This is a genomic window from Paraburkholderia unamae, from assembly GCF_003268775.1.
In the GTDB taxonomy this organism is placed as follows: Bacteria; Pseudomonadota; Gammaproteobacteria; order Burkholderiales; family Burkholderiaceae; genus Paraburkholderia; species Paraburkholderia unamae.
The window spans coordinates 55,102-112,772 of the sequence record NZ_QLSU01000029.1 but is presented as its reverse complement, the minus strand read 5'-3'; the positions used below and the strand labels follow the sequence as shown (position 1 = coordinate 112,772).

At 66.7% G+C, this 57,671-nt stretch carries 44 protein-coding genes and 3 tRNA genes (2 of these 47 only partly in view); 28 read left to right on the top strand and 19 right to left on the bottom strand.

Annotation, left to right across the window (positions count from 1 at the left end):
- The 4 genes from C7401_RS34480 to C7401_RS34465 all read left to right on the top strand — a co-directional run.
- Positions 1-5: the end of a sugar kinase gene (locus C7401_RS34480; protein WP_112176424.1), read on the top strand. It extends 934 nt beyond the left edge of the window; 5 of the gene's 939 nt are visible here — the last part of the coding sequence; the start codon falls outside the window, past its left edge; its stop codon occupies positions 3-5.
- A 63-nt stretch (positions 6-68) separates the two neighbouring features.
- On the top strand, positions 69-1,253 hold the full coding sequence (gene bktB / locus C7401_RS34475; protein ID WP_112176422.1) for a beta-ketothiolase BktB: 1,185 nt from the start codon (positions 69-71) through the stop codon (positions 1,251-1,253).
- A 58-nt stretch (positions 1,254-1,311) separates the two neighbouring features.
- A complete protein-coding gene (locus C7401_RS34470; RefSeq protein WP_112176420.1) occupies positions 1,312-1,902 on the top strand; it encodes a hypothetical protein in 591 nt (196 codons plus the stop codon).
- 125 nt (positions 1,903-2,027) lie between these two features.
- The gene (locus tag C7401_RS34465; RefSeq protein WP_112176418.1) at positions 2,028-3,233 is read left to right on the top strand and encodes a cystathionine beta-lyase; all 1,206 of its coding nucleotides are present in this window, start codon (positions 2,028-2,030) and stop codon (positions 3,231-3,233) included.
- An 81-nt stretch (positions 3,234-3,314) separates the two neighbouring features.
- Here C7401_RS34465 and serB read toward each other — a convergent pair whose 3' ends face one another.
- Positions 3,315-4,154 (bottom strand): phosphoserine phosphatase SerB, encoded by an 840-nt coding sequence (gene serB, locus C7401_RS34460; RefSeq protein ID WP_112176416.1) that lies wholly within the window; start codon positions 4,152-4,154, stop codon positions 3,315-3,317.
- A gap of 361 nt (positions 4,155-4,515) precedes the next feature.
- Between serB and ligD the strand changes: the two genes are divergently transcribed.
- From ligD to C7401_RS34445, 3 genes are all read left to right on the top strand, one after another.
- Complete coding sequence (ligD, locus tag C7401_RS34455) at positions 4,516-5,571, top strand: non-homologous end-joining DNA ligase (RefSeq protein ID WP_112176414.1); 1,056 nt, start codon at positions 4,516-4,518, stop codon at positions 5,569-5,571.
- Positions 5,572-5,754: 183 nt separating this feature from the next.
- Positions 5,755-6,771 (top strand): zinc-binding alcohol dehydrogenase family protein, encoded by a 1,017-nt coding sequence (locus tag C7401_RS34450; protein WP_112176412.1) that lies wholly within the window; start codon positions 5,755-5,757, stop codon positions 6,769-6,771.
- 312 nt (positions 6,772-7,083) lie between these two features.
- Positions 7,084-7,653, top strand: coding sequence for a DUF6013 family protein (locus tag C7401_RS34445; RefSeq protein WP_112176410.1), 570 nt, complete (start codon positions 7,084-7,086; stop codon positions 7,651-7,653).
- 57 nt (positions 7,654-7,710) lie between these two features.
- On the opposite strand, the gene C7401_RS34440 is transcribed toward C7401_RS34445, so the two are convergent.
- Entirely contained in the window at positions 7,711-8,523 is an 813-nt protein-coding gene (locus C7401_RS34440; protein ID WP_112176408.1) for an ABC transporter permease, read from the bottom strand.
- On the bottom strand, positions 8,520-9,266 hold the full coding sequence (locus tag C7401_RS34435; RefSeq protein ID WP_112176406.1) for an ABC transporter ATP-binding protein: 747 nt from the start codon (positions 9,264-9,266) through the stop codon (positions 8,520-8,522). The genes C7401_RS34440 and C7401_RS34435 overlap by 4 nt, the downstream gene beginning before the upstream one ends.
- 176 nt (positions 9,267-9,442) lie before the next feature.
- On the opposite strand from C7401_RS34435, the gene C7401_RS34430 reads away from it, so the two are divergent.
- The gene (locus C7401_RS34430; protein ID WP_112176404.1) at positions 9,443-11,962 is read left to right on the top strand and encodes an AsmA family protein; all 2,520 of its coding nucleotides are present in this window, start codon (positions 9,443-9,445) and stop codon (positions 11,960-11,962) included.
- Between the two features lie 70 nt (positions 11,963-12,032).
- On the opposite strand, the gene C7401_RS34425 is transcribed toward C7401_RS34430, so the two are convergent.
- On the bottom strand, positions 12,033-12,533 hold the full coding sequence (locus C7401_RS34425) for a hypothetical protein (RefSeq protein ID WP_112176402.1): 501 nt from the start codon (positions 12,531-12,533) through the stop codon (positions 12,033-12,035).
- A gap of 470 nt (positions 12,534-13,003) precedes the next feature.
- On the opposite strand from C7401_RS34425, the gene C7401_RS34420 reads away from it, so the two are divergent.
- The 3 genes from C7401_RS34420 (at position 13,004) to C7401_RS34410 (ending at position 17,315) form a co-directional block, all read left to right on the top strand.
- Positions 13,004-14,668, top strand: coding sequence for a sensor histidine kinase (locus C7401_RS34420; RefSeq protein ID WP_112176400.1), 1,665 nt, complete (start codon positions 13,004-13,006; stop codon positions 14,666-14,668).
- A 55-nt stretch (positions 14,669-14,723) separates the two neighbouring features.
- A complete protein-coding gene (locus C7401_RS34415; RefSeq protein WP_112176398.1) occupies positions 14,724-15,221 on the top strand; it encodes a response regulator in 498 nt (165 codons plus the stop codon).
- Positions 15,222-15,314: 93 nt separating this feature from the next.
- Entirely contained in the window at positions 15,315-17,315 is a 2,001-nt protein-coding gene (locus tag C7401_RS34410; RefSeq protein WP_112176396.1) for a hybrid sensor histidine kinase/response regulator, read from the top strand.
- A 99-nt stretch (positions 17,316-17,414) separates the two neighbouring features.
- Here C7401_RS34410 and mscL read toward each other — a convergent pair whose 3' ends face one another.
- The 4 genes from mscL to mfd form a co-directional block, all read right to left on the bottom strand.
- A complete protein-coding gene (gene mscL / locus C7401_RS34405) occupies positions 17,415-17,861 on the bottom strand; it encodes a large conductance mechanosensitive channel protein MscL (protein WP_112176394.1) in 447 nt (148 codons plus the stop codon).
- A gap of 203 nt (positions 17,862-18,064) precedes the next feature.
- Positions 18,065-19,075, bottom strand: a complete 1,011-nt coding sequence (locus tag C7401_RS34400) for a threonine/serine dehydratase family protein (RefSeq protein WP_112176392.1) — start codon at positions 19,073-19,075, stop codon at positions 18,065-18,067.
- Between the two features lie 21 nt (positions 19,076-19,096).
- Positions 19,097-20,320, bottom strand: a complete 1,224-nt coding sequence (gene argE, locus C7401_RS34395) for an acetylornithine deacetylase (RefSeq protein WP_112176390.1) — start codon at positions 20,318-20,320, stop codon at positions 19,097-19,099.
- 194 nt (positions 20,321-20,514) lie between these two features.
- Positions 20,515-23,994, bottom strand: a complete 3,480-nt coding sequence (gene mfd, locus C7401_RS34390; RefSeq protein WP_112176388.1) for a transcription-repair coupling factor — start codon at positions 23,992-23,994, stop codon at positions 20,515-20,517.
- A gap of 329 nt (positions 23,995-24,323) precedes the next feature.
- Here mfd and ispD point away from each other — a divergent pair, with 329 nt between their 5' ends.
- The 3 genes from ispD (at position 24,324) to C7401_RS34375 (ending at position 26,872) form a co-directional block, all read left to right on the top strand.
- Entirely contained in the window at positions 24,324-25,043 is a 720-nt protein-coding gene (gene ispD, locus C7401_RS34385) for a 2-C-methyl-D-erythritol 4-phosphate cytidylyltransferase (protein WP_112176386.1), read from the top strand.
- 44 nt (positions 25,044-25,087) lie between these two features.
- Complete coding sequence (gene ispF, locus C7401_RS34380) at positions 25,088-25,567, top strand: 2-C-methyl-D-erythritol 2,4-cyclodiphosphate synthase (RefSeq protein WP_112176384.1); 480 nt, start codon at positions 25,088-25,090, stop codon at positions 25,565-25,567.
- 171 nt (positions 25,568-25,738) lie between these two features.
- On the top strand, positions 25,739-26,872 hold the full coding sequence (locus tag C7401_RS34375) for an acyltransferase family protein (RefSeq protein ID WP_112176383.1): 1,134 nt from the start codon (positions 25,739-25,741) through the stop codon (positions 26,870-26,872).
- A 52-nt stretch (positions 26,873-26,924) separates the two neighbouring features.
- Here C7401_RS34375 and C7401_RS34370 read toward each other — a convergent pair whose 3' ends face one another.
- The 3 genes from C7401_RS34370 to ompR all read right to left on the bottom strand — a co-directional run bounded on the left by C7401_RS34370 (position 26,925) and on the right by ompR (position 29,769).
- Positions 26,925-27,473, bottom strand: a complete 549-nt coding sequence (locus C7401_RS34370) for a peroxiredoxin (RefSeq protein ID WP_112176381.1) — start codon at positions 27,471-27,473, stop codon at positions 26,925-26,927.
- A gap of 158 nt (positions 27,474-27,631) precedes the next feature.
- Positions 27,632-28,981: an ATP-binding protein gene (locus C7401_RS34365; protein WP_112176379.1), complete on the bottom strand. Its 1,350-nt coding sequence runs from the start codon at positions 28,979-28,981 to the stop codon at positions 27,632-27,634.
- A gap of 53 nt (positions 28,982-29,034) precedes the next feature.
- The gene (ompR, locus tag C7401_RS34360) at positions 29,035-29,769 is read right to left on the bottom strand and encodes an osmolarity response regulator transcription factor OmpR (RefSeq protein WP_027814652.1); all 735 of its coding nucleotides are present in this window, start codon (positions 29,767-29,769) and stop codon (positions 29,035-29,037) included.
- A 250-nt stretch (positions 29,770-30,019) separates the two neighbouring features.
- Between ompR and C7401_RS34355 the strand changes: the two genes are divergently transcribed.
- The 3 genes from C7401_RS34355 (at position 30,020) to C7401_RS34345 (ending at position 33,349) form a co-directional block, all read left to right on the top strand.
- Complete coding sequence (locus C7401_RS34355) at positions 30,020-30,334, top strand: hypothetical protein (RefSeq protein ID WP_112176377.1); 315 nt, start codon at positions 30,020-30,022, stop codon at positions 30,332-30,334.
- 262 nt (positions 30,335-30,596) lie between these two features.
- Complete coding sequence (locus tag C7401_RS34350; protein ID WP_112176375.1) at positions 30,597-32,057, top strand: DUF1800 domain-containing protein; 1,461 nt, start codon at positions 30,597-30,599, stop codon at positions 32,055-32,057.
- Between the two features lie 68 nt (positions 32,058-32,125).
- Positions 32,126-33,349 (top strand): DUF1501 domain-containing protein, encoded by a 1,224-nt coding sequence (locus tag C7401_RS34345; RefSeq protein WP_112176373.1) that lies wholly within the window; start codon positions 32,126-32,128, stop codon positions 33,347-33,349.
- A 40-nt stretch (positions 33,350-33,389) separates the two neighbouring features.
- On the opposite strand, the gene C7401_RS34340 is transcribed toward C7401_RS34345, so the two are convergent.
- Positions 33,390-34,232 carry a squalene/phytoene synthase family protein gene (locus C7401_RS34340; RefSeq protein ID WP_112176372.1) on the bottom strand — a complete coding sequence of 281 codons (843 nt, stop codon included), beginning with the start codon at positions 34,230-34,232 and terminating at the stop codon, positions 33,390-33,392.
- Positions 34,233-34,692: 460 nt separating this feature from the next.
- On the opposite strand from C7401_RS34340, the gene C7401_RS34335 reads away from it, so the two are divergent.
- A tRNA-Leu gene (locus C7401_RS34335) sits at positions 34,693-34,779 on the top strand.
- 113 nt (positions 34,780-34,892) lie between these two features.
- Here C7401_RS34335 and C7401_RS34330 read toward each other — a convergent pair.
- Both C7401_RS34330 and C7401_RS34325 read right to left on the bottom strand, forming a co-directional pair.
- On the bottom strand, positions 34,893-35,339 hold the full coding sequence (locus C7401_RS34330; protein ID WP_112176370.1) for a MarR family winged helix-turn-helix transcriptional regulator: 447 nt from the start codon (positions 35,337-35,339) through the stop codon (positions 34,893-34,895).
- A 174-nt stretch (positions 35,340-35,513) separates the two neighbouring features.
- Complete coding sequence (locus C7401_RS34325) at positions 35,514-36,671, bottom strand: glycerate kinase (RefSeq protein WP_112176368.1); 1,158 nt, start codon at positions 36,669-36,671, stop codon at positions 35,514-35,516.
- 467 nt (positions 36,672-37,138) lie between these two features.
- Between C7401_RS34325 and tig the strand changes: the two genes are divergently transcribed.
- From tig to C7401_RS34285, 8 genes are all read left to right on the top strand, one after another.
- Positions 37,139-38,485, top strand: a complete 1,347-nt coding sequence (tig, locus tag C7401_RS34320) for a trigger factor (RefSeq protein ID WP_112176366.1) — start codon at positions 37,139-37,141, stop codon at positions 38,483-38,485.
- Between the two features lie 160 nt (positions 38,486-38,645).
- On the top strand, positions 38,646-39,299 hold the full coding sequence (gene clpP, locus C7401_RS34315; RefSeq protein WP_028213090.1) for an ATP-dependent Clp endopeptidase proteolytic subunit ClpP: 654 nt from the start codon (positions 38,646-38,648) through the stop codon (positions 39,297-39,299).
- Positions 39,300-39,534: 235 nt separating this feature from the next.
- Positions 39,535-40,806 carry an ATP-dependent Clp protease ATP-binding subunit ClpX gene (gene clpX / locus C7401_RS34310; protein WP_112176364.1) on the top strand — a complete coding sequence of 424 codons (1,272 nt, stop codon included), beginning with the start codon at positions 39,535-39,537 and terminating at the stop codon, positions 40,804-40,806.
- Positions 40,807-40,996: 190 nt separating this feature from the next.
- Complete coding sequence (lon, locus tag C7401_RS34305) at positions 40,997-43,423, top strand: endopeptidase La (protein WP_112176362.1); 2,427 nt, start codon at positions 40,997-40,999, stop codon at positions 43,421-43,423.
- Between the two features lie 277 nt (positions 43,424-43,700).
- Positions 43,701-43,973, top strand: a complete 273-nt coding sequence (locus tag C7401_RS34300) for an HU family DNA-binding protein (RefSeq protein WP_027796408.1) — start codon at positions 43,701-43,703, stop codon at positions 43,971-43,973.
- A 60-nt stretch (positions 43,974-44,033) separates the two neighbouring features.
- Positions 44,034-44,109: transfer RNA gene (locus C7401_RS34295), tRNA-Val, on the top strand.
- Between the two features lie 35 nt (positions 44,110-44,144).
- A tRNA-Asp gene (locus C7401_RS34290) sits at positions 44,145-44,221 on the top strand.
- A 103-nt stretch (positions 44,222-44,324) separates the two neighbouring features.
- Positions 44,325-46,271 carry a SurA N-terminal domain-containing protein gene (locus C7401_RS34285; protein WP_112176360.1) on the top strand — a complete coding sequence of 649 codons (1,947 nt, stop codon included), beginning with the start codon at positions 44,325-44,327 and terminating at the stop codon, positions 46,269-46,271.
- 115 nt (positions 46,272-46,386) lie between these two features.
- Here C7401_RS34285 and C7401_RS34280 read toward each other — a convergent pair whose 3' ends face one another.
- Together C7401_RS34280 and C7401_RS34275 are read right to left on the bottom strand one after the other, a co-directional pair.
- Positions 46,387-46,734: a hypothetical protein gene (locus C7401_RS34280; RefSeq protein WP_112176358.1), complete on the bottom strand. Its 348-nt coding sequence runs from the start codon at positions 46,732-46,734 to the stop codon at positions 46,387-46,389.
- A gap of 104 nt (positions 46,735-46,838) precedes the next feature.
- Positions 46,839-47,483: an arylesterase gene (locus tag C7401_RS34275; protein ID WP_112176435.1), complete on the bottom strand. Its 645-nt coding sequence runs from the start codon at positions 47,481-47,483 to the stop codon at positions 46,839-46,841.
- Positions 47,484-47,606: 123 nt separating this feature from the next.
- Here C7401_RS34275 and C7401_RS34270 point away from each other — a divergent pair, with 123 nt between their 5' ends.
- The gene (locus tag C7401_RS34270) at positions 47,607-48,341 is read left to right on the top strand and encodes an ABC transporter ATP-binding protein (RefSeq protein WP_112176356.1); all 735 of its coding nucleotides are present in this window, start codon (positions 47,607-47,609) and stop codon (positions 48,339-48,341) included.
- 76 nt (positions 48,342-48,417) lie between these two features.
- On the opposite strand, the gene pgi is transcribed toward C7401_RS34270, so the two are convergent.
- From pgi to C7401_RS34255, 3 genes are all read right to left on the bottom strand, one after another.
- Entirely contained in the window at positions 48,418-50,037 is a 1,620-nt protein-coding gene (pgi, locus tag C7401_RS34265; RefSeq protein ID WP_112176354.1) for a glucose-6-phosphate isomerase, read from the bottom strand.
- Between the two features lie 285 nt (positions 50,038-50,322).
- On the bottom strand, positions 50,323-51,915 hold the full coding sequence (locus C7401_RS34260; protein ID WP_112176352.1) for an NAD(P)H-hydrate dehydratase: 1,593 nt from the start codon (positions 51,913-51,915) through the stop codon (positions 50,323-50,325).
- A 150-nt stretch (positions 51,916-52,065) separates the two neighbouring features.
- Positions 52,066-53,361: an FAD-dependent oxidoreductase gene (locus C7401_RS34255; protein ID WP_112176350.1), complete on the bottom strand. Its 1,296-nt coding sequence runs from the start codon at positions 53,359-53,361 to the stop codon at positions 52,066-52,068.
- A 479-nt stretch (positions 53,362-53,840) separates the two neighbouring features.
- Here C7401_RS34255 and purL point away from each other — a divergent pair, with 479 nt between their 5' ends.
- Positions 53,841-57,671: the 5' portion of a phosphoribosylformylglycinamidine synthase gene (gene purL / locus C7401_RS34245; protein WP_112176346.1), read on the top strand. The gene runs 246 nt beyond the window's last position; the window shows 3,831 of its 4,077 coding nt (coding positions 1-3,831); its start codon is at positions 53,841-53,843; its stop codon lies beyond the right edge, outside the window.

Below are 57,671 nucleotides of genomic sequence, written 5' to 3'. Positions count from 1 at the left end.
GCTGAGCACGCGACGTTTCAGCAAGAAGAACAAGATTCATTTCAATCAGAAAGACGAGGAGCAAGACAATGGAACGCGAAGTAGTGGTGGTGAGCGGTGTGCGTACGGCAATCGGCGACTTCGGCGGCAGCCTGAAGGACTTCTCGCCGACCGATCTCGGCGCGCGCGTGGTGCGCGAAGTGCTCTCGCGCGCGAACGTGGAAGGCGACGCGGTGGGGCACGTGGTGTTCGGCAACGTCGTGCACACGGAGCCGAAGGACATGTACCTCGCGCGCGTGGCCGCGATCAACGGCGGCGTCGCGCAGCACGCGCCCGCGCTGACCGTGAACCGTCTGTGCGGCTCGGGCCTCCAGGCCATCGTCTCGGCGGCGCAAACCATTCTGCTCGGCGACGCCGACATCGCGATCGGCGGCGGGGCGGAAAACATGAGCCGCGCGCCGTACTCGATGCCGGCTGCGCGCTTCGGCCAGCGCATGGGCGACACGCAACTCGTCGACATGATGATCGGCGCGCTGCACGACCCGTTCCAGGCGATCCACATGGGCGTGACGGCGGAAAACGTCGCGAAGAAGTTCGGCATCACGCGCGAGGCGCAGGATGCGCTCGCGCTCGAATCGCACCGCCGTGCCGAGCGCGCGCTCGCCGAAGGCCGCTTCAAGGACCAGATCCTGCCGATCTCGCTCAAGTCGAAGAAGGGCGAAGTGGTGTTCGACGCCGACGAGCACGTGCGCCACGGTGCGACGCTCGAGGACTTTTCGAAGCTCAAGCCCGTGTTCGCGAAGGAAAACGGCTCGGTCACGGCGGGCAACGCATCGGGCATCAACGACGCCGCTGCCGCCGTGCTGCTGATGAGCGCCGACGCTGCCCGTGCACGCGGCGTGAAGCCGCTCGCCCGCCTCGTTTCGTACGCCCATGCGGGCGTGGATCCGGCTTACATGGGCATCGGCCCGGTGCCGGCCACGCAGAAGGCGCTCGAGCGCGCGGGCCTGAAGGTCAGCGACCTCGACGTGATCGAGGCCAATGAAGCCTTTGCGGCGCAGGCCTGCGCGGTTTCGCAGGAACTCGGGCTTGACCCGGCCAAGGTCAATCCGAACGGCTCGGGCATCTCGCTCGGTCACCCGATCGGCGCGACCGGCGCGCTCATCACCGTGAAGGCGCTTTATGAACTGCAACGCATTGGCGGGCGCTATGCGCTCGTGACGATGTGCATCGGCGGCGGCCAGGGCATTGCGGCCATCTTCGAGCGCATTTGATCCGCCGGCTCGCCCCGTCCGCCTTGCAAGTGAGGGAAGGACACAGATGGAAGTTGTGATGCAAGCACAGCGGCCGCCGCGCGCGGCCGCTCGACCCGGCGATAGCGGTCGCGCCATAAAGGCGCGCGGCTGGCTCGTGATCGCTGCGGCGGCGGTGGCAGTGGCGGCGCTTGCGCTGCCGCTCGCTGCGCACGCGCAGAGCGCCGCCGCGTCGCCGCTCAAGCCGAACCCCGAGTTCGCGAAGCTGCCGCAATACGTCGGCACGCTCGGCAAACGCCCGATCGTCATGCGCCTGGGCGCGAAGACCGACGACGACGACCCGACCGGCGTGCACGGCGAATATCAGTTCACGGACACCGGCGAGGTGAACCTGATCGCGGGCGACCGCGACGGCGCCACGCTCGAAGCCGAGGACTCGAACGACGGCACGCATATCAGCGGCAACTGGGTGGGCACGTTCGCCGAAGACGGCGCGCTCACGGGCGAGCGCATGGAACCCGACGATTCCAACCCGGTGCCGTTCGACTTGAAGCCGGTTGCGCAAGGCAGCACGGCTGCGGCGGCTCCCGTTTCTGCCTCTACTCCCACGTCCGCCTCGAAGGGTGGCCAGGCCGTGAACGGCGTGGGCAATCTCGTCATCGGACAATAAGCGCGGCCGCGGGTGTTACTCTTCGGTATGCGGTGTTGCAAGCGCGCGCGGGCCCCACGGCTTCCATGCCGAATGGCCAGCCGCGCGCCGCAACGTGACCGCGCCTCAACCGAATTCGCTCCGACATGAAGAAATCCGACTCCAGCCGCGCGTTGCAGACGCGCATCGTTCACCCGCAAGACGACCTCACGCCCGGCTTCGAATCGTTTGCCGCGCCCGTCACGCGCGCTTCGACCGTGGTGTTTCCCGACCTCGCATCGGTGCGCGCGCTCGACTGGCGCAACGACGCGCAATGGCGCTACGGCCTGCACGCCACGCCCACTTCGGCCATGCTTCAGAAGCGGATTGCCGAGATCGAAGGCGGCGAGTATGCGTTGCTTCAGCCGTCGGGACTGTCGGCCATCTCGAACGTCTACTTCGGACTGCTGAAGTCCGGCGACGACGTGCTGATCCCCGATAACGTCTATTCGCCGAACCGCGATCACGGCGACTGGCTCGCCCGCGATTTCGGCCTTACGGCGCGCTATTACGACCCGATGATCGGCGCGGGCATCGCCGACCTGATCCAGCCGAACACGAAGCTGATCTGGCTGGAGGCGCCCGGTTCGGTCACGATGGAAGTGCCCGATACGCGCGCGATCACGGCGGTGGCGCGCGCGCGCAACGTCATCACGGCGATCGACAATACGTGGTCGGCGGGTCTCGCGTTCAAGCCGTTCGAGCACGGCATCGACATTTCGGTGCAGGCGCTCACCAAGTACCAGTCGGGCGGCAGCGACGTGCTGATGGGCGCGACCATCACCGCCGACCGCGATCTGTATCTCAAGCTCAAGGCTGCGCGCATGCGGCTTGGCATTGGCGTGTCGGTGGACGACTGCTCGCTCGTGCTGCGCGCGCTGCCGAGCATGAAGGCGCGTTTCGAGGCGCACGACAGCACGGCGCTCGCGCTTGCGGGCTGGCTCAAGGCGCGCCCCGAAATCGCGACCATGCTGCACCCCGCATTCGAGGACTGCCCGGGCCACGCGTTCTACAAGCGCGACTTCACGGGCGCGGGCGGCCTCTTTTCCGTGGTGTTCGACGAGCGCTACAGTGCGGCGCAGATCGACAGGTTCTGCGAGTCGCTCGAACTCTTCTCGCTGGGCTGGAGTTGGGGCGGGGCGCATAGCCTTGCCATGCCGTACGACGTCGGCTCGATGCGCACGGCCGCGAGCTGGCCGCATCGCGGCACGCTGGTGCGCTTCTACATCGGTCTCGAAGACGAAGCCGATCTGCGTGCGGACATCGAGCGCGCGCTCGCGAGGCTCGCGGAAAAAGCCAGTACGCCTGAATAAATCGCACTATGCAAAAACGGCCGCTCGCGCCCATAGGGACGCGAGTGGCCGTTGTTATTTGCGGCCGCTGTGAACGTGCGATCAGAAGAGGCGCAGCAGCCCGTCGAGCCCGACGAAGTTGAACGCGACGCTTGCCGCTTCGCGCACCACGGGTTTCGCGCGGAACGCCACCGAGAGGCCCGCCACACCCATCATCTTGAGGTCGTTCGAGCCGTCGCCCATCGCGATCGCGCGGCGCGGCTCGATGCCGATCTGCGCGCAGGTTTGCGCGAGCGTACGCGCCTTCACGTCGGCGTTGACGATCTCGCCGACAACGCGGCCCGTGAGCTTGCCGTCGACGATTTCCAGCGTGTTCGCGTGCGTGTAGTCGAGCCCGAGGCGCGCCTTCAGGCGCTCGGTGAAGAACGTGAAGCCGCCGGAGACGAGCAGCGTCTTCAGGCCCGCGGCCTTCGCGCCCGCGAGCATGCGCTCCGCGCCCGGCGAGAGTTGCAGGCGCTCCTCGTACACGCGCTCCAGCGCGCTCGCGTCGAGACCCTTGAGCAGCGCCACGCGGCGCGTGAGGCTTTCGTTGAAGTCCTTGATTTCGCCGCGCATCGACGCTTCGGTGATTGCCGCGACTTCGGCCTTCAGGCCGCAGAAGTCCGCGATCTCGTCGATGCATTCGATCGTGATGAGCGTCGAATCCATGTCCATCGCCACGAGGCCGAAATCGGCCAGCGCGCGGCCCGCTTCGACGAAGGCGTAGTCGAGCTCGTGCGTGCCGCAGTAGACGTCCAGATCGGCGCGCTGGGCGGGCTCGGCGTTCTCGATGCGGATCGCGTGAGCGTCGAGCGGGGTGAGGCGGCTGCCGCGCGCGAGCGCGAGGAGCGCCTTGTGGTGGGCGGTGTCGAGCGGAGCGGGACTCTGGATGACGAGATTCATGGCTGGGCGGGCAGAGCCCCGGTGCGGCGTCGGCGGGGCGGACGGGTGAAAAGGGCGCATGTCGCGCGCGTGAGGCGCTGCGGCGCGCGCGGCAAAGCGCAATATTGTAACTTCTCGACGCTTGCGGCGGGCCGCGCGCCCCGGTTTCAACCCGTCCGGTTGCCCTCGATGCCGCCCTGATTCATAGAGATGTTGGGCCGCGCCGCGTACACCTTACGGCGACGAAAGCGCCCATTCGAGGCACAATGAAAGCACGTGCGGCGATCCGACGGGGGCGGCCGCCGCGTGCCGTCAACCAAACGTGTCGCGACTCGCGTCGCGCGACGCGCCATGTGCGTCGTGGCGCACCAGGGGAACCGGTATGCAGGACGCTCTCAAGGCCAAAGCAGCCACCACTGCCCGAACGCCGCGCGGCGAGCGGGCCCAGACTTCGGACGCCGCCGCGCCGGCCTCGCTCGCCGCGTCCGTGCACCGCTCGCCTCGCGCCGCCCGGCGCCGACGCCCCGGGAGCGCCGCCGAAAGCGAAATCGCCGGCATACGCATCACGAGCGCCCGGCGCGTTATCGACGCCGACAGCGGCACGCACAAGCTCGAACTCGTGCGCTACTACGCGCGCGTCGCGCCCTGGATCCTGCCGCATCTGCGCGAGCGCCCGGTATCGCTCGTGCGCGCGCCGCGCGGCCTGAGCGGGGAAACGTTCTTCCAGCGCCACAGCGGCCGCGCGCCGCTGCCCGAGCTTACGGAGCATGAAGGGCTCGATCCGGGCCATCCGGCGCTGCTCACCATCGACACGCCCACGGCGCTCGTGAGCGCCGCGCAGATGGACGTGATCGAACTGCACACCTGGAACGCCTGCGTGGGCGACATCGAGCGGCCCGACCGCGTCGTGTTCGACCTCGACCCCGATCCGGCGCTCGGCTGGGACCGCATGATCGAAGCGGCGCAGCGCACGCGCGCGTTGCTCGCGGAGCTCGGCCTCGAATCGTTCTGCAAGACGAGCGGCGGCAAGGGCCTGCACGTCGTCGTGCCGCTCACGCCCGCGGCGGGCTGGGACGAGGTGAAGGCCTTCTCGCGTGCGGCGGCGCAGCATCTGGCCTCCATGTGGCCCACGCAGTTCACGGCGACGATGGGCCCGGAGCATCGCAAGAAGAAAATTTTCATCGATTACCTGCGCAACGCGCGCGGCGCCAGCACGGCGGCTGCGTACGGCGTGCGGGCGCGGCCGGGCATGGGCGTGTCCGTGCCGATCGGCTGGGACGAACTGGAAGCGACGACGGGCGGCGCGCATTGGATCCTTTCCAACATCGACACGCGCCTCGCGGCGATCGAGCACGCCGATCCTTGGGACGCCTATGGGCGCGTGCAGCAGAAGCTGACGGCGGAGTTGACGTTCGAGCTGGAAGCGGGCGGGAAGTAGCGGCGCATTGGTGAGCAACAAGCGGGCAACAAGCGGGCAAATCGAGACCAGACCGGCGATCATTTTCAAAAATCGCCAAAGAAAGTTTCGCGGATTGCGCCGCTACCGGGGGCGGATGGCGCCACCTAAGATGGTTTCGAACGGCGCCACCCGGCGCCGGCCCATCCCGCCCAGGAGCTTCTGATGAAAGCCGTCGCCCTCTACCGCTATCTTCCGATCGACGACCCCGAATCGCTCGTCGATGTCGAGTTGCCCACGCCCGTTCCCGCCGGTCACGACGTCCTCGTGAAGGTCGAGGCGGTGTCCGTGAACCCGGTCGACTACAAGGTGCGTGCGCCGAAAGCCACCGTCGAGAGCGCGCCGCGCGTGCTCGGCTGGGATGCGGCGGGCGTCGTGGAGGCGGTCGGCCCCGAGGTCACGCTTTTCAAGCCGGGCGACGCGGTGTTTTACGCGGGCGACATCACGCGCGCCGGTTCGAACAGCGAGTATCAGCTCGTGGATGAGCGTATCGTGGGCCGCAAGCCGGCTACGCTCGACTTCGCGCATGCCGCCGCGCTGCCGCTCACCGCGATCACCGCGTGGGAGGCGTTGTTCGCGCGCCTGGGCGTCTCGCCGCACGGCGCGGACGCCGGCAAGTCGGTGCTGATCTTCGGCGGGGCGGGCGGCGTCGGTTCGATCGGCATTCAACTGGCCAGCCAGGTCGCGAAGCTCACCGTCGTCGCGACCGCCTCGCGGCCCGAATCGGCGCAATGGGCGCAGTCGCTCGGCGCGGATCACGTCGTCAATCACTATGGCGACATTCCCGCGCAGTTGAAGGCGCTCGGTATCGATAGCGTGGATTACGTCCTGATCTTCAACGACACCGACGCCAACTTCCCGGCCGCCGCGCAGGTGATCAAGCCGCAGGGCGACATTGCGACCATCGTCGAAAATGACAAGCCGATTCCCGTCGAGTTGCTCAAGGCGAAAAGCGCCGCGCTGCACTGGGAGTTCATGTTCACGCGCTCGATGTTCAGGACGCCCGACATGATCGAGCAGCACAAGCTGCTCACCGAAGTGGCGCGGCTCGTCGACGCGGGCACGCTGCGCACGACGCTCGGCGAGGTGCTCGGCACGATCAACGCGGCGAACGTGCGGCGCGCGCACAAGCTGCTCGAAGAAGGGCGCGCCATCGGCAAGCTGGTGCTGAGCGGCTTTTGATGCGCGGCTTCTGATTCGCGGCCTTTGATCCGTGGTTGCGCCGACCTTGCCGCCTATGCAAAGCGGGTGAGGCACGGCGCGCGGGCGCATGCCGTCGCGCGGCAAGCAAATTACGCGCGCTGGCAAGCGGGATAAAACCTGGTCCGTTCGATGCGTACCCTCGGCGCAAGCCGTCGCGCGGCGCGCTAGACTGCTAACAGACCATCCGCCGCACGAGCGCGGTGCGTCGTGCCCGACCTGCGCGGCTTGCCGCGTTCGTTGCGCACGCCGTCAACGCGATCGGGCGCGGCCGTTCCCGCCAGGAGGTGACGCATGCCTTGCCGCAGCTCCCGCCATACTCGCCGCCGCCACGCGGCGCTTGCCCGGTTCGTTTTCGCCGTTTCCTGCGCGTTCGCGCTGCCCGTGTTCGCGGCCACGCCGATCACGGTCACCTCGAAGGCCGCAACCGACGGGCCGATCCGCTACACCGTGCGGGTCGCGTCGAAGCAGTTCGGCAACGCCCAGGAGACCCGTACGCTGCGCTCGGGCGACACCGACGATTTCACCTGGCGCACCACGCCGCCGGGCGGCGCCGTCGCCACGCCGCAAGGCTGTCCGGACTACGCTACGCTGCCGCTCGACGCGAACGGCGCAATGGTCCGGCAGACCCAGTTGCGCCTCGCGCCGATCGTCGCGAGCAACGGCACGGCCACCGTGCAGGTGAGCTTCCGCGCCCAGGCGCCGCACGGCACGCAATCGGTATCGAGCAACGGCGCGCAGATCACGTGTCCCGCCGTGGTCGCGCATAGCGAAGTCGCGCACCTCACGATGCCGACCAACGGCACCGCGAAAACGCTCACGCTCAGCGACGGCACGCAGATCACGATCTCGGCGCAGCGCTAGCAGGGCGGACGGCGCGCGCTTTGTGCTGCCGGTGCGTCTGGTGCACCTCGTGCGCGGCTAGACGCGCGCGTTGCGCTCGACGAGCCGCGTGGCGAGAAAGCGATGCTCGGGTGAGAACAGCCGCCGGTAGGCGAGCAGCACCGCGCCCACCGTGCCGAGCGCCGAAGACGCCGCGATCAGGAACATGATCACGATCTGGTAGCGCACGGCTTGAAGCGGCGACTGGCCGGCGAGCACCTGGCCCGTCATCATGCCGGGCAGGCTCACCACGCCCACCACAGCCATCTGGTTGAGCGTCGGGATCATGCCGGCGCGCACCGCCTCGCGCGCGCTCGCCTGCGCGGCCTCCCAGCGTGTTGCGCCGAGCGCGAGCGCGCTTTCCACGCGGTCGCGCCGCGCGGTCAGCTCCTGCATCATGCGCTCCACGCCGAGCGACACGCCCGTGAGCGTATTGCCGAGAATCATCCCGAGGATCGGAATCGCATACTGCGGCTCGTACCACGGCCGGATGCGGATCACCACGAACAGCCCCACGGCCGCCACGAGCCACGCGCTCACCCAGATCGACACGATGCTGTCCGCGCGCTGGCCGCCGTAGCTGCGCGTACCGCGCTGTGCGCCCGCGAAGCCCGCGATCAGCGTCATCAGCGCCATCAGCGGCAGTACCACGTACCAGCGATTGAAGGCGAACACCCAGCCGAGCACGTAGCCGATCGCGAGCAGTTGCACGACGGTGCGCACGGCCGCCCAGGCGAGCTTGCGTTCGAGGTCGAGCTTGAGCAGCACGGAAACCGCGCCGTTCACGAAGACGAGCAGCGCCGCGATGGCGACGTCGCCGATGCCGAGGTTCTGCAACACGCCTGGGCTCATGGCGCGGCTCCCTGTGTGGTCACCACCTGCGCGGCCGGTTTCTCGAGCACGCCGGCACGCATCGTCAGGTGCCGCGTGCCCACGCGCTGCGCCTGCGCGGGATCGTGCGAAACCCAGACGGTCGCGCGCGCGGCGCTCGCCTGATCGAACCAGGCCGCCACGAGCGCTTCGACCCCGCGCGCCGACTCGGGATCGAGCGATGCCGTCGGCTCGTCGAGCAACAATGCGTCGGGGTCGAGCTGGAGTACGCGCACGAGTGCGACGATCTGCGCCTCGCCGCCCGAGAGTTCGGAGGTCAGGCGGCCGAGGAAGTCGCTCGCGCGGCCGGCGGCGTCGAATAACGCGCGGGCGCGCGCCGCGTCGAAGCGCGCGTCGCGATAAACGGCGAGCGTGTAGGGGTAGCGCAGGTTGTCCTCCACGCTGCCGTCGAGCAGCGCGGGCCGCTGCCGCAAATACGCAATATGCCGCCGATAGCGTACGATGCGCGCGCGTGTGACATGTTCGCCGTGCCAGAGCACCTCGCCGCCATCGGGGGCGTCGAGCAGGGCGAGCGCACGCAGGAACACGCTTTTGCCCGAGCCGGACGGCCCGGTCAGGACGCAGCGCTCACCCGCGCGCAGCGCGAAGTCGGTGGGTTGCAGCAGCCATTGGCCGCGCTGGGCGTCGCGCCGCGCGAGCGAGCGCGCCTCGACGAGCGGCGTGCCTTCGTCTTGTGGAGTGGAAGAATTCTTGTGCGTAAGCATCGGAAGATTGCAAACAAGGCGTTCATGCAGCGTGCGGCGCGTAGTCAACCGGTCCGTGAGCCCGCAAGTCAGCCGGTTAGTCGGCCCGTAAGTCGGCCCGATGTAACCGGGCACGCTGACTGCTCTTACGGTGTTGCATGGCAGGCGAAACAACAACGGAAAAACATGGAGTACGCATGACGTCACCGCAACCCAACGCTTTCAGCCTGGGCCGCACGCTCGCCAGGATCATCGCATGGCTCGTTGTGCTTGTCGTCGTGTTGATTGCCGCGCTCGCGGGTTTCATCCTCTTGTTCGACTGGAACCACGCGAAGCCCTACGTGAACGACAAGGTGAGCGAGGCGATCGGGCGGCCATTCGCGATTGAAGGCGACCTCAAGGTCGGCTGGCGCAGGCCGCCTGGCGAAACGGGCTGGCGCGCCTGGGTGCCCTGGCCGCGCTTTTCCGCCACGCAGATCGCAATCGCCAATCCCGCCTGGACCCAGTCCCCGCATTTCGCCACGCTCGACGAGATCGACTTCGAAGTGGCCGTGTTGCCGCTGCTCGCGCACGACATTGTGATTCCTGCGATCAATCTCGTGAATCCGTCCGTCGACGTCGAACGTCTCACCGACGGCCGCAATAACTGGACCTTCCAGTTGCCCGCTTCGAGCGGGCCTTCCACGTGGCGTCTCAATCTGCACGACATCACGTTTTCGAGCGGCAACATCGCCGTGAGCGATCAGCAGACGAAAACCGACGTGAAGATCGCCGTGAGCCTGCTTGGCCAGGGCATTCCGATCGGCGAGGTGATGGCGCAGCAGGAAGCCGCGTCGCGCCAGGGCTCGGCGCAGGTGATCGGCCGCGCGGGCGCGAATCGCCTCGCGCAGCAGGCGCGTGAGCAGGCGGCCTCGGAGGCGGCGGCCGCCAGTGCTGCCAGCGAGGCCGCCGCGGCGAGTGGCGCAGTGGCCTCGGGGGCGATTGGCGCGGCGAGTACGGCAAATGCAACGAGCGCGCCGGGCGTAACGAGCGCAACGAGCGCGCCCGCAGTGGGCTCGCAGGCGCTTGCCGCGAGCGCCGCCTCGGGTGCATCCGGCGCAAAGCCGCCCGCCCGGCAGCCGTTCTACGCGATCGGCTGGACGATCAAGGGCACGTACAACAAGACGCCGCTCTCGGGCGAAGGCAAGCTCGGCGGCGTGCTCGCGCTCCAGGATGCAAAGCGCCCGTTCCCGATCCAGGCCGACGTGCGCGCGGGCGACATGCATATCGCGCTCGTCGGCACGCTCACCGACCCCGCGCATCTGGCCGCCGTCGACTTGCGTCTGTGGCTTCAGGGCCAAAGCATGGGGCATCTCTACAACCTAACCGGCGTGACGCTGCCCGAGACGCCGCCTTACGCCACCGAGGGACACTTCGTCGGCCAGTTCCATCGCGGCGCGAGTGTGTTCCGCTACGAGAACTTCACGGGCCGTGTGGGCGGCAGCGACCTGAACGGCACGCTCGTCTACGAGCAGCGCTCGCCGCGGCCGCTGCTCTCGGGCGTGCTGGTCTCGAACCTGTTGCAGTTCTCCGATCTCGCGCCGATCATCGGCGCGGACAGCAAGGCGAGCAAGGAAAAGCGCGGCGACACGGTCAGCCAGCCCGCCGACCGTGTGATCCCCGTCGAGCCGTTCCGCACCAACCGCTGGAACGCCATCGACGCCGACGTCAAATTCACGGGGCGGCGCATCATCAAGCAGGGCAGCCTGCCGATTCAGGACCTCTATACGCACGTGAGCATGACGAACGGCGTGCTCGTGTTCGATCCGCTGCAATTCGGCGTGGCGGGCGGCACGCTGGCCACGCGGCTTTCGCTCGACGGCAGCGGCGAGCCGCTCAAGGCGCGCGGCACGGTGGAGGCGCGCCATCTTAAGCTCAAGCAGTTGTTCCCGAGCGTGAAGTCGATGCAGTCGGCGCGCGGCGAGATCAACGGCGACGCGTCGCTGTCGGCCACCGGCAATTCGCCGGCGGCGCTAGCCGCGACCTCGAATGGCGAAGTGAAGCTGCTCGTCACGCAGGGCACGATCAGCCGCCTGCTCATGGAGGCGGCGGGCCTGAACGTGGCGAACGTGGTCTACGAAAAACTCTTCGGCACGCGCGACGTGAAGATCAATTGCGCGGCGGCGGACTTCGTCGCGACCAACGGCACGCTCGATCCGCGCGTGTTCGCGCTCGACACCGACGACGCGGTGATCAATATCGACGGCCCGATCAATCTGCACGACGAGTCGTTGGACATGAAAGTCCATCCCCACACGAAGGGCTTTCGCATTTTCACGCTGCGCTCGCCGCTCTACGTGAAGGGCACCTTCAAGAACCCGCACGTGGGCGTGGATGCAACGGCGCTTGCGCTGCGCGGCGGCGCGATGATCGGGCTCGGGCTGATCAACCCGTTCGCCGCGTTGATCCCGCTGATCGCGCCGAGCAACAACAAGCCGCTGCCGTGCGACGAGCTGTTCGCGCAGATGCGTCAGCACCCGGTGGCGCCGCCGCCGGGCCAGAGGATGCACGCGGCGGCGCTGCCGAAGCCGCCGGCGGGGAACGCGACAAACGCAGGAAGTGGCGCGAAGGAAGGCGGCGGGAAGTCCACGGGCGGCAACGCGAGCCCGGCTACGCGAACGCAGCCTGCGCCGTCCACGCCGCAATCGGGGCCGTCGAATCTCTACCGGGGAAGCTAAGCGTGAGGGCGAACAAGAACGCGCCGGGTGGCTCGCACCCGGCGCGTTCCGTGAAACCGGCGCTGCCCGCCTAGCGCAGCGAGCGCGGTGCCGTGTCGCCCGCGGCGTCCTGGCGGCGCGTGACGCGCCGCGAAGTCATCGACGGACGCGCCGCGCCGAACTCGGGCAGGATCCGCCCGCGCGCGCGGCTCGCGAACACGAGAAAACCGAAGCCGTCCGCCTCATACCAGTAGCCGCCGTTTTCGAGGCCTTCGATCGGTTGCTCGAGCGCATGCGCGATCGATTCGATGCAGCGTTTGCGCAATTCGCTCGTGCCCGGATACGGCGGCTGTGCGCCACGCACGCTGCACAGGAGTACGTCCAACCCTGGCAGGACATGGGCGTACAGCACTGGCTCGTCCTGAGCGCGCGCACGCGCGATCTTGGTATCGAGTTGGCCGAACGGTTTGAAGTGGCTCAGCACGGCGAGAAACGACTCGTCGCCATCAGCCTTGATGCGTTTGCGCTTTTTCGGGAAGGACATAAAAATTCGCCTGAAAAAGGTGGATTGCAAAACACTCAGCGTTCCCATGCGACCACTCCCGGACTGGTGCGCCGCACGTCGATCCGTTATAGCACACGGATTTGCAGGGTTCACGAGGATAGAAACGGGGACGCGCCGCGATCACGGCTTGCGGCTCGTGTTGTGCGTTGGCGCGCTACGCCGCTCGCACGTCATGCCCCTGTCCAACCCTCATTGCGTCCGCAAACGTCATGCCGGATCGCACGTTGCGCTCATGTAGATATCCCGGCGCTCTCTCGCTTGTCTCCGGTCTCAATAATAGACCTGTGTGTCCGTGGAGTGTGGCGAATTGCCGCAAAAAAGCGGGTTTTCCACGAACCAGGGTGCGTGGCGCCACACAGATTGTCATCCTGAAAATTCGCGCAGATAATGTTGCGGTTCCGGCGTTCGCGGCCCCGGCCGGGCCGCGCGGGCCAACGCGGCGCGAGGCACGGCGCGTCGTGCGGACCGGCCACTGACCGGACTCCAGACAGACCCACATGAAACTGTTCGCCAAGGGGCTCTTGCTGATCGCGATACCGAGCGTGATCGAACTGGCGCTGCTCGGCGTCGTGTTCGACACCCAGGGCGAGGCCGCGCTCGCGGCGAAACGCGCGGAGAATACCCAGCAAATCCTCTGGCAGGCCACGAGTCTCGTCGACCCGTTGTTGCGCGAAGCCGCGCGCCTGCGCACGGGCGTCATGCTCGAAGATCCTTCCTTCATCGACCGCCGCGCCGTGTGGACCGAGTTCACCGACCGCATCACGCTGCTCGCCAGCATGGTGGCCGACAATCCCACGCAGCTCGCGCGCGTGGAGCACATGCGCGCGGCTGCTTACGCGTGGCGCAAGGAGGCGGGCGATATCGCCGATGCATTGCGCATGGGCCACAGCGCACCGTTCGCGCAGGCGGCCGGCGACGGCTTGCCGCCCGAGATCGACACCGTGCGCCAGGTGCTGGGCGAATTCATCGCCGAGGAAACGCGGCTCGACGAGGCGCGCGCGGCCATGCTGCGCGAGACGCGCGAGCGTCAACAGGACGCGCTCATTTTCGTGGTGGTGGGCTCGATGCTGATCTGGGGCTTCACGGCGATGGCGTTCGCGCGCAACGTGGGCGTGCGCTTGGCCGCGCTCGGCGCGAACGCGCAGCGGCTGGGCGAGGGCGCCACGCTCGCGCCGCGCCTTTCGGGCAACGACGAAATCGCGGCGCTCGATGCCGTGCTGCACCAGACGAGCGTGCGGCTGCAAGCGGCCGAGCGCGAGCAGACCGCGCTAAAGGCGCAGCTCCAGGCGCGCGCGGCCGACCTCGCGCGCGCCAACGAGCATTTGCGCCAGGAGACGCAGGACAACGAGATGTTTATCTACAGCGTCTCGCACGATCTGCGCTCGCCGCTCGTCAATCTCCAGGGCTTTTCGAAGGAGCTACAGGTCTCCTGCGACGAGTTGCGCGCGCAGATCGATTCGGCCGGCTTGCCCGGGCACGAGCACCGCGCCATGGCCGAGATCCTCGACGGCGACGTGGACGAATCATTGCAATTCCTGCGCCAGGCGGTCTCGCGCGCGGCGGCCATCATCGACGCGCTGCTGCGCATTTCGCGCGCCGGGCGGCTCGAATACCGCTGGCAGCGCGTGAACGTCGCGCGGCTCGTGGAGCGTGTGCTGGGCGGCCTGAGCGGCCCGAGCGGGGAGCTCGCGCGGACCGCGCGCATCGAGGTGCGCGAGTTGCCGCCCGCCTGGGGCGACCCCGTCGCGCTCGAGCAGATTTTCGGCAACCTCGTTGACAACGCGCTGCGGCACCTCGACCCGGCACGGCCGGGGCGCATCGAGATCGGCGCGCTCGACGCGGGAAGCGCGACAGGCAGCGAAGGGCACGAGGAACCGGCGGACGGGCAAGCCGAAAAAGACGTGCGCGCGACGCCGGGCGAGCGGACACGGACCTATTATGTGCGCGACAATGGCGTTGGGATTGCGCAGGCCTACCTGCCGAAGCTCTTTCGCGCGTTTCAGCGCTTGCACGGCGGCGATTCGGCCGGGCAGGGCACGGGCCTCGCGCTCGCGCGACGCATTGCGGAACGGCACGGCGGCCGCATCTGGGTCGAGTCGACCGAAGGCGCGGGCTCGACGTTCTTCGTCGCGCTGCCGGACCAGCCCTTGCGCACCGCCTAGCGGCAACCTTTCAACAAGCAGGCAATAGACCCTTGCAGCACGTGGGAGTGTCGAGATGAAGAACGGGGAACAGGTCAGCATCGTGCTGATCGAAGACGACGACGGGCATGCCACCCTGGTCGAGCGGAACCTGCGGCGCTCGGGCATCTCGAACGGCTTCGTGCGTTTTCGCGACGGCCAGGAGGCGCTCGATTACTTTTTCGGCGCGCCGGGCACACAGGGCGCGGAGAATGACGCGCAAAGGGACGCACGCTATCCGTCGCGCGACGCGCTTGGCAACTTCGTCGTGCTGCTCGATCTGCGCATGCCGCGCGTGGACGGTTTCGAGGTGCTGCGGCGCCTGAAGGCGGAGCCCGCCACGGCCTCGGTGCCCGTGATCGTGCTCACGACCACCGACGACCCGCGCGAGATCGAACGATGCTACGAACTCGGCTGCAACGTGTACATCACGAAACCGGTCGAATATGACGCATTCATCGAGGCCGTTCGGCGACTCGGTTTCTTTCTCCAGGTCGTCAAGCTGCCGCCTGGTCATCGTTTCGCCCAACCCTGATCCGTTGCCACTGACTCACGCATCACGCATGGACTCTTCACCCCTCGCCACACGGCCGCAAGCGCGGCCCATGCCCGAACGGACGCTTCGCGCATGACTGACGCAACCACGATGCTGGTCGGTGCGCGCGTGCTCGTCGTCGACGACGACGAAGGCATCCTGCGCCTCGCCCGCAAGTCGCTCCTGCGCGCCGGCGCGCGCGTCGACACCTGCCCGGGTGTCACGGAGGCGAGCGCGCTGCTCGCCGCCCATACGCCCGACGTGCTCGTGCTGGACTACCAGCTCGACGGCGCCGAAACAGGCCTCGACTTTTTTCGCCGGCTGCGCGCCGACGACGTGCGCGTGCCCGCCATTCTCGTGACGGGCTTCACCGACGAGTCGCGCGTGATCGCCGCGCTGCGCGCAGGTGTCTCGGACGTGGTGCCGAAGTCGGGCGACTATCTCGACTATCTGCCGGAGGCGGTGGCGCGCGTGCTCTCGCAGGTCGCGCTGCAACGTGCCTCCGACGAAGCGCTGCTGCTGCGCGATCGCGAGGAGCACTACCGCACGCTATCCGAGGCGCTGCCCCACCTCGTGCTCACCTGCGGCGCGGACGGCAATTGCGACTTTCTCTCGAAGCAGTGGCTCGACTACACGGGGCTCGACGCGCGCGACGCGCAAGGCCTCACGTGGCTCGATGCCGTGCACCCCGACGACCGCGAGGAGATCCGCCATACGTGGCTCAGGTCCGTGGGCAGCGGCGCCACCGACTATCGCCACGAATTGCGCATTCGCCGTCATGACGGCGTGTACCGATGGTTCGACGTTCGCATCGTGGCGATGCGCGACCCGCGTGGCGGCGTGAACAAGTGGTTCGGCAGTTGCACGGACATCGATTCGCAGCGCGAAGCAACCGAGGAGCGCGAACGTTTGCTCGCCTCGGAGCAGGCCGCGCGCCAGGCGGCGGAGGAGGCCAATCGCGCGAAAGACCGTTTCCTCGCGATGCTCTCGCACGAGCTGCGCACGCCGCTTACGCCGGTGCTCGCGGGCACGCGCCTGCTCGAACAGATCGACGGGCTGCCCGAAGCCGCGCGCACGGGCGTGCTGATGATCCGCCGCAACATCGAGCTGGAGGCGCGCCTCATCGACGATCTGCTCGATCTCACGCGCGTGGCCAACGGCAAACTGAGCCTCGCGCTCGACACCGTCGACGTGCACGAAGTCATCGAGGCGGTGCTCGAACTCTTTCACAGCGAAATCCAGATCAAGCAGCAGGACGTCCATGTGGATCTGCGCGCGCAGCATCACTACGTGCGCGGCGATCGCGCGCGGCTGCAACAGATGCTCTGGAATCTCGTGCGCAACGCCGCGAAGTTCACGCCCGACGGCGGCCACATCTATGTGCGCACGCGCGACGAGCGCATGCACGTGGAAATCGAGGTGGAAGACACCGGCATCGGCATTGCGCCCGAGCAGATCGGCAAGCTCTTTCACGCGTTCGAGCAGGGCAGCCACAACCTCACGCGCCAGTTCGGCGGCCTCGGCCTCGGGCTTGCCGTGACGCGCGCGCTGACCGAGGCGCATGGCGGGCGCGTGAGCGCGAAAAGTCCGGGCGCGCATTGCGGCGCGACCTTCACGATCGTGCTGCCCACCGCGGTGCCGGGCGAAGGCGCGGCGGCCACCGCCGAGCTGCGTGGTCCACACCGCGAGGGCGCATTGAACATTCTGCTGATCGAGGACCACGAGGACACCGCCGAGGTGATGTCGCAACTCATGCGCGCGAGCGGCCACGAGGTGGCGGTGGCGGGCAGCGTGGCCGGTGCGCTGGCGCTCACGGCCGGCATGCGTTTCGACCTCGTGGTGAGCGACATTGGCTTGCCGGACGGTTCCGGCATCGATTTCATCCGTGCGTTCCGGGCACAATCGTCGGCGCCGGCTATCGCGCTCACGGGTTTCGGCACCGAAGACGACGTGCGCCGCAGCGTCGAGGCGGGCTTTACCGCGCATCTTACGAAGCCCGTCAACTTCGAGCAGCTCGAACGGCTGATCGAAGAGGCGCTGGCCGCGCGCGCGGCGGCGCCGTTCGGGCCGGACGCGGCGAGCCCCGCGCCCTGAGCGTCGCCGGGCGGCACGGCAAGGGCGAAAAAAACCCGCGCGGCCTTGCGGCGGCGCGGGCTTTTTTTCCGGATTCTCTCGTCCGGGCGCTGACCAGACTCAGCGCGGATTGTTCTTCAACGAGTCGCGGATCTCGCGCAGCAGCAGCACGTCTTCGGGCGTCGGCGCCGGAGCAGCGGCCGCGGCTTCTTCCGGCTTGCGCAGCTTGTTGATGAATTTCACCATCAAAAAGATGATGAACGCGAGGATGACGAAGTTGATCACCGCGGTGATGAACGAGCCATAGCCGAACACGGCCACGCCCGCAGTCTGCAAATCCTTGTACGACTCGGGATTGCCTTTATAGCTGGCCGGAATGTGGCCGAGCCGGACGAACATGTTCGAGAAGTCGAGGCCGCCCGTGATCACGCCGATGACCGGCATGATGAGATCCTTGACGATGGAGTTGACAATGCTCGAGAACGCGCCGCCGATGATCACACCGACGGCAAGATCCATCACGTTGCCTTTGACGGCGAATTCCTTGAACTCCTGGACGATGCTCATGAGCGGGCTCTCCCTGAATGGCGCAGCACGGGGCTGGGGTCAAAACGACGTATTGGCGCAATCATAGCGAACGCGTCCGTATTGCGGTAGCAGTTTGACATTCCCTGACGTTTTGCCGAGCGCGTTGGCCAGGGCCGGCGGCGAAGTCCGGGCACGCGCACGCGGCATGCCTGCCGGGCGCGCTCGATGTGACTCGGTGCGCCTCAGTGTGCAAGCGAGAGGTGCGAGTGGAATGCGTCGGGGTCGGTGTTGGTGCCGCACAGCAGCACGCCCACGCGCTTGCCTTGCAGCGTGTCGCGCAGCGGCCCGAGCAGGCCTGCCGTGGCCGCGGCGCAAGCCGGTTCGACGGCGAGCTTCAGTTGCTCGAAGAGCACGCGCATCGCGCGGCGCATGTCGTCGTCGGAAACGGTGACGACGCGCTCGATATGGCGGCGGCACAGCGTATAGCTGTATTGCTCCGTGTGCGGCGCCATGACCGAGTCGGCGATCGAGTGCATATGGGACATGCGCACGGTGTGGTTCGCGGCGAAGCTGCGGCTCATCACGTCCGAGCCCTCGGGCTCCACGCCATACACATGCACGCGCGGATTCGCGAGCCGCAGCGCCGTGGAGACGCCCGCCGCCAGACCGCCGCCGCCGATGGGCACGACCACGGCGTCGAGGTCGGGCGCCTGGGTGGCCCATTCGTAGCCGAGCGTGGCCGTGCCGAGCACTGTGCGGTAGCCGTTGAACGGATGCACGAAATAGCGTCCCTCGTCGGTCTCGATACGGCGCACGATGTCGAACGCCTCGCTGCTGTTGCCCGCCATGACGATTTCCGCGCCAAAGCGCCGGCATTGCGCGACGCGCGCCTCGCTCGCGGTGCGAAAGAGCACGACCTTCGCACTGATGCCGAGACGCATGGCCGCATACGCGACCGCGATGGCGTGATTGCCGCCCGAGACGCAGGTGATGCCCGCGCTGCGTTGCGCGGCGTCGAGCGCGAGCAGATGCGTGAACGCGCCGCGCACCTTGAAGCTGCCGCTCGATTGCAGCAGTTCGAACTTGAAGTTCACGAGCGTCGCTTCGAGCGTCGACAGATCATGGCGGTCGAACACCGGGGTGCGCAGCACCCACGGCGCGAGGGCGAAATGCTGCGAGGCGATCTCGTCGAGCGTGGGGATCGCCTCACCGTCTATCGTGTGGCTGGTGGGCAGCGGCGTGGCGGTGGACATGGCGGTGCGCGTGCGGCGTGGTTATCGTGCCTGGGCTTCGACGGACAGGCCGTGCACGAGCTTGCGCAGGAAACCTTCGCAGGCCGCGAGCTGTTCGAGCGACACGTATTCGTTGGGCTTGTGCGCCTGCTGGATGTCGCCGGGGCCGCACACCACGCTCGGAATGCCCGCGCGCGCGAAGAGGCCCGCCTCGGTGCCGTACGCAACCTTGCGGCGCGCGTCGTCGGCGGTGAGCGCACGCACGAGCTGCGTGATCGCGGCCTGCTCGGTGGCGTCGAGGCCGGGGGCGGCTGCGATCTTCGTAAATTCGATCGCGCCCGCCGCGTGCTCGCGCTGCATCTTCGGCACGAGCGTTTCGCGCGCGTACTGCTCGATGCGCGCGAAGATCGTCTCGGGGTCGAGCGTCGGCAGATTGCGGAACTCGAACGCAAAGCGGCATTCCGCCGGCACCGTGTTGATGGCGTTGCCGCCTTCGATCGTGCTGGTTTGCGCGGTCGTGAACGGCACGTCGTAAAGCTCGTCGAAGGGGCCGTTGGCGCGGAACTCGTCGGCCATGTCGCGGATATAGCAAATGAGGCGCGCCGCGTATTCGATGGCGTTGAGGCCGCGCGGCGTGAGCGACGAATGCGCGGCCTGGCCGCGCACGCAGCACTGGTACGCGTTGATGCCCTTGTGCGCCACGATGGGGCGCATGCTCGTGGGTTCGCCCACGATGCAGCCTTCGGGCTTCACGCCGCGCTTCACGAGTTCCTCGATCATGAGCGGCGCGCCCACGCAGCCCACTTCCTCGTCGAACGAGAGCGCGAGGTGCAGGGGCTTGGCGAGTTTCGTCTGCTGGATTTCGGGCAACAGCGTGAGCGCCGCGCCGATAAAGCCCTTCATGTCGCAGGTGCCGCGGCCGTAGAGCAGCCCGTCGCGGATCTCGGGCTTGAACGGGTCGCTGTCCCACTTCTGGCCGTCCACGGGCACCACGTCGGTGTGGCCCGAGAGCACGATGCCGCCGTTCGTTTCGCCGTCATGGGCGGGGATCGTGGCGAACAGGTTGGCCCACTTGCCGTCGCGGCCATAGGTGAGCGTCGATTCGATGCCGCGCGCGCGCAGATCGTCGCGCACCGTCTCGATCAGGCCGAGATTCGGATGACGGCTGACCGTATCCATCGAAACGAGGCGGGTAACCCAGGGGAGCGAGGCGGGAACGGAGGCGAACTGCGTGGAAGACTGCGCTGTTTCAGCGGCGTGGGACATGTTGGACTCCAGCTTGCTTGTATTCTTCATCTTACCCAAAAAGAATGTGGCAAGCCAAAGCGACCGGCAGTGTGTGGCTTCCCGGAGCGCTCGCCGGCCACCAGCATGGCGCGCTGCAACATCACGTGAAAACGCCCGCGCGGAAGGCGATCCGCGCGGGCGTCGGGTGGGCGTCGGGAAGGCGTGCCGGGACCTTAGCGCGCAGCGCTCGCGCGATTGGGCGCGCCGAGCGCGCGCAACGTCTCCTTCACGGTGGCCACGCGCACCGCGAGGTCGGGGCTGCGCGTTTCTATGCGCAGCTTGTCCTGGCCCGCGAGCTTGATGTGCTTGTGCTTCTGCACCATCTCGATGATGCGCATGGCGTCCACGGGCGGATTCGGCACGAACTGCAAGCCGATCACGGCTTCGCCCGCATCGATCTTCGTGATGCCGAGCGGCTTGGCCGCCAGTCGCAGCCGATGCGTTTCGATCAGCGCGTGCGCCTGCGGCGGCATCTTGCCGAAGCGGTCGATCAGCTCCTCCTGAATGCCGTCGATCGAATCGTCGTGCTCGCAGTTCGCAAGGCGCTTGTAGAGCGACAGGCGCTCCTGCACGTCGCCGCAATAGTCGGCAGGCAGGATGGCAGGCGCGTGCAGGTTGATCTCCGTCGTCGCCGCGAGCGGCGCGTTCAGATCGGGCTCACGGCCGTCCTTGAGCGCTTTCACGGCGTCGTTGAGCATGTCCGTGTAGAGCTGGAAGCCGATCTCCTGGATCTCGCCCGACTGCTTGTCGCCGAGCACTTCGCCCGTGCCGCGAATCTCCAGATCGTGCATCGCCAGATAGAAGCCCGAACCGAGTTCTTCCATCTGCTGAATCGCCTCCAGACGGCGCTGCGCCTGCTTCGTGAGCCCTTGCGGATCGTGCACGAGCAAATACGCGTACGCCTGGTGGTGCGAGCGCCCGACGCGGCCGCGCAACTGGTGCAACTGGGCGAGACCGAACTTGTCGGATCGATGGATGAGGATCGTGTTCGCGGTCGGCACGTCGATGCCGGTCTCGATGATCGTCGTACACAGCAGCACGTTCGCGCGTTGCCCCACGAAATCGCGCATCACGGTTTCGAGCTCGCGCTCGTGCATCTGGCCGTGCGCCACCGCGATGCGCGCTTCGGGCACCAGCGCTTCGAGCATCGCGCGGCGGTTCTCGATGGTCTCCACTTCGTTGTGCAGGAAGTACACCTGGCCGCCGCGCTTGAGTTCGCGCAGCATGGCCTCGCGAATCACGCTGTCTTCCTCGCGGCGCACGAAGGTCTTGATGGCGAGGCGCTTTTGCGGCGCGGTCGCGATCACGGAGAAGTCGCGCAGGCCTTCGAGCGCCATGCCGAGCGTACGCGGAATCGGCGTGGCGGTGAGCGTGAGCACGTCCACTTCGGCGCGCAGCGCCTTGAGCGCTTCCTTCTGGCGCACGCCGAAACGGTGCTCCTCGTCGATGATCACGAGACCGAGGCGCTTGAACTGCACGTCGGACGACAGCAGCTTGTGCGTGCCGATCACGATGTCGACGGTGCCGTCGTTGATCTGCTGGATCGCGCCGCTCACTTCCTTCGCGGTCTTGAAGCGCGACAGCTCGGCAATGCGCACGGGCCACTCGGAGAAACGGTCCGTGAAGGTTTGCGTGTGCTGCTCGGCGAGCAGCGTGGTGGGCGAGAGAATCGCCACCTGCTTGCCGCCCATCACGGCGATGAACGCCGCGCGCAACGCCACTTCCGTCTTGCCGAAGCCCACGTCGCCGCACACGAGGCGGTCCATCGGCTTGCCGCTCGTCATATCACCGATCACGGCGGCGATCGCCGCGGCCTGGTCCGGTGTTTCCTCGAAGCCGAAGCTTTCCGCGAACTTCACGTAGTCGCGCGGATCGAGCTTGAACGCGTGGCCTTCGCGCGCGGCGCGGCGCGCGTAGAGGTTCAACAGCTCGGCGGCCGTGTCGCGGATCTGCTGCGCGGCCTTGCGGCGCGCCTTTTCCCACTGGCCCGAGCCGAGCGCGTGCAGCGGGGCGCTGTCGGGATCGGCGCCGCTGTAACGCGAAATCACATGCAACTGCGAAACCGGCACGTAGAGCTTGCTGCCGTTCGCGTATTCGAGGTGCAGGAACTCGGTATCGCCTTCGCCGAGGTCCATCGTCACGAGGCCGTGATAGCGGCCGATGCCGTGCTGCGCGTGCACGACCGGGTCGCCCACTTTCAGCTCGGAGAGGTCGCGCACCATCGAATCGACGTTGCTCGCCTGTTCCTGGCGGCGGCGTCCCGCGCGGCGCGCGAGCGGCCCGTAAAGCTCGCTTTCGGTAATGATGGCGAGCGCCTCGCCCGGCAGCGAGAAGCCCGTGGTCAGCGGCGCGACGCCGAGCACGAAACGCTCGTCGCCGGTGAGCCAGTCCTCGAAACTGTCCGCGCCCGTGGGGCGCAGGTGATTATCGGCGAGCAACTGGGCGATGGTTTCGCGCCGGCCCGCCGATTCCACCGCGAACAGCACGCGGTTTTTCGTCGTGTCGAGGTAGGCGCGCAGCGCGGCGAGCGGGTCGTCGGCGTGACGGTCGATCGCAAGGCTCGGCAGCGCCGTGGCCCAGCCGCCTTCGCTTGTGGCCGGCAGCACGAGGCGCGCGAACGGCTTCGCGAACGTGAAGAAGTCCTCGTCGGTCAGGAAGAGGCGCTGCGGCTCCAGGATCGGCCGCTCGCGGTCGTGCGAGAGGAAGCTGTGGCGCTGCTTCGTGTCGTTGGTGAAGCGGCGGATCGAGGCGTCGAGGTCGCCCGAGAACACCAGCTGCGCGTTTTCCGGCAGGTAGTGGAACAGCGTGGCCGTCTCCTCGAAGAAGAGCGGCAGATAGTATTCGATACCGGCCGAGGGCACGCCGTTGCCGATGTCCTTGTAGATCGTCGCGCGGCTCGGGTCGCCTTCGAAGACCTCGCGCCAGCGGCTGCGAAACGCCGTGCGCGACGCTTCGTCGAAGGGAAATTCGCGGCCCGGCAACAGGCGCACGTCCTTCACGGGGTAGAGGCTGCGCTGGCTGTCCGGGTCGAAAGCGCGGATCGAGTCGACCTGGTCGTCGAACAGGTCGAGACGGTAGGGCAGCGGCGAGCCCATCGGAAAGAGGTCGATGAGCGAGCCGCGCACGCAGTACTCGCCGGGCCGCACCACCTGGCTCACGTGCTCGTAGCCCGCGAGCGTGAGTTGCGACTTGAGCTTCGCTTCGTCGAGCCGTTCGCCCTGCGAGAACGAGAACGTATAGGCCGCCAGGAACGACGCGGGCGGCATGCGGTAGAGCGCCGTGGTGGCCGGGACGATGAGGATGTCGCAGCGGCCCTCGCCGAGATCATGCAGCGTGGCGAGGCGCTCGGAGACGAGATCCTGGTGCGGCGAGAACGTGTCGTACGGCAGCGTTTCCCAGTCGGGCAGCAGGCGCACGCGCGCCTGCGGGGCGAAGAACGGGATCTCCTGGGCGAGCCGTTGGGCGTCCACAGCGCTCGCGCAGATCACGGCCAGCAGCGGAGCACGCGCGGCGCCGGCGAGCGCGGCCTCGCGGTAGCGGGCGATCAGGAGCGCGTCGGACGAGCCGTGCGTGCCGTCGAATGCGTAGCGCTGCCCCGGCTTGACGACGGCGACGGGGGACGGGGAGTGCGAGGATGCGGCGATATCGGACATAGGCAACAGGGTGGCCGACGCTTGTGTCGGTATGGTGGCCAACTCGGGCGAAGTGCAATGCCAGAATTTGGGGGCCGGGCTCGGGCCTTCAAGTGCAAAGCCATGCGCAAAGCTGCACCGGCCGGGCTCCGGCGGTCATTCGAAAGGCGCCCGCGGCCCGCGGGGCGGGGCGGCAGGCGCCATTCGGGTGACCGGTCAGGCGTGCGCCACGGCTCGAATTCACGCGAATCCGGCGCATGGCGCGGGCGTCTTTGCGGGCGTCCGGCGTGCGGCTAAGGGACCTATTATAAAATCCGTCCTTTACTTTGACTCATGCGGCTCGCGACACCGTGACTTCACGCCTTTTTGCCCTGATTCCGTGCGCCGGCACCGGCAGCCGTTCTGGGTCGGCCATGCCGAAACAATATCGAATCGTTGCCGGACGCGACCTCCTGCACTATACGCTCGCTGCTTTCGACGCCTGCAACGAATTCGCGCAGACGCTCGTGGTGATTTCCCCCGACGATAACCACTTCGACGCCCGCCGCTTCGGCGGCCTGCGCTTCGCCGTGCGGCGCTGCGGCGGCGCCTCGCGCCAGGCTTCGGTCTACAACGGTCTCGCCGCGCTTGCCGAATTCGGCGCGCGCGACGACGACTGGGTGCTCGTGCACGACGCGGCGCGCCCCGGTATCACGCCCGCGCTGATCCGCACGCTCGTCGAGGCGCTCAAGGACGACCCCGTGGGCGGCATCATGGCGCTGCCGGTGGCCGACACGCTCAAGCGCGTCGCGCCGCGGGACGACGCGGCGCCGGGCACGCGCATCGCGCGCACCGAGGCCCGCGACGGCCTCTGGCAGGCCCAGACCCCGCAGATGTTCCGCATCGGCATGCTGCGTACCGCGATCGAGCGCGCGCAGCAGGACGGCCACGATCTCACCGACGAAGCGAGCGCGATCGAGTGGCTGGGCCACAAGCCGCGCCTCGTGCAGGGGAGCCTGCGCAACTTCAAGGTGACGTACCCCGAAGACTTTGCGCTCGCCGAAGCCATTCTCAGGCAGCCCGCCGAATAAGCCCGCTGCGCAATCCCATCACCCATCTCCCGGAACCCCCACCCATGGACATCAGAATCGGACAAGGCTACGACGTGCACGCGCTGGTGCCCGGCCGCCCGCTCGTGATCGGCGGCGTGACGGTGCCGTACGACCGGGGCCTGCTCGGCCACTCGGACGCCGACGTGCTGCTGCACGCCATCACCGACGCGTTGTTCGGCGCCGCCGCGCTTGGCGACATCGGCCGCCATTTCCCCGACACCGACAAGCAGTTCTACGGCGCCGACAGCCGCGTGCTGCTGCGCGAATGCCTGCGCCGCGTGCAGGAAGCGGGCTTCACGCTCATGAACGTCGACACCACGGTGATCGCACAGGCGCCCAAGCTCGCGCCCCATATCGAGGCGATGCGCAAGACGATTGCCGACGACCTGAACCTGCCGCTCGATCGCGTCAACGTGAAAGCGAAGACGAACGAAAAGCTCGGCTATCTCGGCCGCAGCGAAGGGATCGAGGCCCAGGCCGCCGTGCTCCTGTTGCGCGCGTGACGCGCTTGCGAGCCCTGGTTGGCGGGGGTTCGCGCGGCTGAGCAGGGCGCGTGCCTGCTCCCCACCTTACGGCGATGGTTGCAACTGCAATCATCGCCGTCGCTTTTCTTGCCGATTAATTTCCGTTTATTTCATCCCATACTGAACCGGTAACCGGAAGTGGGGAGGGCAATGGCGGGAGTTGAAAGACGCGTGAAAGGCCTCGACGGCCTGCGAGCGCTCGCGGTGGTGCTCGTATTCCTCTCGCACAAGGCGCACGTCGATGCGATCGACGCGGGCAAGATCGGTGTCTGGCTGTTCTTCCTGATCAGCGGCTATCTCATCATCGGCGAGCTGCATCGCAACCGGCTGCGCATCGAGCAGCACGGCGCGCGCACCGCCGCGCTGCTGTACGTCTTCTTCATGAAGCGCGCGCTGCGCATTTTTCCCGTGTATTACCTGCTGCTGATTGCGCTGACCATCGCGCATGCATGCTTCTATCAGCGCGATGTCGATCTGGGTCTCGCCTGGCATTTCGCATTCCTCTCCAATTACTGGATTGGCGTGGTGCACGATGGCTGGCCCGGCACGGTGTCGCATTTCTGGAGCCTCGCGGTGGAGCAGCAGTTCTATTTGGTCGCGCCGTTCGCACTGCTGTTCGTGCGCGCTTCGCGGCATCTCGCGCTATGTGCCGTGGTCATCGCCGCTGCCGCGTTCGCCCACCTCGCGCTGTACGAGGAAGGTGCGATCGAGCCGCTTGTCTACGCGTTCTCGCCGTGGAATTTCGCCATGCTCGCGCTGGGCGGCGCGTTGTCGATTGGCGGCGCGCGCGTGTCGCTGCGCGCCGGGGCCGCGAGCGGCGTGTGGTTCTTTGCCGCGCTCGCGGCCGTCATGGGGTTCGCGCTCGCGCGCGCGGATTGTGGGCAAGCGCTGCCGGGCACGGCGCTGCCGGGCCTCTTCGATATCGGGCTCGCGCTCTCTCTGGGTGCGCTGTTCCTGTGGCTCGTGTGCCGCCAGGACAGCACGCTCGTCGCCGCACTCGAACTGCGTCCGCTCGCGTATCTCGGCACGATCAGTTACGGCTTCTATCTGTTCCACAACCTGGTGCCTTCGCGCCTGGGCGTGGCGCCGGAATTCTATGCGCGGCTGCATGTGCCGGAGACGGTGCAGACGGCGCTCGCGCTCGTGTTGCAGTTCGCGCTGGCCGTGCTGCTCGCGCATCTGTCGTGGCAGGTGCTGGAAAAGCGCGTGCTCGAATGGAAGCGGCCGCTCGAAACGGCGATACGCAACCGTTTGCCCGCGCGCGCCGCGGCAAGCCAGACGTGACGCGCAGGGTGGTGCGGCGCCAGGCCGCGCTGCGTTGACGTGTCGCGCTGCGCTAAAGCGTCTCGCCGCCGATCTCGCGCCCGCCGGGGCACAACTCGCCGGTCTGAAGGCCGTCGAGCACGCGCAGGACTTCTTCTGCGCTGCGGCCCACGTTCAGGTTGTTCACCGTTACGTGCTGGATCGTGTTGTCGGGATCGATGATGAAGGTCGCGCGCAGCGCCACGCCCGCTTCCTTGTCGCGGATGCCCAGCTGATCGATCAGTTCGCCCTTCACGTCGCCGAACGAATAGTGATTGAGGCGATTCAGGTCCTGGTCTTCGCGCCGCCACGCGAGCTTCACGTATTCGTTGTCGCAGCTGCCGCCCATCACGACCGCTTCGCGGTCGTCGAACTCCTTGATGAGCCGCGCAAACGCGACGATCTCGGTGGGGCAGACGAGCGTGAAATCCTTCGGATAAAAGTAGATGACCTTCCACTTGTTCGAGAAGGTCTGCTCCGTGATTTCGATGAACGCGGACTCGCCGTTTTCCTCGGGATGGTTGAAGCCGGGCTTCGCGGCGGTCACTGTGAAGGCTTCGAGTTTGTCGCCGACGGTTTTCATGGCGGGGATCCTCAGACGAGAGGCGGGCCAGGCGGCCCGCTTTGGCTCCGCACGCGGGAAAGCGTGCCCTTGATCCGATTGTCGCAGGAGCGGGCGGCGCGTGCTGTGAGCGTGCGCCGTCGCGGGCTACGGGTTACGAAGAGACGGGACGGGGGCGATCAGGCGCCCTTGGCGAGCGGGAACTCGATCGTCACTTCGAGGCCCGGGCCCGGCAGCCGGTTGCGCAGCCGCAGCGCGCCGCGATAACGGCCCACGAGCCGCTGCACGATGGCCATGCCGAGTCCCGTGCCGTTGGCCTGGGTGCGGGCCGTGTCCACGCGGTAGAACGGCCGCGTGACGAGCGGGAGCTGATCCTCGGGAATGCCGGGGCCTTCGTCGACCACCGAGAGCTCGACGCGCGAATGCGAGACACGCGTTTCGAGCATGATGTGCGGAATGCCGTCGGTTTCGCTCGCGCCGTACTTGCGGGCGTTCTCGATCAGGTTGCCCACCACGCGGCGCATGTCGGTGTCGTCGGCTTCGATCATGGCCGAAGGCGCGAGCCGCGTGATGAGACGCACGCCGTCCTCGCTCGCCATGCGCGCAGCCATCTCGCCGGCAATGACCGAAAGATCGACGCGCTCGGGCATGCGCTGCGCGGGCCGCGCATAATCGAGGAAGCGGCCGATGATCATGTCCATCTGCTCGATGTCGTCGATCATCGCGTCCTTGGTTGCCTGGTCGGACGGGCTCATCTCCGTTTCAAGCCGCAGGCGCGCGAGCGGCGTGCGCAGGTCGTGCGAGATGCCCGCGAGCATCAGCGCCCGGTCGGCCTCCAGTTGCTCCAGGTCGCGCACCATTTGGTTGAACGAGCGATTGGTTTCGGCCGCGACGCCCATGCCGCTTTCGGGCAAGGGCGCAGGCGGCTGCCCCGAGCCCAGCATGCGCGCCGACATGGCCAGCCGCGCGAACGGCCGGTTCACGAGACTCGTGATGAAAGCCGCGCCGAACAGCGAGAGCGCGAGCGCGGAGACACCCCATCCCACCCACTGCAAGCCCGTGACGTTGTCGAGCTGATCCCGGTCGAGCGCGACCCAGTAATCGTCGTCGTCGATCTTGAAGCTGATCCACACGCCCGGAATGTTGTTCACGGACTGCGCGATGATGGTGTCGTCGCCAAGGCGCCCGCGAATGTCATGCTCGATCAGGCGATTGAGTGACTCGTCGGGCTGGAGCTTGTATTTGTCCGTGGTTTCGCGCGGGTAGACGCGCACGCCCTCGTTGCTCTCGAGATCCTGCAACAGCGCGCGGCGCAGATCGGGATCGGAGTAGAGGAGCGCCGTGCGCGTGAGCTTCACGACCGCGACGAGCTGGAGCGCCACGCGTTGCGCGCGCGGCTCGCGCTCGATCACGCGAAAGCTCTGGAACCACGCGGCAAGGCTGACGGCGATGAGCAGGGCGATCAGCAGGAAGGTGCGCCAGAACAGATCGCCGAACGCGAGCGTGAGCAAACGCCGGTCAATCCGCATGGACCCTTCCCGTTTCAACAGAGGCAGTGCAGACAACGAGACACCATCCAGGATCAGGCGGCGCCGTCGGGAATGAACACGTAGCCGAGTCCCCACACCGTTTGAATGAAACGCGGGCTGCCCGGATCGGGTTCGATGAGCTTGCGCAGGCGCGAGATCTGCACGTCGAGGCTCCGGTCGAACACTTCGTATTCCCGGCCGCGTGCGAGCTCCATGAGCTTTTCGCGCGACAGCGGCTGGCGCGGATGACGCGCGAACACCTTGAGCACCGAAAACTCGCCCGTGGTGAGCGGAATTTCCTGCCCGGCCTTGGTGAGCGTGCGCGTGGCGAGATTCAGCGCGAATTCGCCGAACTCGAACACCTCGGTGGTTTCCGAGGGCGCGCCCGGCAGCTCGGACGGCGCCTGGCGGCGCAGCACGGCGTGAATGCGCGCGACCAGCTCGCGCGGGTTGAAGGGCTTGGGCAGATAGTCGTCGGCGCCCATTTCGAGGCCGACGATGCGATCCACGTCCTCACCCTTGGCGGTGAGCATGATGATAGGCGTGCGGTCGTTGCTGCCGCGCAGGCGGCGGCAGATCGACAGGCCGTCTTCGCCGGGCAGCATGAGGTCGAGCACCAGCAGGTCGAAACGCTCGCGCACCCACAGCTTGTTCATGGCGGGGGCGTTTTCGGCCACGTATACGTTGAAGCCCTGTTCGCCGAGGTAGCGGCGCAGCAGATCCCGGAGTCGGGGATCATCATCGACAACGAGAATTTTGGACGGGTTTTTGGTTTCCATGCCTGGCATCTTAGCGCGATTGGATAGTGATGCGAGTTTGCACCAATTATCAGGTTACAGTCAGTTACAAAATTTACCCGTGCTGTGCCACGGCATCAAGCACCGACAGATAGACTTCTTTACGTAAAGCGGCTGTTCGGTAGATACTTCATTCGACTTTAAATTCCAGGCCCGCGCAGGTCGGGTTCGTACATGCATTCGAGGTAGCCGTTTGCCGCGTCAAGAAGGGAACAAAACGATGGGAGGGGTCAGGCCGACAATGCGCCACACCATGCTTGCACTGGCGCTAGCCGGTGGCGTGGCGGCTGCATTGGAGTCGGTGCCGGCTCGGGCCCAGCCCTCCGCAGACCGGTACGAGAACACGCAGTCGCCCGCTCGCGCGCCGGGTGGCAAGTCACCGATGCGCCGCGTACGCGGCGACCCGATCCCGCGTCCTGCATCAGACCTCAATCAGCGTCCCGCCGTTCCCCCCGATCTCGATCAGCGCCGCCGTGACGGCCATATGACGCCCGACGAGCGCAAGCTCTTGCGCCAGCATATCGAAGACGCCGTGCGCGAACTGTATAAGCGCTGATATTGCCGCGGCGTTTCAGGCGCGCCATTTTCTCTTCGCTCGCACCGCACGCCTTTCTCGTGCCTTTCATGATTTTACCGGCTTGGGGCGGCATATTCGGGTTATGCACGCGATCGTGCCGCGCTGAAAAATCTCGTAGCAATTGCGCGGTCAACAGCCGTTTCTCGCCGACCGTTAAGCCGGTACATTCGATTCATGCGCCGGCCGTCTCGCCGCGCGCCCATTCATCATGAGCGACTCCAGACGGTTCAGGCCGGGCGCGATGTCTCGCGCGGCATCGTCAGACGATGACGACGGCGCGCTCGTCGACGCCGACGACGCGCGCCATCTCCTCATTCGCACGGGCTTCGCGCCACGCGCCGATGAGGTCTCGCCTTATGTGGGCCTGACGCGCGCGCAAGCCGTCGCGCGGCTGCTCGACAGCGCGCGCACCGAGGCGCTCACGCCGCTGCCCGCCTGGAGCGAAGAAGCGCTGCCGAGCCGCGCCCAGCAACGCGCATGGACACCCGACGAGCGCCGCGAGGCGCAACGCCAGCGCGGTGCGCGCTACGACGAACTGCGCGCATGGTGGCTGCGCGAGATGCTCGTCACGCCTTCGCCGCTCACCGAGCGCATGACGCTCTTCTGGCACAACCATTTCACGTCGGGGCAGGACAAAGTGTCCGAGCCGCAGTTGATGGCCGCGCAAAACGCGCTCTTGCGACGTAACGCGCTTGGCAGCTTCGCGACGATGTTGCATGCCGTCGCGAAGGACCCGGCAATGCTGCTTTACCTCGATGGCGCGAGCAATCGCAAGGGCCGGCCCAACGAGAATTTCGCACGCGAAGTGATGGAGCTGTTCACGCTCGGGGAAGGGCAGTACACGCAGCGCGACGTGGCTGAAGCGGCGCGCGCCTACACGGGCTGGAGCCTCGACGCCGACACCCGGCGTTTCGTCTGGCGTCCCGAACTGCACGACGACGGTGAGAAGACCGTGCTCGGGCGCAGTGGAACATTCGACGGCGATCAGGTGCTCGACATCCTGCTCGCGCAGCCCCAAACTGCCCGTTATCTGAGCGCGAAGCTGTGGCGTGAGTTCATCTCCGCTACGCCCGACGATGCGCAGCTCGACACTGTCGCCGTGCGCTTTCGCACGAGCGGCTACGACAACAAGGCGGCGCTCGGCGCGCTCCTGACGACGCCCGCGTTCTGGGACGAGCACAATCGCGGCGTGCTCGTGAGTTCGCCCGTCGAGTTCATCGTCGGCACGATGCGGCGTTTCGACGTGACCTATGGCGACACGCTGCCGTTCGCGCGCCGCTCGGCCGCGTTGGGCGAGAATCTGTTCTATCCGCCGAACGTGAAAGGCTGGCCGGGCGGGGCGGCATGGATCAACAGCTCGACGCTGCTCGCGCGCAAGCAGTTTGTCGAGCAGTTGTTTCGCGCGACCGAGACGGGCCCCTCGCATGCGCCGCATGCCATGACGAAGATCGCGTCGGGCATGCAGCAAGACACGCCGAATGCAGTGCGGCAAGCGATGCCGCAAGGCGGCATGCGTTTCGATCTGGATGGCTGGCTCACGCGCTTTGGCCTGAGCGCCGATGCGCAGCCCGGCCTCTCGGCGCAGTTGCAGATGCAGCATGCCGTGCTGCCGCTCGCACCGGTCGATGCGATTGCGGCCGGCAGCAGTGCCGGTTCCTATCTCCAGGCACTGCTGATGGATCCGGTGTATCAGTTGAAGTGAAGCATGAAAATGACAAGCCGAAATCCCGGTGGCCGGGTTCGCCACCGTACTGACGAGCGAGGCAAGGCATGAAGCGACGCGACTTTCTTGCGGCCGGCGCCGCGATGGCGGGCACGACGCTTTGGCTCCCGGGCGCGGCACGCGCGCAAGGGGCGAAGTCCGTGCGCGCAGGCGCATCGAACCGCTACGACAATCTGCTGATTCTCGTCGAGCTCAAGGGCGGCAACGACGGCCTGAACACCGTCGTGCCGTTTGCCGATCCGCTCTACTACAGCTACCGGCAAACCATCGGCGTGCCGCGCGCGCAGGCGGTGCAGCTCGACGAGCGCACCGCGCTGCATCCGGCGCTCGCGCCGCTCATGCCCATGTGGGGCGCGCACGAACTCGCGATCGTGCAGGGCGTGAGCTACGCACAGCCGAATCTCTCGCACTTTCGCTCGATCGAGATCTGGGACACGGCCTCGCGCGCCGATCAATATCTGCGCGAAGGCTGGCTCACGCGCGCGTTCGCGAGCGCGCCGGTGCCGGGTGGATTCGCCGCCGATGCGCTCGTGCTGGGCAGCGCCGAGATGGGACCGCTCGCGAACGGCGCACGTGCCATCGCGCTCGTGAATCCGGCGCAGTTCGCGCGCGCCTCGCGGCTCGTCACGCCGGTTTCGCTCAAGGAGCGCAACCCGGCGCTCGCGCATATCCTCGACACCGAAAACGACATCGTGCATGCGGCCGACCAGTTGCGTCCGCGCCCAGGCGCGTACACGCTCAAGACGGCGTTTCCGCAAGGCGCGTTCGGCGCTTCGATCAAGACCGCCATGCAGGCGCTCGCGTCGGCCGACACGCCGCAAGGTGCACCTGTGCCCGAGCGCGGTGTCGCGGCGATTCGTCTGACGCTAAATGGCTTCGACACGCATCAGAACCAGCCGCAGCGCCATGCGGACCTGCTGCGCCAGTTCGCGGCCGGGATGGTGGCGATGCGCTCCGCGCTCGTCGAACTGGGGCGCTGGGACCGCACGCTCATCGTGACGTATGCGGAGTTCGGGCGGCGCGTGCGCGAGAACCAGAGCCGCGGCACGGATCACGGCACGGCGTCGGCGCATTTCGTCGCGGGCAGGCGGGTGGCGGGCGGGCTCTATGGGCAGGCGCCGCAACTGGCGCGGCTCGACGGCAACGGCAATCTGCCCGTAGGCGTGGACTTCAGGCAGATCTACGCGACAGCGCTCGGGCCCTGGTGGGGGCTCGACGCGCAGGCGGTCCTGCAACAACGTTTCGAGCCGCTGCCGTTGCTGCGGGCATGAGGCACGCGCGGCAGGCTTGGGTGGGATTCAACCGCGGGATTCAACCGCGCCGCGCGGCGCGCCACGCGATCCACAGCTTGCGGATGGGCGTGAGCACGATCTGTTGATGCAGCACCTGGTGGCCTTCGCGCTCGACTTCGTCGAGTAGCGCGAGTTCGAGCGCCGCGAGCGCGCGCAAGGTGCCCTGGTCGCGCCGCGTGTCGGCGGGAACCGCTGCGAGCGCAGCGTGCACCGATTCCCGCGCGCGCGAGGTCTGGAACTGCATGAGCTCCGTGAATTCCGCGCTGTAGCGGCGATTGATCAGATCGGCGGCGGTCACGTTGTAGCGCTGAAGCTCGTCGATGGGGACGTAGATGCGGCCGTGGCGCGCGTCGTTGCCGATCTCCGGCACGAACTGCGCGAGCATCAGCGCGTTGCCGAGCGGCGCGGCCCAGCGCGCGGCGTCGCGGCGCGCCTCGTCGGTGCGCGCGCTGAGCTGCGCGACGAGCGTCGCGAACGTGCCGCCCACGCCGTCCATGTAGCGGCGCAGGTTGGGCAGATCGAGATAGCGCGCCTGCTCGAAATCCATCTCGAAGCCGGCGAGCAGCGCCTGCAAGCCGGGATAAGCGGCGCTCACATCGTCGAGATGCTGCGCGAGCGCTTGCGTGACCGGGTGGGACGGATTGCCCGAGGCCAGCGCGGCCAGCTCCTTTTGCCACCAGGCGAGCTTCGTGCGGCCTACGGTGGGGTCGCTCGTCTCTTTCGCGGTTTCCTCGAGTTCTCGGCGCAGCGCAAAGAGGGCGGTGAGTAGCGGCTGGCGCGCGGCGCGGGCCTGACGCAGCGCATAGTAGGTGCTCGATCCGGGGGGGGCCGCCTTTTGCAGGCAGTAGTCGTCGAAGTTCACGGCGTTTGGCGGGTGTGGGGCGATGCGGCTCGCGCGGCGGCCAGAGCCCGCCGCGACGGCAGAGCCGCGATTCTAGCACCGGGGCGTGTTTCGGCCGACCCGGCGCGGCTGGCAGTGCAGGCAGGCGGGCGGGCGCACGCATCGGCGCGGCGTGTTTTCGGGATGCAGACAAGCGCCGGTCTATCGGTTAGAATCTCGCGCTTGCGCTTTCGAGGTGCAGGCGCGTAGCCGGTTCATCACGGCCCATCATGCGGCTCATAATGAGATGCAGGGCAGCCCGGCGAGCGCGGGCCGAAAGAAGACAGAAAGCGAGCCGGATTGCGGGCGAGGCGCGTGGCGCCGGCCCGATGTCTCACGAGGACTCGATCGGTCGGCATGTTGCAGAGGGTTGTATCGCACGCGTTATTCGCAGCGGTCCCGCCGGGCGCAAAGAACAAGAAGAAGCAAGCGCAAAGAATTCGCGTGAGTGGCGAAATTGGTAGACGCACCAGGTTTAGGTCCTGACGCCCGCAAGGGTGTGCCGGTTCGAGTCCGGCCTCACGCACCATCGAAAAAAGGCCATGTACCCCACGGTACATGGCCTTTTTGTTTGTCCGGCTCATCCGTGCCATGGCAGCCCGTTGCGGGCGGCCATCTGTTTCGTTTATCGCCTCTGCCGGGTCACAGCTCGGCCTGCATCGCTTCGATCACCTTGTCGAGCGCGCGGGCGAGCGTCTCGCGTTCCTTGTCGTCGAGGCTCGCGAAGAGGTCGACATTCCACTTGCGCGCGACGGGCATGACCTTGCGGTAGAGCGCACGGCCATCGGGTGTGAGCGAAACGAGTACGAGGCGGCCGTCTTCCTCGCTCGTGTCGCGGCGCATGAGGCCGCGGCGCATCAGCGCCTCGGCTGCGCGGCTCGCCTGGCTCTTGTCGAGATTCGCGTGGCGCGCAAGCTCCATCACTGAAAACGGGCCGAACGCCCCCACAGCTGCAATGAGCCGAGCTTCCGGAAGCGTGATGCCGAGCTTCGCCTGATAGCGTTCGCTGGCACCCCGTTCGGAGAGCTTGTTCAGGACATGCAGCCGATAGGTGAGGAATTGTTCGAGTCCGGCTTTGCTTGCCTTCATGGGAGTCCTGGTCTGGTCGCTTGGGAAGGGCGCGATCGTGTCGCGTTTACGTGATTGTTGCCCCATCTGGCGCGCGGGTCAACGCATCCAAACCCTTGTGCGGTACGCCCGTCGCGGCGCACGAATCTATTAATCGCTTACTGCGGAATACGCGACGGGCCCCGGCGACTGCGCTCAGATGGATGCGCGCGCAGCGTATTTGAGGCGCGTGAGCTGCTCGGCCTCGTTGGCGAGCAGGCGCGCGGCGTCGCGGATCGCCGTTTCGAGCGTGATGGGACCGGGCGCCGGCGAGAAGCAGCCGCTGAAATGCTCCGCAAGGCGCGGCAGCGCGGCCGGGTCCACAGCGCCGGACAGCAGTGTGGCGGGCACGCCCGCGGCCACGGCGTGGCGACAGGCGATGAAGGGCGCTTTGCCATGCAGCGTTTGCACGTCGGAGCGGCCTTCGCCGGTGATGAGCCAGTGTGCGTTCTGGAGCGCGTCGTCCAGACCGATGGTGCGCGCAACGACTTCCGCGCCGGGCTCGAAGCTCGCGCCGAGCATGCGCAGTGCGAATCCCAGGCCGCCTGCCGCGCCGGAGCCGGCTTCGTCGCGCACGCGGCGGCCGAGCGCCGCTTCGAGCAGATCGGCGAAACGGCCGAGCGCCGCGTCGATCGGCGCGACCTGTTCGGGCGTCACGCCTTTTTGCGGGCCGAACACGGCGGTCGCACCATGCTCGCCGGTCAGCGGATTGTCGACGTCCGACATGCCGACGAACGAGGCTTCGCGCAGCCGCGCGTCGAGCTTCGTGGCGTCCACGCGCGCCACCTGCGCGAGCGCTTCGGGCGTGGGTTCGAGCGGCTTGCCGGCGGCGTCGAACAGTTGGAGGCCGAGGCCCGCGAGCAGGCCCGCGCCGCCATCGTTCGTGCTGCTGCCGCCGAGCGCCACGTAAAAGCGCCGTACGCCTTCGTCGAGCAGCACGCGAATCGCTTCGCCCATGCCGCGCGTGCTGCGCGCGCTCACCGGCACGCCCATGCCGACCGGGTCCGTGATGCCGACGATCTCGGCGGTCTCGACGATCGCACTGCCGTCGAGCAACAGGCCGACCGTCGCGTCGCGCTTCGGGCCGGCGGCGCCTTCCACGGTGATCACGCGGCGCTCGCCGCCCACCGAAAGCATGGCGTCGAGCGTGCCTTCGCCGCCGTCGGCCATCGGACGGATGCGGATATCGGCGTCGGCGCGCACGCGGCTGATGCCCTCGGCGATCGCGGCGGCGACCCCGTCCGCGCTGAGCGAGCCTTTGAAAGAGTCAGGAGCAATGACGATAACGGGGGCGTCAGTCGACGAATTCGGCATGGTGTCTCTGCTGGAAGAATTGTGTTGGAAGCGGCTGCGGCCGGCGGGGCGTCCGGCGCGAGCGTAAGCTTAACAGCCTTGCCGCGTGCGCTGGATACCCGGGCGGAGATAGCGCGCATCGGGGGCGCAATGCGCGATCGAACAGGTCCGGATGCGCGCTCGAAGTGGGCTGGGAGCGGGCAAAAAGCGGGCGAAAACAGGCCAAAAACCGACCCTATGGCACGCTCACATGGCGTCCGAATGGCATTTCCCTTGGGTCCGGGAAATAGTTTGCTAAAATACTTGGCTCTTTTGACGGAACCGCACCGCAAACCGCCCGATCCGGCGCAGTTGAGCGGCGCACCGAGGCGCCGGCGTTGCGGTTAAGCCGCATCGGAATGCCCCCGGCGGAAAGGCCCCAACGGGCTGCGGCACGCAAAGACCACAGATTACTGATTCGCTCGAACAATTTTAGGACGATTGAAGCCATGGCTAACGTTGTTGAAAACCTCGGCAAGCTCGAACGCCGCGTGACGATTTCCCTGCCGAAGGATGCCGTGCAGAAAGAAGTCGATTCGCGCATCCGTAAACTCGCGAAGAACGTGCGCATGCCGGGTTTCCGCCCGGGCAAGGTGCCGCTCAAGATGGTCACGCAGCAGTATTCGGGCCAGGTCGAAGCCGAAGTCCTGAGCGACAAGGTCGGCAAGGAATTCTTCGACATCAGCCGCGCCGAGAACCTGCGCGTCGCCGGTCAGCCGAGCTTCGCCCCGAAGGCGGAAGCCGCTGAAAGCGACTACGCGTTCGACGCGACCTTCGAGGTCTACCCGGAAGTGAAGCTCGGCGACGTCGCAACGGCCGAAATCGAGCGCACGACCACGACCATCACCGAAGCCGAAATCGACCGTACGCTCGACATCCTGCGCAAGCAGCGCGTGCACTTCCACGCTCGCGGCGACGCGGGCGAGCACGGTGACGGCGGCGCCGACACCGCAGCGAAGGAAGGCGACCGCGTGACGGTCGACTTCGTCGGCAAGATCGACGACGTCGCGTTCCAGGGCGGCACCGCCGAAGGCTTCGCATTCGTGCTGGGCGAAGGCCGCATGCTGCCGGAATTCGAAAAGGCCGCCATTGGCCTGAAGAAGGGCGAGTCGCGCGAATTCGACCTCGCGTTCCCCGAGGACTATCACGGCAAGGACGTCGCGGGCAAGACCGCGAAGTTCACGATCACGATGCAGCAGATCGAGTGGCCGCACCTGCCGGAAATCGACGCTGAATTCGCCAAGTCGCTCGGCATCGCCGACGGCGACCTCGTGAAGATGCGCGCCGAAATCAAGGACAACCTGGAGCGCGAAGCGAAGCGCCGCACGCAGGCCATCGTCAAGAACCAGGTCATGGACGCGCTCCTGAAGATCTCGGAACTCGACGTGCCGAACGCGCTCGTCGAGCAGGATCAGGAACGCCTCGTCGAAATGGCGCGTGCGGACCTCGCGCAGCGCGGCGTGCCCAACGCCAAGGACGCGCCGATCCCGGCCGAAATGTTCAAGGAGCAAGCCGAGCGCCGCGTGAAGCTGGGCCTCGTGCTGGCCGAACTCGTGAAGGCCAACGGCCTCGAGGCGAAGCCGGAGCAGATCCGTGCCGAAGTCGACGAATTCGCGAAAAGCTACGAAGACCCGAAGGAGGTCGTGCGCTGGTATTATTCCAACCAGCAGCGTCTGGCCGAAATGGAAGCCTACGTCGTCGAATCGAACGTCGTGGACTTCGTGATCGGCAAGGCCAAGGTGACGGACAAGCAAGTTAGCTTCGAAGAACTGGCAAGCGCAACGGCGCAGGCTTAAATCTGCCCGCTACGGCGTGCCGGCTGTCGGAGCAACCGACGGCCAGCACGCCGTTTTTGTATCCGCGGGTTTTAGCCATGTTGTTCGTGTGGTTGATTTGACCGGGGTCCGTCTCCATACGGGTATATCAGAAGAACTTTTCCAGACAAGGATGCACCGCATGACCATTCGCGCTCAATCGCTGGATACGTTGACCTCCCACGCATCGCGGGACTTCGACCCGCAGGCGCTCGGCCTCGTGCCGATCGTCGTCGAAACGAGCGGCCGCGGCGAACGTTCCTACGACATCTACTCGCGCCTGCTCAAGGAGCGCGTGGTGTTCCTGGTGGGCGAAGTGAACGACCAGACGGCGAACCTCGTGGTCGCCCAGCTGCTGTTCCTCGAAAGCGAAAACCCGGACAAGGACATCAGCCTGTACATCAACAGCCCGGGCGGCTCGGTGTCGGCCGGCATGGCGATTTACGACACGATGCAGTTCATCAAGCCTGACGTTTCGACCCTATGCATGGGCCTCGCGGCCAGCATGGGGGCGTTCCTGCTGGCTTCGGGCGCGAAGGGCAAGCGTTTCGCGCTGCCGAACTCGCGCGTGATGATTCACCAGCCGCTGGGCGGCGCGCGCGGCCAGGCGTCGGACATCGAAATCCAGGCGCGCGAAATCCTGTACCTGAAGGAGCGCCTGAACCAGTTGCTCGCGCACCATACGGGTCAGCCGGTCGAGCGCATCGCGCGCGACACGGATCGCGACAATTTCATGTCCGGCGACGACGCCCAGGCGTACGGTCTCGTCGACCAGGTGCTGCACAAGCGTCCGTAACATCGCGCGAGCGACATTTGCGCGTCGGACCCCGCGAAATCGGGCGATGACGCGCAACTCGGCCCCCGTACAAAAGGGGATAGCCGACGCCGCGCAGACCTTGTGAAATAATCGGCAAACGCGCTTCGCGGCCTGCGGCCCCCAACGCCGTCACAGCAAGCGGTTCACGCACCCTCCGGCCTGGCCGGGGGAAACGGCGTATCATGTAACAGAGTGTCCGGAGGCTCATTTATCCATGGCGGACAAGAAAGGTTCTAACAGCGAGAAGCTGTTGTATTGCTCGTTCTGCGGCAAGAGCCAGCATGAGGTGAAAAAGCTCATCGCTGGTCCGTCGGTATTCATCTGCGATGAATGCATCGACTTGTGCAACGAGATCATTCGCGACGAAGCCGCAGGTGCGGGCGTCGACGCGGCGCTGTCGCGCTCGGACCTGCCGAGCCCGCAGGAGATCCGCGACATCCTCGACCAGTACGTGATCGGGCAGGAACGCGCGAAGAAGATCCTCGCAGTGGCGGTGTACAACCACTACAAGCGTCTGAAGCACCTCGACAAGAAGGACGACGTCGAACTCTCCAAGAGCAACATCCTCCTGATCGGGCCCACGGGCTCGGGCAAGACGCTGCTCGCGCAGACGCTCGCGCGCCTTCTGAACGTGCCGTTCGTGATCGCCGACGCCACCACGCTGACCGAAGCCGGTTACGTGGGCGAAGACGTCGAGAACATCATTCAGAAGCTGCTGCAAAACTGCAATTACGAGGTCGACAAGGCCCAGCGCGGCATCGTCTACATTGACGAGATCGACAAGATCAGCCGCAAGTCGGACAACCCGTCGATCACGCGCGACGTCTCGGGCGAAGGCGTGCAGCAGGCGCTGCTCAAGCTCGTCGAGGGCACGATGGCCTCGGTTCCGCCGCAGGGCGGCCGCAAGCATCCGAACCAGGACTTCATCCAGGTCGACACGACCAATATCCTGTTCATTTGCGGCGGCGCGTTCGACGGTCTGGAAAAGGTCATCACCGACCGTACGGAAAAGACCGGCATCGGCTTCGGCGCGAGCGTGAAGAGCAAGCAGGAACGCGACACCGGCGAGGTGCTGCGCGAAACGGAACCGGAAGACCTGATCAAGTTCGGCCTGATTCCCGAACTGATCGGCCGTCTGCCCGTGGTCGCCACGCTCGGCAAGCTCGACGAAGCCGCGCTCATGAAGATTCTGGTCGAGCCGAAGAATGCGCTCGTCAAGCAGTATCACAAGCTCTTCAACATGGAGCGCGTGGAGCTGGAAATCCGACCGGCCGCCTTGCAGGCCGTCGCCCGCAAGGCGATCCGCCGCAAGACAGGTGCGCGAGGCTTGCGCTCGATCCTGGAACAGGCGCTGCTCGATGTGATGTACGAGCTGCCGACCATGAAGGGCGTGAGCAAGGTCATCATCGACGACAACGTGATCGACGGCGACGGTAAGCCGCTCTTGATCTACGAAGACGCTCCGAAGGTTGCTGGGTCGAACTGATGGTGGTGATCGGCTAAAGAGTTCCGGAAAAAGGCCGTTCATACAATGGGATGAACGGCTTTTTCGTTTATCTTGTGGTCGATGGCGCACTATTTTGGAGTCACTGAACTTTTCCCACACGCGCGAGGCTTGTAATCGGTATCTCAGGCCTCAATTACCGAACAATTGATTCCACTCATGGGGAAATGAAATGTCAGGAACCCAACTCCTCCCGCCGGAACGCACCACGCTCCCGCTGCTGCCGCTGCGAGACGTCGTCGTCTTCCCGCATATGGTGATTCCCCTTTTCGTGGGCCGACCGAAATCGATCAAGGCCCTCGAAGCGGCAATGGAAGGCGGCAAGCACATCATGCTCGTCGCGCAGAAAACCGCCGCCAAGGATGAGCCGACCGAAAAAGACATGTATGAAGTAGGGTGTATCGCCAACATCCTGCAAATGCTCAAGCTGCCCGACGGCACCGTGAAGGTGCTCGTGGAAGGTTTGCAGCGCGCGAAAACGCTCTCCATCGAAGAGCAGGAAACGCAGTTCTCGTGCGAAGTGATGCCGCTCGAGCCGGACCACGCCGACAGCGCCGAAACCGAAGCGCTGCGCCGCGCGATCGTCTCGCAGTTCGACCAGTACGTGAAGCTCAACAAGAAGATCCCGCCGGAGATCCTGACCTCGCTGTCGGGCATCGATGAGGCCGGTCGTCTTGCTGACACCATCGCCGCGCACCTGCCGCTCAAGCTCGACCAGAAGCAGCACATTCTCGAGATGTTCCCGGTCGTGGAGCGTCTGGAGCATCTGCTCGCCCAGCTCGAAGCCGAGATCGACATTCTCCAGGTGGAGAAGCGCATCCGTGGGCGCGTGAAGCGCCAGATGGAAAAGAGCCAGCGCGAGTACTACCTGAACGAGCAGGTCAAGGCCATCCAGAAGGAACTGGGCGAAGGCGAAGAGGGTGCGGATCTCGAGGAACTCGAGAAGCGCATCACGGCTGCGCGCATGCCCAAGGAAGCCAAGAAGAAGGCCGACGCTGAGCTCAAGAAGCTCAAGCTGATGTCGCCGATGTCGGCCGAAGCGACCGTCGTGCGCAACTACATCGACACGCTGATCGGCCTGCCGTGGCGCAAGAAGAGCAAGGTCAACAACGACCTCTCGAACGCCGAAGCCGTGCTCGACGAAGACCACTTCGGTCTCGAGAAAGTGAAGGAACGCATTCTCGAGTATCTCGCAGTGCAACAGCGCGTGGACAAGGTCAAGGCGCCGATCCTGTGCCTGGTTGGCCCTCCGGGCGTCGGCAAGACGTCGCTTGGCCAGTCGATTGCGCGCGCAACGAACCGCAAGTTCGTGCGCATGGCGTTGGGCGGCGTGCGTGACGAAGCCGAGATCCGCGGCCACCGTCGTACGTACATCGGTTCGATGCCGGGCAAGATTCTGCAAAGCCTGACCAAGGTCGGCGTGCGCAATCCGCTCTTCCTGCTCGACGAAGTCGACAAGATGGGCATGGATTTCCGCGGCGATCCGTCGTCGGCGCTGCTCGAAGTGCTCGACCCGGAACAGAACCACACGTTCGCCGACCACTACATCGAAGTCGATTTCGATCTCTCCGATGTGATGTTCGTCGCCACGTCGAACTCGCTGAACATTCCGCCGCCGCTGCTCGACCGGATGGAAGTCATCCGCCTCTCGGGCTACACGGAAGACGAGAAGGTCAGCATCGCCCAGCGTTATCTCCTGCCGAAGCAGAAGAAGAACAACGGGCTGAAGCCGGGCGAGATCGAGGTGACCGAAGGCGCGATCCGCGACATCATTCGCTACTACACGCGTGAAGCGGGCGTGCGTTCGCTCGAGCGTGAAGTGTCGAAGATCTGCCGCAAGGTCGTGAAGATGCTGCTGCTGAAGAAGGCCGACAAGGCCGTCACGGTGGACAGCGCCAATCTCGACACCTTCCTCGGCGTGCGCAAGTACGACTTCGGTCTGGCCGCGAAGGAAAACCAGATCGGTCAGGTCACGGGCCTCGCATGGACGGAAGTCGGCGGCGATCTGCTGACGATCGAAGCGGCGGTCATGCCCGGCAAGGGCAACGTGATCCGCACGGGTTCGCTCGGCGACGTCATGAAGGAGTCGGTTGAAGCGGCTCGCTCGGTGGTGCGTTCGCGTTCGCGTCGTCTCGGTATCAAGGACGAAGCGTTCGAGAAGCAGGACATCCACATCCACGTGCCGGAAGGCGCGACGCCGAAGGACGGTCCGTCCGCGGGCGGGGCGATGACGACGGCGCTGGTGTCGGTGCTCACGGGCATTCCGGTGCGTGCCGATGTCGCGATGACGGGTGAAATCACGCTGCGCGGCGAAGTGCTGCCGATCGGCGGGCTGAAGGAGAAGCTGCTCGCGGCGCATCGCGGTGGCATCAAGCTCGTGCTGATCCCGGAAGAGAACGTCAAGGATCTCACCGAGATTCCGGACAACGTGAAGAACGCGATCGAAATTGTGCCGGTCCGCTGGATCGACAAGGTGCTGGAACTCGCGCTCGAACGTGTGCCGCAACCGCTGCCGGAAGAAGAAGTGAAGGCCGAGGACGCGAAGGCGCCCGTAGCCGAAACGAAGGATGCCGGCGCAACCGAAGTGGTCAAACACTAAACGGTTTCTCGCTGGAAGCACAAAGCCCGCGGCATTGCCCGCGGGCTTTTTTTTCGCCTTCACGATCGTTGACGCTGCAACGTCGGCCGCTGCGTTTTCTGACATTTCCCGCTGTTCGAAGCCTTCCTCGAATGCCGCGTTGCATCCGGCTCAACCCCGCTTGACACGGGCCTTTCGGCCCCGTTAAATGAGCGGGCCCGGCGCATTGCCGGGGCCGTCTTTCCAATAAGTTGATGTTCTTTCTTACGATTGCCCAAACACATTCTCGGGGGCTGGAATGAATAAAACGGAATTGATCGACCACATCGCACAACAAGCCGATATTTCGAAAGCGGCAGCGGGACGCGCACTCGACGCCGTCATCGGCGGCGTCAAAGGGACGTTGAAGAAGGGCGGCTCGGTCACGCTCGTCGGCTTCGGCACGTTCGCCGTCGGCAAGCGCACGGCCCGCACGGGTCGCAATCCGCGCACGGGAGATGCGATCAAGATCAAGGCGGCAAAGGTTCCGAAATTTAGGCCTGGCAAAGCTCTGAAGGATGCGCTAAACTAGCGGGCTCGCTACCTGATGAGGTGGCGCAGCAGAAGTCGCAGTGCAGGAAAGCATGAAGCTGGGTGCTTAGCTCAGTTGGTAGAGCGGCGCCCTTACAAGGCGTAGGTCGGGAGTTCGAGCCTCTCAGCACCCACCACAGCTTCGGTTCCAGCGTCTCGCGCAATACCGCACGGAGCGGTAGTTCAGTTGGTTAGAATACCGGCCTGTCACGCCGGGGGTCGCGGGTTCGAGTCCCGTCCGCTCCGCCAAGGATATCTCGACAAGAAGGCGAACTCCGGTTCGCCTTTTTTGTTGGCCGCTGTTGTAATATCGGGCGTTCCGTTTTTTGGCGCCCTCAACGTCTGGTCACGCATGCTCGACTTTTTCCGCAATCACAAACGCCTGATGATGTTCATGCTGCTTCTGGTCATCGTGCCAGGGCTGGGCTTCGTCGGTATTCAAGGTTTCCGCGGCTTCTTCGATGAAAGCGCGAATGTCGCGAGCGTCAACGGGCACAAGATCACGCGTGTCGAGTACGACAACGCCGCACGTCAGCAGATGGATCAGGCTCGACAGATCATGGGCGCGCAGTTCGACGCGAGCATGTTCGACACGCCTCAGCATCGCAAGGACATTCTCGACGGCCTGATCCAGCAGCGTGTGCTCGTGGACGAAACGCAGCGTCTGCATCTCACCGCATCGGACGACGCCGTGCGCCGCGCGCTGCTCTCCGACCCGGTGATCTCGTCGCTCAAGAATCCCGACGGCACGATCAATCTCGATCAGTACAAGCAACTGCTCGCCATGCAGGGCATGACGCCGGAGCAGTACGACGAGCGCGTGCGTTACAGCCTCGCCATGCAGCAGTTGCCCGCGTCGATCATCGGCAGTGCATTCACGCCGAAGTCGCTCGCACAGCAGCTCACCGGGCTGTCGGAGCAGCAGCGCGACGTGCAAGGTCTCGCGTTCCATGTCAGCGACTACGCGCAAAAGGTCCAGCCGACCGACGCGCAACTCCAGGCGTACTACGACGCGAACAAGAACGCGTTCGCCACGCCCGCCACGGCGCAGATCCAGTATCTCGTGCTCTCGGCCGCTACCGTGGCCGCCGGCGTGCAGCCGAGCGACGCCGATCTCAAGAAGTACTACGACGACAATATCGCGCACTACCGTACGCAGGAAGAAGTGCGCGCGAGCCACATCCTGATCACCGTGCCGAAGGACGCGAGCGCCGACGTGCGCAACGCCGCGAAGCAGAAGGCCGATGCGGTGCTCGCCGAAGTGAAGGCGCATCCGGATCAATTTGCGCAGATCGCGCAGAAGGAATCGCAGGATCCAGGCTCGGCCTCGAAGGGCGGCGACCTCGGTTACTTCGGCCCTGGCATGATCGCGGGCGGCCAGGCGTTCGACGACGCGGTATTCAAGCTCAAGAAGGACGAGATCAGCGGTGTGATCCAGTCGGACTTCGGTTATCACGTCGTCAAGGTGACGGACGTGAAGCCGGCGGTTACGAAGCCTTTCGACGACGTGAAGGCGCAGATCACGAACGAGGTGAAGGCGCAGCAGGCCGCGAAGCTGCTGGCCGACGCAAGCGACGGCTTTACGTCGAGCGTCTACGAGCAGGCCAAGACGCTGCAACCGGCCGCCGACAAGTACAAGCTCACGATCCAGACGGCCACGGTCACGCCGAAGCCGAATGCGACGCTGCCGGCGGACAGCCCGCTGAACAACCAGAAGTTCCTCGACGCCGTGTTTGCCAGCGACTCGGTCAACCAGCACAACAACACGCAGGCGATCGACGTGGGCAACAGCACGCTGATCTCCGCACGCGTCACGAGCTATCAGCCGGCCACCGTGCCCGCGTTCGCCGCGGTCAAGGATGCCGTGCGCCAGAAGGTGGTTGCGCAGCAAGCGGCCGACATGGCGCGCAAGGACGGCGAAGCGAAGCTCGCGGAACTGCAAAAGTCGAAGTCGACCGATGGCTTCTCGTCGGCGCTCAAGGTGTCGCGCAACGACGCGCAGGGCTTGCCGCCCAGCGCGCTGTCGGCGGTGTTCAAGGCCGACGCGCAGAAGCTGCCCGCTTACGTGGGCGTCGATCTCGGCAACGACGGCTACGCGATCTATCGCGTCAACAGCGTCACCAACGGCCCGGCCGCGGATGGCGCGCGCCTTGCCGCCGCGCAGCAGCAGCTCGCGCAGGTGGACGGCCAGTCGCAGGTGCAGGCGTATCTCGACGCGCTGCGCGACCGCTCGAAGGTCAAGATGTATGGCTCACTCGGAGCGGCGGGTCAGTCGGGCGACGGCGACGGCGGCCAGTAACCGGCCTGCCGGTCATCCCCGCCGGCGTGCGACGCCCGCGCAAAAAAAGCCCCGCAAGATGTTTGCGGGGCTTTTTGCATTCTGACGCGCCTGGCTAGAGATCAGAAGCAGGCGGTCAGAGGCAGGCGCTGATATCGCCAGTGGCGTCGCCGCCCGCGCCGCCGCCGGAGCGGAAGCCGACCCACGTCTTCGCGCTGGCGTTCCACGCCGGGCGCACGGTTGCTGCGGCGCCGTTGGGCGGTTGCTGGCCCGGCACGTAGACGTCGACAGCCTGGCCGTTGGCGAGCACGGACTGCGAGACGACCTTTTGCTGCGATTTGTCGGCCCACTTTTGCGCGATGCATTGCGCAACGGCCGCAGGCGGTTGCTGGCTGGTGCCGACGGACTGCGATCCGCTCGGCATTGGCTGATTGGCGCAGGCGGCGAGCGCCGCCGTTACGACAATAAGAGGTAAATATTTCACGCTTTATCCCTCCAGTCAGGGTCGGTCGGATTCAGACGGAGCGGCCAGCCGGGCTCGCTCCTCTGACACAAACTGTGGCCTGCGCCGAGGCGCTGCTGCCCGCCTCAGTGCGGCGCGCCGCTGCCGAGCAGCGGCTTGAGTGCCGGCCACACGTTGTCAAGCAGCAAAGGCTGTGCCTGCCGGGTGGGATGGATCTGATCGGACTGGAAAAGCTCGGGTTTATCGGCGAGACCGGCGAGCAGGAAGGGCACGAGCGGGACGTTCATCTCCTTCGCCAGCTTCTCGTAGATGGCGTGGAAGTTCCGCGTGTAGTCGGGCCCGTAGTTCGGTGGGACGTACATGCCGATCAGCACGGGTTTCGCGCCGCCTTTGCGGACCTGGGCGACGATGGCGCGCAGATTGCTCTCGGTCGTAGTGAGCGGCACGCCGCGCAGCGCGTCGTTTGCGCCGAGCTCGATTACCACCACGGCGGGCTTCATGCGCTGCATGACGAGTGGCAGGCGCGCGAGGCCGCCGCTCGTCGTGTCGCCGCTGATGCTCGCATTCGCGACGTTATAATCGATTCGCTCGCTGGCGAGACGCTGGCGCAGCAGCGCCACCCAGCCGCTATCGCGCGGCAGGCCGTATTCGGCCGACAGGCTGTCGCCCAGCACGGCGAGCGTCGGCCTGGCCGTGGCTGCGGGTGTCGCCGCGGCGCCGGCCGCAGGCGCCGGTGTGGCGGCGCGGGCACCGCCGCTCACGCCGAACATGGCGGCCCCGGCGAAGGCGGCGATCGAGGCAAGCGCGCCGGAGCGCGTGAGTGTGTAGCGTAGGGCGCGGCGCCATGCGGCGCGCTGTGGATTCACGGCTAACCTGTGCGTCATCATGTGCGAATGAATAGCGATCCAGTCATCGAAGTACGGGGTTTATCCAAGCGGGTCACCGACGCCACCGGCGAGCTGACCATCCTCGACGGCATCGACCTCACGGTGCAGGCGGGCAGCAGTGTGGCGATCGTCGGGGCCTCGGGTTCCGGCAAGTCGACGCTGCTCGGGCTGCTCGCCGGTCTCGACAGCGCGAGCGCGGGCTCGGTGCGACTGCTCGGCCATGAGCTTACCGGCATGGCCGAAGATCAGCGCGCGGCGCTGCGCAACGGCTCGGTCGGTTTCGTGTTCCAGTCGTTCCAGCTCATGCCGCATCTCACCGCTTTGGAGAACGTGGCGTTGCCGCTCGAGTTGCAGGGCGGCATGTCGACGCGCGAGGCTTTCGCGCGTGCTCGCACGCTGCTCGAACGCGTGGGACTCGCCGAGCGCACGGGCCATTACCCGAAGCTGCTCTCGGGTGGCGAGCAGCAGCGCGTGGCGCTTGCGCGGGCATTCGTCACGCGCCCGTCCGTGCTGTTCGCCGATGAACCCACCGGCAGCCTCGACGCCGCCACGGGCCACGCCGTGATCGACCTGATGTTCGAACTCAATCGCACGAATGGGGCGACGCTCGTGCTCGTCACCCATGACATCGATCTCGCGCAGCGCTGCGACACCATCGTCACGATCGAGGCGGGCCATCGCGTCGCCAACGCACCGCATGGCGTTGCGCACAGCACGAGCAACGTCGAAGCCGGACGCTAGCGCCCTGGTTCACCAGGCGATCTACCAGGACGATGCGCGGCGTGCGCTGGACAAGCGCACGCCGGATTCCCGCGATCTAGCGCTTGAGCGCCGCGCGGGCGCGCGCGATGAGCGCGGCCGTCGACGAATCATGCGCCTTCACATCGGCGCTCGCCGAGGTCAGGTCGGCTTCGACCACCTTGCCGAGGATCTTGCCGAGTTCCACGCCCCACTGATCGAACGGATTGATGTCCCACACGGAAGCCTGCACGAGCACCTTGTGCTCGTAGAGCGCGATGATCGCGCCGAGCGAGCGCGCCGTGAGCGCGTCGACGAGCAGCGTGGAAGTCGGGCGGTTGCCGGGGAACATGATGTGCGGCACGAGTTCGGGCTTGTCCGGGCCCGCGATCTTGCGCGCTTCTTCCTCGGTGCGGCCGAGCATCAGCGCCTCGCTCTGCGCAAAGCAGTTCGCGAGCAGCTTCGGATGATGGTCGCCCAGCGGATGCTCGGGCGTGAGCACGGCGATGAAGTCGATCGGCACGATTGTCGTGCCCTGGTGCAGCATCTGGAAGAACGCGTGCTGGCCGTTCGTGCCGGGCTCGCCCCAGGTGATTGCCGAGGTCGCGTAATCGACGAACTGGCCATCGAGTCGCGCCTGCTTGCCGTTGCTCTCCATTTCGAGCTGCTGGAGGTACGAAGGCAGGTAGTGCAATGCTTCGGAGTACGGTGCAACGAGATAGCTTTGCGAGCCGAAAAAGTTGCGATACCAGATGCCGATCATGCCGAGCAGCACGGGCAGGTTCTTTTCCAGCGGCGCTTCGCGGAAGTGCTTGTCCATGTCGTGGGCGCCGGCGAGCAGTTCGTCGAACTGCTGCGGCCCGATGGCGATCATGATCGACAGGCCCACGGCCGACCACAGCGAATAGCGGCCGCCCACCCAGTCCCACATCTCGAACACGTTTTCTTGGGCGATGCCGAACTTCACGACTTCGGCCGGGTTGGCCGAGACGCCCACGAAGTGCTTCGCGAGTTCGCCTTGCGGGCAGCCGTGCTTGACGAACCAGTCGCGCATCGACAGCGCGTTGGTCATCGTTTCGAGCGTCGTGAAGGTCTTCGACACGATGATCGCGAGCGTTTCTTCCGGATCGATGTTTTCGATCGTGCGCCACAGATCCGCGCCGTCGACGTTGGAGACGAAGTGCGAGGTGATCTCGGGCAGTTCGAGATGCTTGAGCGCGTGCACGACCATCTTCGGTCCGAGGTCCGAGCCGCCGATGCCGATATTCACGACGTGGCGAATGCGCTTGCCCGTGTAGCCGGTCCATGCGCCGCTGCGCACGGCGTCGGCGAACCTGGCCATCTTCGCGCGCTCGGCGAGGATCTGCGCGTGGAACGGGGCGTCGGCTTCGGTGGCGCGCAAGGCGGTGTGCAGCGCCGCGCGGCCTTCGGTCGGGTTGACGACTTCGCCCTTGAACATCGCGTCGCGTCGCGCCTCGACGCCGGCTTCGCGCGCGAGTTGCACGAGCAGCTTGAGCGTGGCGTCGGTGATGCGGTTCTTCGAGAAGTCGGCGGCGAGACCGGCGCCCGCGAACGTGAAGCGTTCGGCGCGCGTCGGCGCGGGGTCGTTGGCGGGGGCGAACCAGTCGCGCAGCTTTTCGTCGCGGATCTGTTCGTAATGCGTCTGTAGCGCGGACCAGGCGGGGAGCGGATTCGTCATGTTCGTCTAGCGAGGGATCACGAATGGAGGGCGGCAGGCGCGGTTCGCCGGTGTGGCTGAACGCGCGCGTCGCGCGCCGCGGGGAAACACGGCACGCCTCCGGTGGGAGACGGCGTGCAGAGAATCAGTATAGCGGGCCGACGCGGCGCTGCGCAGGGCCATGCCGCTCGTAAGCGCGCTGTGGGCTAGCGCGCGCCGGACATCTTCGTGTAGCAAGCGCCATGCCGCGCGAACGGGCGTGCGGTGACGCGGCGACTTGCGTTCAGCCGTTCATCGAGCCCGGCATCAGGCTTCGTAATCGGGCGCGTAAAAAAGCCGGTTCATGAGCTTGCGCACCATGGGCGCGAGCTCGCCCGCCGTGAGTCCCGCGGGGCCGTCGCCCTGCGCGCACAACGTGTCTGCGGCGAGACCGTGCAGGTAGACGCCCGCGAGCGCCGCTTCGTAGGGCGGAAGGCGCTGCGCCAGCAACGCGCCGATCATGCCGCCGAGCACGTCGCCGGTGCCGCCTGTCGCGAGGCCCGCGTTGCCCGTTGGATTGACGGTGACGCGGCCGTCGGGCGCCGCGATCACCGTGCCGCTGCCCTTGAGCACGACGACGGCCGCGTAGCGGGCGGCGAGCGCGCGTGCGGCGGCGAGCCGGTCACGCTGCACGGCGGCCGTGTCGCCGCCGAGCAGGCGCGCCGCTTCGAGCGGATGCGGTGTGAGCACGCAAGGCGCGCCGCGCGTGGCGGCCGACTGCGCAACGTGTGCCGCGAGCGCCTCATCGCGGGCGACGAGATTGAGCGCGTCGGCATCGAGCAGGACCGGCGCCTGAAGGCGCAGGATGGCGTCCACGAGCTGGCGCGCCGAGGCGCTGCCGCCCATTCCGCAGCCGGCCGCCACGGCGTCCATCGCGCCGAGCGCGAGCTTGCTGGCCGCGTGCAGCATCAGTTCGGGGTGAGGGGCGTCGTAGGGCGGCGCGTCGCTGCCGAGAAAGCCCACGTGGATCTTGCCCGCGCCGGTGAGGAGCGCGGCGCGCGCCGCAAGAATCGGCGCGCCGCACATGCCGGTGTCGCCGCCCACGACGGCGAGCGTGCCGAACGTGCCCTTGTGGGTGGCGAAGTCGCGGGCGGGCAGCGCGGGCGCGAACAGCGCCGGTGCGTTCAGGCGGGCGGCGCGGGGCGTGTCCTGAGTGTCGATGCCGATCGGCGCGACGGACACCGTGCCTGCATGGTTGCGGCCCACGCCGGTGTAGAGGCCGGGTTTCGCGGCGATGAAGGTGACGGTATGGGTCGCGCGCACGGCCGGGCCGTCGCCCACCACGTTGCCGGTGTCGCTGTCGAGTCCGCTCGGCACGTCGAGCGCGAGCACGTGGCCTTGGCTGCGCGCGCGCGCCGACAGGCGCCCGGCCAGCTCGCCGAACACGCCTTCGAGTCCGCGCGCGAGGCCGATACCGAACATCCCGTCGACGAGCCAGCCGTAGGCGTCGAACGACGCCGGTGGCGCGGCTGCGATCGGCACGCCCGCCGCGCGCGCCGCTTCGAGCGCCCAGCGGGCGTCGTCGGGCTTGACCTCGACCGGCATGCAGACCTCGACCGCCACGCCCACGCGATGCAGCTCCGTGGCGACGACGAGCGCATCGCCGCCATTGTTGCCCGGCCCGGCGGCGAACCAGACCGGCTTGCCGCTCGCGGTCGAGGGCGCGTGAGCCAGTTGCTCGCGCAGGAAGTGCGAGGCCGCGGCACCGGCGCGCGCCATCAGCGTATGGGCGGGCAAGGCGGCCTGCGCCGCGACTTCGGCGGCGCGCAGCTGTTCGACGGTGAGAAGCGGGAGCGCACGGTCGTGCGGATTGAGCAGCGCCGGTTGTGCGGCGGCGGGGGAAAGCGGAGCGTGCGTCATGGCGAGGCGGGCGGGAGAGGCGACAACGCAACGATACCCGAGCACGACGTCAGACGGCGCGCCTCATGAGCGTGGCGAACGAGCGCGGGGCGACGAAGTCGCGGCCGCACGCGTCGCTCAACGGCGGCTCAATAACGGCCCAGGCGCATTTCAGGCGCGGCCGGGCCAGAGCGCCGTAATCGTATCGGCGGGCAAGTCCGGCGCGGTGTTGGAGATCTGCTGGGCGACGAGGCGCGCCGAGCCGAGCGAGAGGGCCCAGCCCGCCGGTCCGTGGCCCGCGTTGACGAACAGGCGTGGATGGCCCACGTTGCCGACCGCCGGCAGGCCGTCAGCGGAGAGCAGCTTCATGCCTTCCCACGGCAGCGCCGCGGAGATGCGCGCGGCGCCCGGCGCCCAATCGCGCGAGGCTTCGCCGAGCAGCGCGAGCGCGTCTTCGGTCAGGGCTTCGGGCAGCGCCTCGTCGACTTCCTTCGCGCGCAGCAGCACGGCGGCGCCCGAGATGCGCAGCCGGTGATTCATGCGTGTGATGGCGATGCGCTTGGCGGCGTCGACGATCGTGGTGTTCGGCACGCATTCCTCGTGCGCCACAGGCGAATTGAGCGTGTGCATGCGCAGCGGATAAAGCGGCATCTTGAGGCCGAGCGGCGCAAGCAGGTTCGGTGTTTGCGCTCCCGCGGCGACCACCACGGCGTCGCCCGAGATCACCTCGACTTCGCGTGAGCGGCCCGGCTCGTTCGCGCGCGGCGCCAGCTCGACGGCCGCGCGTTGATCTTCGAGACGGATCGCGCGCACTTCGCGGCTGGTCTCGAACTGCACGCCGCCCTGGGCGTCGAGCACCTGCTTGAGCAGTTTCACGAAGAGCGGACAGTTCGCCACGCGGCCGGTCTCGAAGCGCACGCCGCCCGCGAACGGCGGATCGGCTGGAATCGCGTGGTCGAACGCCACGCATTCGGCGGCCGAAAGCGCGTGGTGAGGCGTTTCGAAGCGGCGCAGCAGTTCGAGCGCCGGTTGCGTGAGCGACCATTCGTCACTGCCGCGCACGAGGTAGAGCAGGCCGTCGCGCTGCTCGTAGTCGAGCTGGAAGCGCGCGTCGATGTCGGCGAGCGCCGCCTGGGCCGATTCGATGAGCGGGCGCAGCAGCGCATAACGCCCGGCGAACGCCTCGGAGCCGTGCAGCGTGGCGAGGCGCTTGACGAAGGTGTGTGCCTGGCCGCGCCAGCCCGTCTTGCTGATCACGCCGCCCGAGGATTGCCGGCCGTTGCGCAGGAAGGTGGGGCCGAACCAGACATCGAGCGGCGTGGGCAGCGCAATGCCGCTATGGCCATAGGTCGCGCCTTGCGCGACCGTGGCGTGGCGCTCGATCACGCAGACGCGATGCCCGGCCGCGCGCAGTTGCCAGGCGGTGGCGATGCCGGCGATTCCGCCGCCGATGACGATGACATCCATGACGATACGTTCTGCTGACAGGCGGCGCTCGCCCGGATGAGGGCGCTCTGCCAAAGGTGGGGCGTGCGGCGCGCCGAAGCGATGTGCGGGTGCGCCGATCAGACGAAACGCGCAATCATAGCAGCGAAAGCGCCCGCGTCGCCATGCGCGAGGCCGGGCTGCGACGCGCATCGCGCATGGCAGCAAGCCTGCCGCGCGCACGCCTGCGCCTGCGCCGGAACCCGCGCCAATGCGCCTGGCATATCGCGAAATGAACGGCATGGGCGCGGCGTGTGCGTTGCCGGTCCCCGCGAGTGTCCCGAAAAGGGGAGGGGAGCGGGCGCGGTAGCGCCTGCGGGGCGGTCAGGCGAGGCCTTCCGGGTTATAATCGCGGTCTCCCTTCGCCTGACCGTCGCCATCCCCCGCGCGACGCATCGCCACCTTGCGACGCATCGCGCGAGGCGAAGCCGCGACGCAACCTCGACGCAACGCCCCAGTCCATGGCCCACTTCTCGTGTTTCCCCGGTGCTTCGGCCCTTTCCGACTTCCGTCAGACCCGCCTGCTCGAAACGCTTCAGCGTATCGACGCCAACATCGTCGGCGTGCACGGCCAGTATCTGCATTTCGTCAACTCGGCCACGCCGCTTTCCGCTGACGACAGCGCGAAGATCGAAGCGCTGATGCACTACGGCGCGCCGTTCGCGGCCCCGCAGGAGCGCGGCAGCGCGCTCACGTTCCTCGTCGTGCCGCGCTTCGGCACGGTGTCGCCGTGGGCCAGCAAGGCGACGGACATCGCGCACCATTGCGGCCTCGAGCAGGTGCGCCGCATCGAGCGCGGCGTCGAGTACACCGTGGTGCTCAAGAGCGGCCTGCTGGGCGGCAAGAAAACGCTGTCGGACGAGGCGCACGCGGCGGTGGCCGCGGCGCTGCACGACCGCATGACGGAAAGCGTGGCGGCCTCGCGCGACACGGCGCTGCATCTGTTCGACGAACTGCCGGCCCGCCCGATGCAGACCGTCGACGTGCTGGGTAAAGGCCGCGCGGCGCTGGAAACGGCCAACGGCGAACTGGGCCTTGCGCTCGCCGACGACGAAATCGACTACCTCGTTGATAACTTCAAGAAGCTCGAACGCAACCCGACCGACGTCGAACTGATGATGTTCGCTCAGGCCAACAGCGAGCACTGCCGCCACAAGATCTTCAACGCGAGCTGGACGATCGACGGCCAGGACCAGGATCTGTCGCTTTTCGCGATGATCCGCAACACCGAGAAGATCAGCCCGCAGGGCACGATCGTCGCGTACTCGGACAACTCGTCGATCATGGAAGGCGCGGTCGCGGAACGCTGGTTCCCGCGCAAGCACAACGCCGACGGCACGCCGGGCGAGCAGTACGGCCGCCACACCGAACTCACGCACACGCTGATGAAGGTGGAGACGCACAACCACCCCACGGCGATCTCGCCGTTCTCGGGCGCGGCCACGGGCTCGGGCGGCGAAATCCGCGACGAAGGCGCGACGGGCCGCGGCGCGCGTCCGAAGGCGGGTCTTACGGGCTTCACGGTCTCGAACCTCGATCTGCCCGACGCGCGTGAGACGTGGGAAAACGCCCGTGACGCGGCCGTGCCGCTCACGCACCGCAATCCCGCCGACACGAGCGACGCCTACGGCCGCCCGGACCGCATCGCCTCGCCGTTGCAAATCATGATCGACGGCCCGCTCGGCGGCGCCGCGTTCAACAACGAATTCGGCCGCCCGAACCTCGGCGGCTACTTTCGCACCTACGAGCAGAACGTGGCGGGCACCGTGCGCGGCTATCACAAGCCGATCATGATCGCGGGCGGCATCGGCAACATCAGCGCGCAGCACACGCACAAGCACGACCTGCCGGCCGGCACGCTGCTGATCCAGATCGGCGGCCCCGGCATGCGCATCGGCATGGGCGGCGGCGCGGCCAGCTCGATGGCGACCGGCACCAACACCGCCGAACTCGACTTCGACTCGGTCCAGCGCGGCAACCCGGAAATCGAGCGCCGTGCGCAGGAAGTCATCAACTCGTGCTGGCAGCTTGGCGAGCGCAACCCGATCCTGAGCATTCACGACGTGGGCGCGGGCGGCCTTTCCAACGCCTTCCCGGAACTCGTGGACGGCGCGGACAAGGGCGCGCGCTTCGAACTGCGCAAGGTGCAGCTCGAAGAGTCGGGTCTTTCGCCGCGCGAAATCTGGTCGAACGAGTCGCAGGAACGCTACGTTCTCGCGATCGCGCCCGCCGATCTGGCCGAGTTCCAGGCGATCTGCGAGCGTGAGCGCTGCCCGTTCGCCGTCGTGGGCGTCGCGACCGATGACCGCGACCTGAAGCTGGTCGACACCGACGAAGCGGCGCTCGCTTCGAACGGCGGCCACCAGCCCGTCGACATGCCGATGGACATCCTGCTCGGCAAGCCGCCGCGCATGCACCGCAACGTCGAGCACGCCAGCGTCCCGCTCGCGCCCGTCGACGTCACGGGCGTCGCGTTCGACGAAGTCGCGAAGAGCGTGCTGCGCAACCCGACGGTCGGCAGCAAGTCCTTCCTCATCACCATCGGCGACCGAACGGTTGGCGGCACGACGGTGCGCGACCAGATGGTCGGCCCGTGGCAGGTGCCGGTGGCCGACTGCGCGATCACCGCGCTCGACTACGCGGGCTACAAGGGCGAAGCGATGACGATGGCCGAGCGCACGCCGCTCGCCGTGATCGATGCGCCCGCATCGGGCCGCATGGCCGTGGGCGAGGCGATCACCAACATCGCGAGCGCGCCAATCCTCTCGCTCGACAAGCTCAAGCTCTCCGCGAACTGGATGGCCGCGTGCGGCGCACCGGGCGAAGACGCCGCGCTGTACGACACCGTGAAGGCGATCGGCATGGAGCTGTGCCCGGCGCTGGGCATCGGCATTCCGGTGGGCAAGGACTCGCTCTCCATGCGCACGAAGTGGAACGAAGAGGGCGTGGCGAAGGAAGTGGTCGCGCCGGTGTCGCTCATCATTTCGGCGTTCGCGCCGGTCGAGGACGTGCGCCGCCACGTGACGCCGCAACTGCGCCGCGCCGACGAAGTGGGCGAATCGGTTCTGATCGCGATCGATCTGGGCCGCGGCAAGAACCGCATGGGCGGCAGCATCTTCGCGCAGGTCACGCAGCAGGTGGGCGACGCGGTGCCCGATGTGGACAGCGCCGAAGACCTCAAGCAGTTCTTCACGGCCATCCAGCAACTGAACGCCAACGAGCAACTGCTCGCCTACCACGACCGCTCGGACGGCGGCCTGTGGGCGACGGTTTGCGAAATGGCCTTCGCGGGCCATACGGGCGTGTCGCTCAACGTCGACATGCTCGCGCTCGACAGCGAGCACGAGTCCGATTACGGCGACGCCAAGGACTGGGCGAAGCAAACCAGCGGCCGCCGCGAAGACCGCACGCTGCGCGCGCTGTTCTCGGAAGAACTCGGCGCCGTGATCCAGGTGCCGGCGCAACAGCGCGACGCCGTGATGGGCGTGCTGCGTCAGCATGGTCTTTCGGTGTGCTCGCATGTGATCGGCACGCTCAACACCCGCGACTCGATCGAGATCTACCGCGACGCCAAGCGCATCTACGACGCGCCGCGCGCCGAACTGCAACGCGTGTGGAGCGAAGTGAGCTGGCGCATCGCGCGCCTGCGCGACAACCCCGCATGCGCCGACGCCGAATACGACGCGCTGCTCGACGCCGCCGATCCGGGCATGCAGCCGCATCTCACGTTCGACCCGGCCGAGGACATCGCCGCGCCGTTCGTCGCGAAGGGCGCACGCCCGCGCGTGGCGATCCTGCGCGAGCAAGGCGTGAACTCGCACCTCGAAACCGCGTACGCGTTCGACCGCGCGGGCTTCGACGCGCACGACGTCCACATGAGCGACCTGCTCGAAGGACGCGCTACGCTCGCCGACTTCGCGGGCGCGGTGGCCTGCGGCGGCTTCTCGTACGGCGATGTGCTGGGCGCGGGCGAAGGCTGGGCCAAGACGATCCGCTTCAACGCGAAGCTCGCGGACATGTTCGCGGCGTTCTTCGCGCGTCAGGACACCTTCGCGCTCGGCATCTGCAACGGCTGCCAGATGCTGTCGAGTCTCGCCTCGATGATTCCGGGCGCGCAAGCCTGGCCGAAGTTCACGCGCAACAAGTCGGAGCAGTTCGAAGCGCGCTTCTCGCTCGTCGAAGTGCAGAGCTCGCCGTCGATCTTCTTCAACGGCATGGAAGGCTCGCGCATTCCGGTGGCGGTCGCGCACGGCGAAGGCTTCGCGGATTTCTCGCAGCAGGGCGACATCTCG

Bases quoted from the DNA above. Each gene is read 5' to 3' on its own strand.
- bktB (WP_112176422.1), top strand. From the start codon at position 69: ATGGAACGCGAAGTAGTGGTGGTGAGCGGTGTGCGTACGGCAATCGGC.
- C7401_RS34470 (WP_112176420.1), top strand. From the start codon at position 1,312: ATGCAAGCACAGCGGCCGCCGCGCGCGGCCGCTCGACCCGGCGATAGC.
- C7401_RS34465 (WP_112176418.1), top strand. From the start codon at position 2,028: ATGAAGAAATCCGACTCCAGCCGCGCGTTGCAGACGCGCATCGTTCAC.
- serB (WP_112176416.1), bottom strand. From the start codon at position 4,154: ATGAATCTCGTCATCCAGAGTCCCGCTCCGCTCGACACCGCCCACCAC.
- ligD (WP_112176414.1), top strand. From the start codon at position 4,516: ATGCAGGACGCTCTCAAGGCCAAAGCAGCCACCACTGCCCGAACGCCG.
- C7401_RS34450 (WP_112176412.1), top strand. From the start codon at position 5,755: ATGAAAGCCGTCGCCCTCTACCGCTATCTTCCGATCGACGACCCCGAA.
- C7401_RS34445 (WP_112176410.1), top strand. From the start codon at position 7,084: ATGCCTTGCCGCAGCTCCCGCCATACTCGCCGCCGCCACGCGGCGCTT.
- C7401_RS34440 (WP_112176408.1), bottom strand. From the start codon at position 8,523: ATGAGCCCAGGCGTGTTGCAGAACCTCGGCATCGGCGACGTCGCCATC.
- C7401_RS34435 (WP_112176406.1), bottom strand. From the start codon at position 9,266: ATGCTTACGCACAAGAATTCTTCCACTCCACAAGACGAAGGCACGCCG.
- C7401_RS34430 (WP_112176404.1), top strand. From the start codon at position 9,443: ATGACGTCACCGCAACCCAACGCTTTCAGCCTGGGCCGCACGCTCGCC.
- C7401_RS34425 (WP_112176402.1), bottom strand. From the start codon at position 12,533: ATGGGAACGCTGAGTGTTTTGCAATCCACCTTTTTCAGGCGAATTTTT.
- C7401_RS34420 (WP_112176400.1), top strand. From the start codon at position 13,004: ATGAAACTGTTCGCCAAGGGGCTCTTGCTGATCGCGATACCGAGCGTG.
- C7401_RS34415 (WP_112176398.1), top strand. From the start codon at position 14,724: ATGAAGAACGGGGAACAGGTCAGCATCGTGCTGATCGAAGACGACGAC.
- C7401_RS34410 (WP_112176396.1), top strand. From the start codon at position 15,315: ATGACTGACGCAACCACGATGCTGGTCGGTGCGCGCGTGCTCGTCGTC.
- mscL (WP_112176394.1), bottom strand. From the start codon at position 17,861: ATGAGCATCGTCCAGGAGTTCAAGGAATTCGCCGTCAAAGGCAACGTG.
- C7401_RS34400 (WP_112176392.1), bottom strand. From the start codon at position 19,075: ATGTCCACCGCCACGCCGCTGCCCACCAGCCACACGATAGACGGTGAG.
- argE (WP_112176390.1), bottom strand. From the start codon at position 20,320: ATGTCCCACGCCGCTGAAACAGCGCAGTCTTCCACGCAGTTCGCCTCC.
- mfd (WP_112176388.1), bottom strand. From the start codon at position 23,994: ATGTCCGATATCGCCGCATCCTCGCACTCCCCGTCCCCCGTCGCCGTC.
- ispF (WP_112176384.1), top strand. From the start codon at position 25,088: ATGGACATCAGAATCGGACAAGGCTACGACGTGCACGCGCTGGTGCCC.
- C7401_RS34375 (WP_112176383.1), top strand. From the start codon at position 25,739: ATGGCGGGAGTTGAAAGACGCGTGAAAGGCCTCGACGGCCTGCGAGCG.
- C7401_RS34370 (WP_112176381.1), bottom strand. From the start codon at position 27,473: ATGAAAACCGTCGGCGACAAACTCGAAGCCTTCACAGTGACCGCCGCG.
- C7401_RS34365 (WP_112176379.1), bottom strand. From the start codon at position 28,981: ATGCGGATTGACCGGCGTTTGCTCACGCTCGCGTTCGGCGATCTGTTC.
- ompR (WP_027814652.1), bottom strand. From the start codon at position 29,769: ATGCCAGGCATGGAAACCAAAAACCCGTCCAAAATTCTCGTTGTCGAT.
- C7401_RS34355 (WP_112176377.1), top strand. From the start codon at position 30,020: ATGCGCCACACCATGCTTGCACTGGCGCTAGCCGGTGGCGTGGCGGCT.
- C7401_RS34350 (WP_112176375.1), top strand. From the start codon at position 30,597: ATGTCTCGCGCGGCATCGTCAGACGATGACGACGGCGCGCTCGTCGAC.
- C7401_RS34345 (WP_112176373.1), top strand. From the start codon at position 32,126: ATGAAGCGACGCGACTTTCTTGCGGCCGGCGCCGCGATGGCGGGCACG.
- C7401_RS34330 (WP_112176370.1), bottom strand. From the start codon at position 35,339: ATGAAGGCAAGCAAAGCCGGACTCGAACAATTCCTCACCTATCGGCTG.
- C7401_RS34325 (WP_112176368.1), bottom strand. From the start codon at position 36,671: ATGCCGAATTCGTCGACTGACGCCCCCGTTATCGTCATTGCTCCTGAC.
- tig (WP_112176366.1), top strand. From the start codon at position 37,139: ATGGCTAACGTTGTTGAAAACCTCGGCAAGCTCGAACGCCGCGTGACG.
- clpP (WP_028213090.1), top strand. From the start codon at position 38,646: ATGACCATTCGCGCTCAATCGCTGGATACGTTGACCTCCCACGCATCG.
- clpX (WP_112176364.1), top strand. From the start codon at position 39,535: ATGGCGGACAAGAAAGGTTCTAACAGCGAGAAGCTGTTGTATTGCTCG.
- lon (WP_112176362.1), top strand. From the start codon at position 40,997: ATGTCAGGAACCCAACTCCTCCCGCCGGAACGCACCACGCTCCCGCTG.
- C7401_RS34300 (WP_027796408.1), top strand. From the start codon at position 43,701: ATGAATAAAACGGAATTGATCGACCACATCGCACAACAAGCCGATATT.
- C7401_RS34285 (WP_112176360.1), top strand. From the start codon at position 44,325: ATGCTCGACTTTTTCCGCAATCACAAACGCCTGATGATGTTCATGCTG.
- C7401_RS34275 (WP_112176435.1), bottom strand. From the start codon at position 47,483: ATGTTCGGCGTGAGCGGCGGTGCCCGCGCCGCCACACCGGCGCCTGCG.
- C7401_RS34270 (WP_112176356.1), top strand. From the start codon at position 47,607: ATGAATAGCGATCCAGTCATCGAAGTACGGGGTTTATCCAAGCGGGTC.
- pgi (WP_112176354.1), bottom strand. From the start codon at position 50,037: ATGACGAATCCGCTCCCCGCCTGGTCCGCGCTACAGACGCATTACGAA.
- C7401_RS34260 (WP_112176352.1), bottom strand. From the start codon at position 51,915: ATGACGCACGCTCCGCTTTCCCCCGCCGCCGCACAACCGGCGCTGCTC.
- C7401_RS34255 (WP_112176350.1), bottom strand. From the start codon at position 53,361: ATGGATGTCATCGTCATCGGCGGCGGAATCGCCGGCATCGCCACCGCC.